This window comes from Microbacterium pasadenense, assembly GCF_047246565.1.
Classification (GTDB): Bacteria; Actinomycetota; Actinomycetes; order Actinomycetales; family Microbacteriaceae; genus Microbacterium.
In genome coordinates this window covers 279192-335461 of sequence record NZ_JBFOKN010000001.1, presented here as the reverse complement: position 1 = coordinate 335461, position 56270 = coordinate 279192, and the positions used below count along the sequence as shown (strand labels likewise).

Here is a 56270-nt window from a genome sequence, read left to right as displayed (position 1 = left end):
TGTTGGCGAAGGTGAAGACGCTCTCGGTGTAGCTCGTCGTCCACTGCATCGCGAGTTCGAGCGAGATGTGCCGGACCGTGTCCTCGGACTCGATCTCGATGATGTCCTCGTTGACGATCTCGGCCTTGCGCACCTTGTTCAGGTACTCGACGTAGTCGACGAGGCCGCGCTCGTAGAGGAAGTCGTCGTGACGCTGCTGCGTCTCGGAGCCGCCCTCGTCGAGGTCGACGACCGTCGTCGCGTCGGGCCGCTCGTCGGTCAGGGTGATCCGCAGCCCCTTGTTGAGGAACGCGGTCTGCTGGAAGCGGGTCCGCAGGGTGACGTAGTCGAAGTCGACGGACTCGAAGATCCCGGCATCCGGCCAGAACGTGACCGTCGTTCCGGTCTCGTCGGTCTCCGCGCCCTTCGCGAGCGGCGCCAGCGGCTTGCCGCCCTGACCGAAGGTCTGGTTCCAGACGTGACCCTGACGCTTGATCTCGACCTCGAACCGCGTCGACAGCGCGTTCACGACGGACGAGCCGACGCCGTGCAGACCGCCCGAGACGGCGTAGCCGCCGCCGCCGAACTTGCCGCCGGCGTGGAGGACGGTGAGGACGACCTCGACGGTCGACTTGCTGGGATCGGAGCTGTGCGGGTCCACCGGGATGCCACGCCCGTTGTCGACGACGCGGAGTCCGCCGTCGGCGAGGATCGTGACGTGGATCGTGTCGCAGTAGCCGGCGAGGGCTTCATCCACCGCGTTGTCGACGATCTCGTAGACGAGGTGGTGGAGGCCGCGTTCACCGGTCGACCCGATGTACATGCCGGGACGCTTGCGCACCGCCTCCAGTCCTTCGAGGACCTGGATCTCATCCGCCCCGTACTCCGCGGGAATCTTCTTCGCGGGTTGCGGATCGAGTTCCTCGGGAACATTGTCGGGGGTATCTGAGGTCATCGGTTCGCGCGCTCCACATCCATCGGCCGGGGCTTGTTCCCAGTCTATCGGTATCCGGGTCGCTTCCGCCGCTGAAAGCCCCGCTGACGCGCCGAATGCCGACCAGAGGATCCCGGACGTGCCTCAGCCGTAGGTATCGCGAGGACCCCGGCCTGGAACGGCTCTGGGGCCCCATTTCCAGGAGGGGACGTCCGGCCCGACGAAACGGACCGTCTGGACCCCCGCCTCGGGGAAGCGGCGGACGAGCTCGGTCACGATCGTCGATCGCATCAGGTGCAGGTTCTTGGCCCACGCCGTCGAATCGCACTGCACGGTCAGGACGCCGTCGCTGAGCGCCACCGGGTCCGCGTGGCGGGCGGTCTCCTCACCGGCGACCTCGGCCCACTGCAGCACGAGGTCCTCCCGGGCGAGCTGCGGCTCCCAGCCCGACTGCCGGGTGAGGTCGGAGATCAGGTCGCCGAGCCCCTTCGGATCGCGACCGGGCGCGAACGGCAGGTTCTCGTCGTCCGCGTCGCGACGCTTCCGCCGCCGCCGTTTGTGTGCGGACGGCTCGAGTCCGCGCAGCCGGAGGTACGTCGCCGTCGTCTCGGGGATCTCGGGCACGTCAGACATCGGCATCCGCCACGATCGTGCCGGCCTCGACGCGCACGGTGCGCGCGCGCAGCGCCTCGGGGACATCGCCCTCGACGGCGGCCGTCACGATGACCTGCTCGAAGTCGGCGACGATGTCGGCCAGCCGGGCACGCCGGTCGGCGTCGAGCTCGGCGAAGACGTCGTCGAGGATCACGATGGGATCCCCCAGCCGCAGCTGGTCGCGCAGCAGCTGCGCGGACGAGAGCCGCAGCGACAGCGCGACGGACCACGATTCGCCGTGCGAGGCGTAGCCCTTCACCGGAAGTCCGCGCAGCTGCAGCAGCAGGTCGTCGCGGTGCGGGCCGACGAGGGTGACACCGCGCTCCAGCTCCTGCGAGCGCCGGTCGTGGAGGGCCGCCCGGAACGCGGCGGCGACGGCATCCGCCCCGCTCGGCGCGGATGCTCCCTCCGATCGTGAGGGGTCCTCCTCGGGATCGGTCCCGGCGACGCTGAGCGCCCAGCCCAGCCTCGGATCGTGATCTGCGCCCGCGATCGCCCGGTAGGCGGCGCGGAGCGGCTCCCCGAGATCCTCGGCCAGCCGCACGCGGGCGAGGATGATCTCGGTTCCCAGGCCGACGAGCTTGTCGTCCCACACGTCGAGGGTCGTGAGCTGCTCGGCGCGGAGACCGCGCGCCCGTGCCGACTTGAGGAGAGCCGTCCGCTGCTTGAGCACCCGGTCGTAGTCGCCGAGGACCCCGGCCAGCCGCGGCGCGCGCTGGATGAGCAGCTGATCGGCGAAGCGCCGCCGTGAGGACGGGTCGCCGCGGACGATCTGCAGGTCTTCCGGCGCGAACAGCACGACCTGCGCATACCGCGGCAGCTCGGAGGTCCGCACCGGCGACCCGTTCACCCGGGCCTTGTTCGACCCCGACCGGTTCAGCTGCGCCTCGAGCTGGACCCGCCGCTCGCCGTACCCGAGCCGCGCCCGCACGAACGCGGCATCCGCGCCGTAGCGCACCATCGGCGCATCCTGCGACACACGGTGCGAGCCGAGGGTGGCGAAGTAGCCGATCGCCTCGGCCAGATTCGTCTTGCCCTGGCCGTTGCGGCCGACGAAGACGTTCGGGCCCGCCACCAGCACGACGTCGGCTGCCGCATAGTTGCGGAAGTCCACAAGGCTGAGGTGCTCCACGATCACCAGATCACCCTATTCGCCGGCCCTGACAGCGGACCCCGGAACAGCGGTCCGATCAGCGCAGCAGCAGGTTCGGCTGCAGCAGGTACTTGAAGCTCTCCGGCGTGCCGGAGGTCTGCGCAGTGATCAGCACGGGGCTGAGCTTGTTCGCGTTCTCGCTCGAGGTGAAGGTAATGCGCGTGAACTCGCTCTTGACGGCGCCGAGAGCCTCCAGCAGGTACTGCGGATTCAGGCCGAGGGTGACGTCCTCGCCGGCGAGGGTCGCATCGACCGATTCCGTCGCGCGGGCCTGTTCCGTGCCCGAGGCATCCATCGAGACGCCCTCGTCGGTGAACGTGAAGCGCAGCGGCGCCGAACGGTCGAGGACGAGGGACACGCGCCGGACGGCCTCGGCGAGCTCGGCTGTGTTGACGACGGCGAAGTGCTCGGTCTGCTCGGGGAACAGGCGGCGGACCGGCGGGAAGTTGCCCTTGATGAGCAGCGACGTCACCGTCTTGTTGCCGGCGGTGAACGCGATGATCTCGCGGTCGCCGGATCCCGAGAACGAGACCTGGATGTCGCCGGCGTGCGAGAAGGTCTTGCCGACCTCGGTCAGCGTGCGCGCGGGGACGAGGGCGGTCGTCGCGTCCTCGCGGGCGACGGCGCCGTTGTCGAACTGGATCTCACGGAGGGCGACGCGGTACCGGTCGGTGGCGACGAGGCTCAGCTCGTTGCCGGTCACCTCGAGCTGGACACCGGTCAGCACGGGAGTGACGTCGTCGCGGGATGCCGCGAATGCGACCTGTGCGATGGCGGTCGAGAAGTCCTCACCCGGAACCAGTCCGGATTCACCGGTCACCTCGGGGATGGCGGGATATTCCGCGACCGGCATCGAGGCGAGCGTGAAGCGCGCCGACCCGCAGGTGAGCAGGATCTCGCCGTCGGCATCCTGCTCGATCTGGATGGGCGCGTTCGGAAGGCGGTTCGCAATCTCCGACAGGAGCCGGCCGTGGACCAGGATCGTGCCCGGTTCGTCGACCGTCGCCTCGATGAGGGTGCGGGCGGATGCCTCGTAGTCGAACGCCGCGAGCGACAGACCGGCCTCGGACGCCTCGATCAGCACGCCGGCGAGGATCGGCTGCGGGTTCCGCTGCGGGAGCAGCTTCACGACGAATGACACGGCTTCGCTGAAGACGTCGCGATTGACGTGAAACTTCACAGGTGCTCCCTTGACGGCGTGATGGGCCCTCCCATGCTAGTGCCCACCCTCCGTGCATCCGGAAGCGCCCGCATGCGCACCGGATTCCACAGGCCGTTCCCCACAGGGTGATCGGATCGGGATTTTCTTAGAGAGGGATCTGTCATGGTGTTAACGGCTGTGGAAAGTGTGGATAACTCTGCCGATGCCGCTGAACGAGTGGGAACTACACGTCTGTAAGTTGTGGACGCGCTGCGGAAAGCCCGTGACACAAGGGATCCGGGCCGAGGCGGTGTTCCGGCGGTCATCCACAGGAGCTCACCCGCCGTTCACAATCCGTCCCCGTCGCCGGGGAGTTATCCACAGGCTCTCCACACATGGGGAAACGCGGATGATGCGGGTTCGAGCAGTTCCTGTCAAGCAGGGTCAGCGTGCGGAGCGCCCCAGCTGCGACGTGATCTCAGACACCTGGTTGTAGATCGAGCGCCGCTCCTTCATGAGCTCGCTGATCTTCTTGTACGCGTACATCACGGTGGTGTGGTCGCGGCCGCCGAAGAGCTGCCCGATCTTCGGAAGCGACAGACTCGTCCGCTCGCGGCAGAGGTACATCGCGATCTGGCGCGCCGTCGCGATCGACTGCGACCGGCTCGATCCGTAGAGGTCGTCGACACTGAGGCGGAAGTACTGCGCCGTGGCGGTGATGATGTCGCTCGGCGAGATGATGTTCGCGTCGTCGTGGTCGACGATGTCCCGCAGCACCGTCTGGGCGAGCGAGATGTCCAGGGTGGAGCGATTGAGATTGGCGAAGGCGGAGACGCGGATGAGCGCGCCCTCGAGCTCGCGGATGTTGCTCGACACCTTGGTCGCGATGTACTCGAGGACCTCGTCGGGCACCTGCAGCCGCTCGGACTGCGCCTTCTTGCGCAGGATGGCGATGCGCGTCTCGAGGTCGGGCGCCTGGACGTCGGTGATGAGGCCCCACTCGAATCGGCTGCGCATGCGGTCCTCGAACCCGGTGAGCAGGCGCGGGGCGACATCGCTCGTGATCACGACCTGCTTGTCGTGGTCGTGCAGCTGATTGAAGGTGTGGAAGAACGCCTCCTGCGTCTCGGCGCGACCCTGCAGGAACTGGATGTCGTCGATGAGGAGGATGTCGACCTCGCGGTACCGGGCCTGGAAGGCGGCGCCGCGGTTGTTGACGATCGAGTTGATGAAGTCGTTGGTGAATTCCTCGCTCGACACGTAGCGGACCTTGATGCCGGAGTAGAGGTTGATGGCGTAATCGCCGATGGCGTGCAGCAGGTGGGTCTTGCCCAATCCGGAGTCGCCGTAGATGAACAGCGGGTTGTAGGCCTTCGCCGGCGCCTCGGCCACCGCGACGGCGGCCGCATGGGCGAAGCGGTTCGACTGGCCGATGACGAAGTTGTCGAACGTGTACTTGGGGTTCAGGCGCGTGTCGCTGCGGGATGCCGGTGCCGCCTGCTCGAGGTACTCGTCCCCCGTCGGCCGGTTCGGCGTCGCCGGCGTCGGCGACAGTGCCGACTGCACCGGAACCGGAGCCGTCAGGTGGCTGTCGACGAGCTCGGGATTGACCACGACGCGGAACGTCGTGGCGGCGGGCTCGGCGTCGACCTGGGCGAGCGCCTCCATGATCGGTCCCCGGAGCCGCTTGTTGAGCTGCGCCGCGGTCAGATCGTTCGGGACATCGAGGTAGAGGGTGCCGCCCATGACGCCCTGCGCGACCGCCAGGCTGAGGAACCCCTGGAGCTGCGGCGTGACGCGGTCGTCGGTGGCGAGGGCATCCAGGACGGCAGTCCAGACGGGGACATCCGGAACGTCGTGCTCGGACATGACCCTCCCGGGTGTGGAGAAAGATGTGGAAGGCTCTGTGTACAGCCTGTGGATAACTATCCGCTTCACGGTAGTTCCGACCGCCGCGCAAGGCAAAATCCACTGTAGAACCGGTCAGCGTGTCGTCGCCAGCGTGCCCCGGCCGTCGGTGCATAATGGCCGGTCGGCCCGGCTCGGTTTGGGATCTCGTGGATCTCGACGTATCCTAGGTCGGTTGACTTATGCCTTCACGGGCGAGTCCCCCATGTTCCTGTGTCCCCGGTCTAGAGCGCTCGGGTGACCCCGCCGATCCGGAGTGATCTTCATGAGCAAGCGCACCTTCCAGCCCAACAACCGCCGCCGCGCCAAGAAGCACGGCTTCCGCGCCCGCATGCACACGCGCGCCGGCCGTGCGATCCTCGCGGCACGCCGCGCCAAGGGTCGCACCGAGCTCTCGGCCTGACCCGGTCACGGTGCTGACGCGCGGGAATCGCATCACCCGCGGGGCGGACTACCGAGCCGTCGTCCGCGGCGGTGCCCGCTGTGCCGCATCGCACACCGTCACGCACGTCATCCGCACTTCTGAGCAGCGCCCTCCACGCTTCGGCTTCATTGTGAGCAAGCAAGTGGGGGGCGCTGTCGTGCGCAACACGGTCCGCCGTCGACTCAAGGCGATCTGCGCAGAAGCGCTGCCCGACGTGCGGGTCGGCGCCGACGTGGTCATCCGCGCGCTTCCCAGTTCGGCATCCGCCGACTTCAGCGCGCTCCGCGCAGAGGTCATCCGCTGCCTCGACAAGAAGGCTGCGGCGTGAGCGTCTCCGCGCTGCCGTCGTACACGCGGGGCGAGGCCGGCTTCGAGCCCGCCGCCGCCCTCGGTGCGGTCCCGCTCATCCCCCGGAATCTGCTGATCGGGCTGCTGCACGGCTACCGGGCCACCGTCTCACGCGTCTACGGCGACGTCTGCAAGTACTACCCCTCGTGCTCGGCGTACGCTCTCGGAGCGGTCCAGCAGCACGGAGCGCTGAAAGGGTCGGGCCTGGCCGCCGCCCGACTGGCACGCTGCCACCCCTGGGCGGCCGGCGGCATCGATGATGTCCCGCCGCACTCCCACTTCCGACACCACCTGACTCCGCACGGATTCGTCGTGCCCCGCAGAAAGGACTGATCCTTGCTGGATCTCTTCGCCGCGACCCCTACGCCGGCGGTCCCGAACCCCACGACCCCGCCTCCCGGGGACCTCGATTTCTTCAGCACGATCATGTGGCCCTTCAAGTGGGTCGTCGAGACGATCCTCGTGTTCTGGCACTGGGTGTTCACCTCCATCGGAATGGCCCCGGATACGGGTCTGACCTGGGTTTTGTCTATTGTCGGCCTCGTGATTGTGGTCCGCGCGGCGCTCATCCCGCTGTTCGTCCGCCAGATCAAGAGTCAGCGGAAGATGCTGGAGCTCGCGCCCGAGATGCGCAAGATCCAGGAACGGTATCGCGGCAAGAAGGACCAGCTCTCCCGCGAGGCCATGAGTCGCGAGACCATGGCGATGTACAAGAAGCACGGCACGACGCCATTGGCGAGCTGTCTGCCGCTCCTCGTGCAGATGCCGATCCTGCTGGGCATGTTCTACACGCTCAGCGAGGTCAAGCGTCACGCCGAGTGGGGTGTGGGCGGCGTGGGCCTTCTCAACGCCGATCTCACCCGGCAGTTCTACGACGCCGAGCTGTTCGGCGTCGCTCCGCTGCACATCAACATGACCGAGGCGATCAGCGAGAACCAGACCGCCACGGTCGCGATCCTCGTGGTGCTCGTCGTGCTGATGATCGCCTCGCAGTTCTTCACGCAGCTGCAGATCATCTCGAAGAACCTGTCGCCCGAGTCCAAGACCGGCCAGGCGTACCAGATGCAGAAGATCATGCTCTACGTTCTGCCGCTGGCCTTCATCTTCTCGGGCGTCTTCTTCCCGCTCGGCGTCGTCATGTACTGGTTCGTCTCGAACCTCTGGACCATGGCGCAGCAGTTCATCGTGATCCGCAACCTGCCGACCCCCGGTTCGGAGGCCGCCAAGGCTCGCGAGGAGCGACTCGCCAAGCGGGGCAAGGCACTCGACTCCAAGGGCCGGGTCATTCCGCTGGAGAAGTTCGAGGCGGAGCAGCAGCGACTGTTCGAAGAGGCCCAGCGGGCCAAGGAGCAGGCCCCGAAGCGTCAGCAGCCGATCGGCAAGCAGCGCGCGAAGAAGCAGTCTCAGAAAGGCAAGCCGACGGCACGTCCTGACGCGGACAAGGAATCCTCATGACCCAGACGTCTGACCAGACCGTCGACGCGCGCACGGCGCCGTCCGTGGAGCAGCTCGAGGCCGAAGGCGACATCGCCGCCGACTACCTCGAGGGCATCCTCGACATCGCCGACATCGACGGCGACCTCGCGCTGGATGTCCGCAGCGGCCGGGCGTACGTCTCCGTGGAGAACGACGACCCGGCGGCGCTGAGCGTCCTGTCGGACCCCGACACGGTGCAGGCGCTGCAGGAGCTCACGCGCATCGCGGTGCAGACGAAGACGGGCCGGTTCTCCCGCTTGATCCTCGATGTGGCCGGGTCGCGCGACGCCCGCCAAAGCCAGCTCGAGAAGCTCGTCGAGCGTGCGATCTCGCGGCTGGACGAAGGAGCGTCGCAGGCGTCGCTTCCCCCGATGTCGAGCTACGAGCGGAAGCTGATCCACGACATCGTCGCCGAGCACGGGCTCGTCTCGGAGTCGTACGGCGAGGGCGCGGATCGGCACACGGTCATCCGTCGTGGCTGATGTTCCACGTGAAACATCTGCCGTAGAACAGGAGCCGCAGGCCGCGGCATCCCTGTTCGGCCCGCGGGTCGGTCTTGCCCGAAAGTTCACCGCGGCCCTCGCTGACCAGGGCGAGGAGCGCGGTCTCATCGGCCCGCTCGAGCTCCCCCGGCTGTGGACCAGGCACATCCTGAACAGCGCCGTCGCCGGACCCCTCTTCGCGGCCGGCTCGCGTGTCGGTGACATCGGGTCGGGCGCCGGCCTGCCGGGTCTGGTCCTCGCGATCGCGCGCCCCGACGTCCGCTGGGTGCTCATCGAGCCGATGGAACGTCGCGTCGCCTGGCTCTCTGAGCAGCGTAATGCCCTGCAGCTCGAGAACGTCGACATCGTCCGCGCACGCGGTGAAGAGTGGGCCGACGGTCCCGTCCTCGACGCCGTCACCGCACGCGCGGTCAGCGCCTTCCGTACGTTGATCCCGCTCACGGCTCCTCTCGTGCGCGACGGGGGTGAGCTGATCCTCCTCAAGGGGGCGAACGCCGCCAACGAGATCACCGCGGCGGAGAAGCAGATCCGCAGATTCCGCCTCACGAATGTGCGGGTGGAGCCGGTGGGCGACGGTGTCATCGACGAGCCGACGCGCGTCATCCGGGCGACCGTCCGCTGAACGTTTCACGTGAAACGTCGGTCGTGGCATCGTCCATCGATCCGCGCCCGATGACCCTGGTCCGTACGTCGTGACCATGGCGATCGCCGCCCAGAGCGTGGCCTTGGTCACCTCGTCACGAGCGCGCGACCTCCGCTCGTCCCCGACCAGTCCTCGATAACTCGTCCGTCGCGCGGGTACCGCCACGATCGGCCGTCGCTGTTTCACGTGAAACATCCGGGCTGCCAAGCCCGCGAAATAGAACCCCGAGTCACGGCCGAGCACGGACAGCGGCGCGGTGTTCCTGGTCCGCGCGCTGCCGGCGTGGATCCGATTCGGAGCGACATTCGTTTCACGTGAAACATCGCATTGCCCTTCGGCTGACAAGATGACCGCAGCGGCCGTCGCTCTCCACGTCGAGCGGCCTAGCCCCACAGCGCGAGACTCAGCGACGGTCGAGGATCACCCACATCGTTCTCGCGGTCCATGCGACGCCGGTATCGCCGCGGCGCCGGCTGCCACACTCGATGGCGTCGCAGGATGGTCAGCGAGTCCGGCATGGGAACGCGCTCGGTGTTTCACGTGAAACATCATGGGCCGAGGCAGGACGTCACGAGCGCGACGCGGACGCCGTTTCACGTGAAACATCCTGCCAAGGGTTGTCGCGAGCCTCGACTACAGTGGGAGAGTCCTCGACCACGACAGGAGTTTCAGGTGCCGGAATCGGGAAATGCGAACTCTCCCGCACCCTTCTCATTCGAAGACAGTCCCATTGCCCGCGAACTCGCAAGCCTCACGGCTCGCCGGAAGGTGCTGGCCGACGTGCAGGTGGAGTTCGACGGTTCGACCCGCGTGGTGACGGTCTCGAACCAGAAGGGCGGCGTGGGTAAGACCACGACCACCGTGAACCTCGCGGCCGGGCTGGCGTCGTTGGGAGCGCGCGTGCTGGTGCTCGACCTCGACCCGCAGGGGAACGCATCCACCGCCCTCGGCGTCCCGCACAGCGCGGACGTTCCGAGTATCTACGACGTCCTCATCGAGGAGGAGCCGCTCGCCGATGTGATCCAGGTCAGCCCGGAGTCCCCGAACCTGTTGTGCGCACCTAGCACGATCCACCTCGCGGGTGCGGAGATCGAGCTGGTCTCGCGGGTCGCCCGCGAGCACCGCCTGCGGACGTCGCTCGAGGCCTACCTCGCCGAGAACTCCGTGGACTTCGTCTTCATCGACTGCCCGCCGTCCCTCGGACTCCTCACCATCAACGCGTTCACGGCGGCGGACGAGGTGCTCATCCCGATCCAGTGCGAGTACTACGCGCTCGAGGGCCTGAGCCAGCTGCTGGGCAGCGTCACGATGATCCAGAAGCACCTCAACACCAAGCTCCACCTCTCGACGATCCTCCTGACGATGTACGACGGCCGCACGCGGCTCGCGCAGCAGGTGGCCGATGAGGTCCGGACGCACTTCCCGGAGCAGGTGCTGTCGACGGTCATCCCGCGCTCCGTCCGTGTGTCGGAGGCCCCGAGCTTCGGACAGACCGTGATCGCCTACGACGGACAGTCGGCTGGGGCGGTGGCCTACCGCGAAGCGGCGGTCGAGATCGTGAAGCGCGGACAGCAGCAGACAACGAGTGAAGGGGCACAGTGATGGCCAAGCGAACCGGATTGGGTCGAGGGATCGGCGCACTCATCCCCACAGCGGACACCTCGGAGTCCCGTCCCGTCGACGTGTTCTTCCCCGGCGCGTCGCTGTCGGTGGTGGAGACGGCTGAGGGAGGGGCTGCTCCATCCACCACGGCAGGATCCGCGCCAGCAGACAGCGCACCGGAGGACGATGCCCCTGAGCTCGTGACGATCCCCGGTGCGCGCCTGATCGAGGTCGACCCCCGGGCGATCGTGCCCAACCCGCGTCAGCCCCGCACCAATTTCGATGCCGACGACCTGGCGGAGCTCGTGCACAGCGTGCGGGAGTTCGGGGTCCTGCAGCCTGTCGTGGTCCGGCGGAACGATGACGGCGAGTACGAGCTCATCATGGGCGAGCGCCGCACGCGCGCCGCCCGTGAGGCAGGTCTCGCCACCATCCCGGCGATTCTGCGCGAGACGGAGAACGAGCACCTCCTTCGCGACGCGCTGCTGGAGAACCTCCACCGTTCTGAGCTCAACCCGCTTGAGGAGGCGTCGGCGTACGCGCAGCTGCTGGAGGACTTCGGCATCACGCAGGAGGAGCTGGCCAGCCGGATCGGCCGGTCGCGCCCGCAGATCAGCAACACCATCCGCCTCCTGAAGCTCCCGATGCCGGTGCAGCAACGGGTGGCCGCCGGCGTGCTGAGCGCGGGTCACGCGCGCGCGATCCTCTCGCTCGACGACACGGACGCCATGCAGCGGCTCGCCGACAAGATCGTCAACGAGGATCTCTCGGTCCGCGCCGCCGAGGCGGCCGCGAAGATAGCGGGTAACCGGGTCGTTCCGCTGCCGAAGCCGGGCGCTCGTCGCGCGCACCTCGACGAGGTCGCGGAACGACTGGGGGACCGCCTCAACACGAAGGTGAAGATCGCACTCGGTGCACGAAAAGGCCAGATCATAGTAGATTTCGCGACGGTGCAGGATCTCAACCGGATCCTCGCGGAGCTGGGCGAGACGGAGTACGGATCGTTCTGAGGCGGCCCTCGGCGGGATCCGGCGCGTACCCTTGAAGGGTGACGGATCAGCCCAATCTCCCTCGACGGGCGAGTGTCGAGGTGCTTCGTGCCGAAGCCGCGGACGAGCTGTCGGTCCTGGTCGAAGAACGCCTCCGGGCGGGCGAGGACCCGTGGGAGTTCATGGAGGATCTGCCGACCGTCGATGAGCTCGTCGTCCTGACGCTGCGCGCGGAGAACATCGCCGCCGACGGCGGGCAGCGGCCATCCGAGGCGCGCAACTACCGCGTGCTCCGTCAGATCGCCCTGGACTTCCCCGATCTGAGCTCTGCGGTGTGGCGTCTGCTCGGCAGTGAGCCGCACCGAACCTGGGATGTGTCGGTCCGCGCGTCCTGAGGTCGACGACCGGTGTCGTCAGGAGCGCTCGTGAGCATCATCCGACGGCGCCGCGCGCCGCACATCGCGTCGCACGACGCGGAGGATCGCTCCTGACGCACGTTCCACGTGGAACATTGCCCCCGGATTGCGAAAAAGGGCCCCACGACATCCGTCGCGGGGCCCCTCTTCGGAAGCGGATCAGCCGAGGTAGGCGGCGAGGTCCTGCTGCAGGGCGAACTTCGGTTTGGCGCCGATGATCGTCTTCTCGACCTCGCCCTTGTGGAAGACCTTCATCGCGGGGATCGACGTGATCTGGTACTCCATCGCGAGCTGCGGGTTCTCGTCGACGTTGAGCTTCAGAACCGTGATCTTCTCGGGGTTCTCGGTCGCGATCTCGTCGAGGATCGGGCCGACCATGCGACAGGGTCCGCACCAGGCCGCCCAGAAGTCCACCAGAACGGGGCCTTCGGCGTCGATGACGTCCTGCTGCCAGGTGCTTTCACTCGTGGCCTTGGCGGTCATATCTCTGTCTCCTTAGGAATCGACACGGTGGTGTCAGAGGGGAAAACGCAACGGATGCCGGAATTGTTCCGCGTCAGGCGGCGTCGGCCTCGGCGTCCGGAAGGTCGTCGATGATGGCGGCGTCCGCGGCGGGGGCGCCGGCGTCACCGCGGGCGGCGAGATAGTGCTCGAGGTCGAGGGCCGCGACGGTGCCGCTGCCGGCCGCCGTGACCGCCTGGCGGTACGTCGGGTCGATGACGTCGCCGGCGGCGAACACGCCGGGAACCGAGGTGCGCGACGTGCGCCCGTCGACCCAGATCGTCCCGTGCTCGGTGATGTCGAGCACGTTGTGCACGAGGTGGGTGCGGGGGTCGTAGCCGATCGCGACGAACACGCCGTCGAGGGGGAGTTCGCGCTCCGAGCCGTCGACGGTGTCGCGCAGGACGACGCCGGTCACGGCGTCGTCGCCCAGGATGTCGACCACTTCGCTGTTCCACACGAACTCGATCTTCTCGTTCGCGATGGCGCGGTCCTGCATGATCTTCGAGGCGCGCAGTTCGTCGCGACGGTGGATGACGTACACCTTCGACGCGAACTTGGTGAGGAATGTCGCCTCCTCCATGGCCGAGTCGCCGCCGCCGACCACGGCGATGGTGCGCTCGCGGAAGAAGAATCCGTCGCACGTGGCGCAGTACGAGACGCCTCGGCCGGACAACCGGGATTCTCCCTCGATGCCGATCTTGCGCGGGGCGGAGCCGGTCGCGAACACGACGGCCTCAGCCTCGTGGGTCGTGCCGCTGCCCAGGGTGACGGTCTTCACGTCGCCGGAGAAGTCGACGGCCGTGACGTCGTCGTAGACGACCTCGGCGCCGAACTTCTCGGCCTGCTCCTGCATCTTCGCCATCAGGTCGGGGCCCATGATGCCCTCGGGGAACCCCGGGAAGTTCTCGACCTCGGTGGTGTTCATGAGCTCTCCGCCGGCTTCGACCGAGCTGGCGATGACGAGGGGCGAGAGGTTCGCGCGCGCCGCGTAGATCGCCGCGGTGAAACCCGCCGGACCCGAGCCGATGATGATGACCTGACGCACGATGGAAAATCCTCTCTCTGCCGAGGCGGTATCTGCGCCTCGACACGTTCAACCCATGGTAGCCGCGGTGCATTCCACGGCCGCGACGGTCATCGGCCCGGCAGGAAGCGGCGGAGCGCGCGGCCGGCGGTGGTCAGCTCCGGCGTCCTCATCAGGGCGAGCAGACCGACGTAGACCGCAAGGGTCACGAGCCCGATGAGCGCCGCGCCGACGAACCCGAGGAAGCGATCCGACACGGTCCACCCGCCGACACCGCCGAGCAGCGTGAACGCCAGCCACCCCGCGGCTCCGGCGGGGATCGCGGCGAGGAGGAAGCGGCCGATGCCCTGTGCCGCGCCGCCGAGCTCGAGCGATCCGATCTTCCGGCGGAGCAGAGCGATCGCGAGGGCGAACTGGACGATGTTCGCGATGGACTGGCCGAGGGCGATCGCGACGGCCAGCCAGGCGACCGGCAGCACGTCCTGGACGACCAGGGCCCGGGCGGTCAGCGCCGTCGCAATCACGAGCACCGACTGCACGAGGGTGTAGACGAAGGGGGTGCGGGTGTCCTTGAGCGCATAGAAGGTGCGCTGGATGCCGAACTGGAACGACAGGGGCAGCAGGGCGACGAGGTACGCCCCGAGGACCCAGCCGAAGGCGACTGCGTTGTCGGGGCTGGTCGTGAAGATGCGCGAGAGGGGCACGATCGCGGCGAGCATCGCCGCGAGCACGCCCACCATGAAGATGCCGACCGTGCGCGTGAGCGACGAGAGGTCGGCGGTGACGGCATCCTTCCGCCCCTCCGCGACGTGTTCGCTGAGTCGTGTGTAGTACGGCGTCCCCAGGGACAGCACGATGACCGAGAACGGCAGCATGAACAGCAGCCAGGCGTACTGCAGCGTCGCGTTGGCCGCCGCGTCGCCCGACGCGAGCCCGACGATGTGCACCTGCACGGCGCCGGCGATCTGACCGGCGACGACCATGAGGAAGGTCCACCCGGCCAGCCGGCCGATGTCGCGCAGGCCGATCCCGTGCCAGCGGAAGTCGGGGCGGACGTGAAGGCCCGCACGCCGCCAGAACAGGAACAGGATGCCGGCCTGCACCACGATCCCGGCTGTGGCCGTGCCGCCCATCAGCGCCACCATGGCGGGCGTCCAGCCCTTCGCCGACTCGTAGGTGCCGAACATCGCGATGAACACGCTGAAGCCGGCGATCGAGACGAGGTTGTTGGCGATCGGAGACCAGGCATAGGGGCCGAAGATGCGGCGGGCGTTGAGGACCTCGCCGACGAGGGCGTACAGCCCGTAGAAGAACAGCTGCGGAAGGCACCAGTAGGCGAGTGCCAGGGTCAGCGCCTTCGCGTAATCGGTGAACTCGCCCGCGTAGACCTCGACCAGGACGGGCGCGGCGATGACCGCGAGCACGGTGACGCCGGCGAGGACGACGACTCCGAGCGTCAGCAGCTTCGACACGAACGCGCTGCCGCGGTCGTCGTGCGTCTTCACGGCCTTCACGATCTGCGGCACGATGACGCCCGCCAGCAGACCCGAGGAGATCAGCGTGAAGACGGTGTTCGGCATCTGGTTGGCCGCGCCGAACGCGTCGGCGGCCTTCGACCCGACGAGGCCCAGAGCCGCGGTGAGGACGATGTTGCGGATGAGTCCGGTGACGCGCGAGACCATGGTCCCGGCGGCGACGTTCGCGCTCGCCTTACCCAGCCCGGCCATCGGATGCCGCCTCCTCCCGCAGCCGGCGGCGCCGGATCACCGTGCGGACGATGCCGAGCACGATGAGCGCGGTCACGAGGACGGTGAGACCAACCACGGCGACCGATTCCCATTCCGCCTGCACCGACACGGCGACGTTGCTCGTGTCGCCGAGGAGGACGCCGGTGGGCGTCCGCAGCTGCAGGTCGATCGACGATTCGCCCGTGCCGACGAGGGCCTCCACCGGCACTTCGACACGAGCGGTCTGCTCCGCACCCACCACGACCGTCGTCACCGACTGCACGACGATCCTGGCGTCGGTGGGCTCCGAGAGGAGGTCGACGGTCGCGGGCCAGGGCAGGTCGTTGCGCACCGTGAAGAAGAGGGGCGCTCGGGACCCGGCGAGGTAGATGTCGCTGCCGGGGACGATGGCCACCCCGTCGGACCAGGCGGCGACGCGCTCCGCGTGCGCGGCGATGGCCTCGGTCCACTGCTCGGGCTGGTCGAGCCAGGCGTTCCCGAGCAGCTGCAGCTCGGTGGCGCGCTCGTTCGCCGTCAGGAGGTCGGGGTCGGCCAGCGTGGTGGCGACCTGGGCGAGCGCGGGCTGCGCATCGCGGAACGAGGAGATCGCGGCGGTCCGGGCGGCGTCGGGCTCGACGCTGTGGAGGGTGACCGGGGCGGGATCGCCCTCGGCGGCGGCGTCCAGCCCGATCGCATCGCGGCCGGGGAGGCCTGTCGCGGTGAGGACGGCATCCCGCAGGGCGGCGCTCGACCGCCCAGCGGCACGGTCCACGGTCACCAGGAGCGGGTCGGATGCCGGCCGGAACGTCGCCCGCGCCGTGAAGGCGGCCAGGCCGGCGAGCCGCTCGTCGGTCCGGCCGGTCGTCGACGCGGCGCTGAGGTCGGCGGACGCCTCGGCGTCGTAGAGGAGCAGATCCGCCTCGTCGGCGGTGGCGCGCATCCCGGCATCCCCGCTCCGGACGGCAGACGTGGGGAGCAGCGTCAGCGGGGCGTCCGACGTCGAGTCGGTCTCGTCCAGCGCCATCGCGGTCTCTGCCCCGGCCGTGCCGGTGGCCGGCCAGAAGACGGCGTCGCGGGTCGCCCCGACGTCGAGGATCTCCGCCACGGACGGCAGTTCCACCGCCTGGGGGGTCGCGGCCGGAGTCGGCGTCGGGGCGACGCCCGGGTCGGGCTGGAAGTCCGCGGCATCCAGATACGGCGCGAAGGAATCGACCTCGAGCGGTGCGCGCAGACCCGCTCCGACCTGAGCGGCGAGGTCGGCGTCGCCGAACTGCAGGGCGAAGCGATCATTGGGCAGTGCGAGCAGCTCGTCGAGCCAGGTGACGGCCTCGACGGGCGCCGATGATCCGAGGACGCGGATGGACGCGGCGATCGCGGGGTCGACCGCGAGGATCGCGGGCGTCGCCGTCACGGCGTCGAGCTGCGCGCGGAGCGCTCCCTCGGGACCGGTCAGTTCGGCGAGAGCCTCCGCACTCACCAGACCCGTCGTCAGCGGCCCTGCTGTGATCGGAACGACGACGGCGACGGACCCGGTGGAGGCGGTGGTGCGCGGGACGACGACGACGCTTCGGGCGGTGACGGTCTCGGACCCGGCGGCGTACCGGGCGCGCAGCGGGTAGACGCCGTGTGCGAGGTCGTCGAACCCTCCTTCCGCCTCGTCGACCGTGAGCGTGAGGGCGCTCTCATCCTGGGCGTTCACCGCTTCGACGTCGGTCGTCGCGATGTCGTCAAACGCGCCGCGGGCCGACCCGCCGGTCAGCCAGCGGTCGAGGGCCGCCTCGGTGGGCAGGCGGGCATCGCCCAGCTCCACCTCGATCTCGCCGGCCGGCAGACCCGCGTCGCCGGGGTTCACCGCGGTGAGGGAGAGCACCAGCTCGTCACCCGGACCGACGACACCGGAGTTGGTGGGGGCGAGGGTGAGTTCGACGGATGCCGGGTCGCTGTCGCCGTCGTCGGTCGCGGCGGCCGCGGGGAGAGGCGCCAGCAGCGCGAGAATCGCCGTCGCCGATGCCGCGACGCGCGCGATCCGCGTGGAGGGCGCGGGGCGTCGGCCCGGAACAGGCGAGGTGAAGGTCATGGCTGAGGTTCGATTCCTGTGCGATCCATGACCGCACCATCTCGTCAGATTCTAGGGTCCTGTTTCTCGGAACCTGTTGAATGGACCGGTGAGCGACCTCCCCGAGCCCGATCCGACCCTCGTCGCCGCGCTGCGCGCCGACCTCGCCGCCGCGGGCTACACCGCCGATGCCGTCCGTGACGCGTGGGGCCCCGTCGCCGACGACGCGACCGGTCGCGGGCTGCTCGGCCCGGCGCTGCGGGCTCTCGCCGGACGGGCTGATCCGCTCGCCGTTCTGGCGCGCACGCTGTATCTGGGCGGAGCGGCATCCGTCGACGAGGTGGAGCGCGCCCTGCCCGCGCTCGGCGCCGCCGGGCTGGCCGCCCTCGGTCTCGCGCGCATCGAGGGCGAGACCGTGGTGCCCACTGCGCTGCTGCGGCCGCAGGACTATGCGGACGCCACCGGGTCCGGTCAATGGTGGGTGGCGAGCGACCTGGACGAGGCCGCCCTCGGCGGTGCGCTGCCGACGGGCCATGTGCTCGGCGTCGGCGGCGCGTCCCTGACCCTCGCCGGCCTGCAGCTGACGACTCCGGCCGAGCGGGTGCTCGATGTGGGCACCGGGTGCGGCATCCAGGCCCTGCGCGCGCGCCGGGTCGCATCCGCCGTCGTGGCGACGGACGTGTCGGAGCGCGCGCTGGTCTTCACCGCGCTGAACGCGGCTCTCAACGGCCTCGACGGCATCTCGACGAGGTCCGGCAGTCTGTTCGAGCCGGTCGCCGGTGAGCGGTTCGACCGGGTCGTGTCGAATCCGCCGTTCGTCATCACGCCGCGCGTCGCCGGGGTGCCGGAATACGAGTACCGGGATGCCGGATTCGCCGGCGACGACCTCGTCGCGGCCTTCGTCGGCGGCGTGGGCGACGTGCTCGCGCCCGGCGGCACGGCGCAGCTGCTCGGCAACTGGGAGTATCGCGAGGGTCGCGACGGCCTCGACCGGGTTCGCGACTGGGTCGCGGCATCCGCGGAGCCGCTCGACGCCTGGATCGTGGAACGCGAGCGGCTCGACCCGCTGGCCTACGCGGAGCTGTGGGTACGAGACGGCGGCACCACGCCGGGCAGCCCGGAGTACGCGCGTCTCATCGACGCGTGGCTCGAGGACTTCGCGACCCGCCGGGTCAGCGCCGTCGGATTCGGCTATCTGCTGCTGCGCCGCACGCCGATCGGGATGCCGTCGCTCGCCCGGTACGAGCGGCTCGGGCAGCCGGTCGCGGGGGCGCTCGGCCCCCACCTCGCCGAGGCGCTCGCCGCGTGGGACCGGCTGGGGCTGTTGGACGACGACGCGCTGGCGGCATCGACGGCCGTCGTCGCGGACGATGTCACCGAGGCCCGCCATCACCGGCCGGGAGCGGAGGCCCCGACGGTCATCGAGCTGCACCAGGGCGGCGCGTTCGCGCGCGTGCTCGACGTCGATCCGGCCCTCGCGGCGCTGGTCGGGGCGAGCGACGGCGACCTCCCCCTCGGCGTGCTCATCGCCGCGATCGCGGACCTCCTCGACGTGGACGCCGCCGCCCTTCGGGCGGACCTCCTGCCGCGCGTCCGGGAGCTCGTCTTCACGGGGTTCCTGCGCCTGGGGTGACCGCCGCCGGGCGAGGGGTGGGCGACGCGCTGGGTAGGCTCGAAGGATGCTGAACATGGCCGAGGCTCTCGCGCGCCTGGGCGCACTCGCCGAGGCGCCGGTCACGGCGCAGCTCGGCAGCGCCTTCGCGGATGCCGGCTTCGAGCTGGCGGTCGTCGGCGGACCCGTCCGCGACGCGCTGCTCGGTCGCCGCACGAACGACCTCGACTACACGACCGACGCCCGCCCCGACGACATCCTCCGGATCGTGAAGCCGCTCGCGACGGCCACGTGGGACATCGGACGCGCCTTCGGCACGATCGGCGCGAAGGTGCGGGGCGAACAGGTTGAGATCACGACCTACCGCGCCGACAGCTATGACGGGGTCACGCGCAAGCCCACCGTCGCCTTCGGCGACACGCTCGAGCAGGACCTCGCCCGCCGCGACTTCACCGTCAACGCGATGGCGCTGCGGGTGCCCGGTCCCGCCCTCGTCGACCCGACCGGCGGCGTCGAGGACCTGCTCGCCGGAAGGCTGCGGACGCCGGCCGATCCGGACGTGAGCTTCGGGGACGATCCGCTGCGCATGCTCCGGGCGGCACGCTTCGCGAGCCAGCTCGACATGAGCGTCGCCGACGCCACCGTCGAGGCGATGTCGCGGCTCGCTCCGACGCTGTCGATCGTGAGCCCGGAACGGGTCCAGGGCGAGCTCGTCAAGCTGCTCGCCACCGACGTCCCGGACCGCGGCATCCGTCTGCTGGTGGACACCGGCCTCATGGCGCTCTTCCTGCCCGAGGTGCCGGCGCTCCGCCTCGAGGTCGATGAGCACCACCATCACAAGGACGTGTACGAGCACTCGCTCACCGTCCTCGCCCAGGCGATCGACCTCGAGAAGCAGCGGCACGGCGATGTCCCGCCCGACGTCACGCTGCGCCTGGCGGCCCTCCTGCACGACATCGGCAAGCCCGCGACCCGGCGGCTCGAGCCGGGAGGCGCGGTGAGCTTCCACCACCACGACGTGAAGGGCGCGCGGCTCGCTCGCAAGCGGCTGCAGGCGCTGCGCTTCGACAGCGCGACGATCGATGCCGTGTCGCAGCTCATCGAGCAGCACCTGCGCTTCTTCGGCTACGCCGAGGGCGCGTGGACCGATTCGGCCGTCCGCCGCTACGTGCGCGACGCCGGCGACCAGCTCGAGCGCCTGCACATCCTCACCCGCGCGGACGTGACGACCCGCAACAAGCGCAAGGCCGGCCGACTCCGCTCGGCCTACGACGACATCGAAAACCGCATCGCGCAGCTCGCCGAGGAGGAGGAGCTGAACTCGATGCGACCCGAGATCGACGGAAACCGCATCCAGGAGGTGCTCGGCATCCCGCCGGGCCGCGAGGTCGGCGAGGCGTACCGGTTCCTGCTGGACATCCGCCTCGACGAGGGGGTCATCGGCACGGATGCCGCCGAGCAGCGCCTCCGCGACTGGTGGGCCGCGCGGGGCTGAGCCTGCGTCCATCCGCGGTCGCGGCCTGTCGGCCGTCGGCCCGCTGAGGCAGGCGGGGCGTCGTCAGTTCGAGTCGCCCGGAACGAAGATGGTCTCGATCGTCGTGTCGAACAGCCTCGCGATGCGGAATGCGAGCGGCAGGCTCGGATCGAAGCGACCGCGCTCGATCGAGATGACGGTCTGGCGGGAGACGCCGAGCTCGTCCGCGAGGCGCTGCTGCGACCAGCCGCGTCCCTGTCGCAGCACGGGCAGGGTGTTCTCCATCGTCAGTCCCGGCGCCGGGCGATGAGATAGCGGATGCCGCAGCTGGCCATCGCCACGATCAGCACGCCCATGAGGGCGAGGACGGCGTCGATGCGGGCTCCGGTGATGGCCAGGGCGGAGGTGGCGATGCCGGTCACCAGCAGGGTGTCCGTGAAGGCGCCCTGCGCGGCGCGGTCGTACCAGGCCCCTTCGACCGACTCCTCCGGGCGCTCGATCGCGCCCCTCAGGGTGTCGCGGTCGACGATCGGCACCCAGACGAGGGCAACGAAGGCCGGGATGGTCGCGGCGCCGACGGCGAACCCCGTGAGCAGGGGCGACGGCGCATCGGTCATCGCGGCGGTAATCAGACCGGCCGCCGCCGCGAGGACGAGGCCGATGGGGATCGCGAGGGACATCGCCGGCATCCCCGTGCGGCCGCGGACGCGACCCCACCGCGTGCGCTCGGCGGGCGGGTACCGCCCGTTCGTTCCGTTCATGACGTCCTCCATCCCGATGTGTAAAGCCAGCTTTACTGGTCAAGTCAGCTTTACACATGACGGTCGGCGGACGCAACCGCGACGCCGCAGGCGGCACCCTGAGCCCTCACCCGGGCGTCAGCGCCCGTTCACCGACGGGCCACCGCGCGGACACGCCCGCTTGTGAGGATCGGCTGCGTGTCCAGACCGATCGTCACCGTGATCCTCCCCGCGAAGGATGCCGGTCCCTACATCGGAACGACGCTCACCACCCTCGGGCGCCAGTTCGACGACCCCGCCGCCATGCGGCTCGTCGTCGTCAACGACGGATCGCGCGACGACACCGCGGCACAGGTCGCCCACTTCACGCGGGACCTGCCCCACGTGGAGGTGCGGGAGAACCCGCACCCCGTCGGGCTGGCGGCCGCACGGAATCAGGGACTCGACCTCGTCGAGACCGACTACTTCTGCTTCGTCGACGGCGACGACTGGATGCACCCGCGGCGCCTGCAGAGCCTGGTCGGCACCATGCAGCAGCTGGACTGCGACTTCGTCCGGACCGATCACCTCACCGACACCGACGGTCGCCGGCGCCTCGTCCGAGCGCCGCACGGATGGCGGGGGCGGGTCGGCTCCCCGCGCGAGGCGATCCTCCCCGCCGACGAGACGACGATGGTCGACTACCCGTATGCGTGGGCGGGCATGTTCCACCGGAGGATCCTCGACGACGGGCTCGCGCACTTCGCACCGGGGCTGTTCACCGCCGAAGACCGCCCATGGATCTGGCGGCTGCACCTGCGTGCGTCGTCCTTCGCCGTCGTCGACGCGCCCCCGATCCTCTACCGTCGCGGCGTCGCCACCTCGCTGACGCAGGTGTTCGACCGGCGTCAGCTGGACTTCATCCCGGCGTTCGCGTCCGCGCTGCGCATCGTCGAGGAGGATGCCGACGCCGATCGCTTCCTGCCGAAGATCGTGACCACCACCATGTCGGTCTGCGCATACCACCTCTTCCGTGCGCGTTCGATGTCGACACCCGATCGAACGGCCCTCCGTCGCGGCATCCGTGACCTGCTCCGCGCGATTCCCGCGGACGAGATCGACCCGGCGCTCGCACGGCTCTCGGATCGCCGGCGACGCGTCCTCGCGCGGCTCGTCCGCGAGGTCCGCAGCGCATGACCCAGGTCTTCGTCGTCAACTCCGCCTACGGCCTGATGACCGCCGTCGCGGCGATGGACGCCGGTGTGATCGGGACGCCGGCCGACGGCCGCGTCCTCGTCACCGTCAACGCGGCGATCATCCCCGAAGCCGCAGAGGCGATCGGTGAGGCGTCGCACCTCGCGACGCTGCGCTCCCGGTTCGACCGCGTCGTCGACCTGAACGAGCTGCTCGCGCCGGAGCGGCCGCCGCACTGGCGCATCGGTCACGGCGACGCGCCGATCCTGGAGCGGCTGCTGCGCACGGCGTGGGGCCTCGGCTCCGCGCCGGTCGAGCTCTTCCTGCAGAGCCCGCAGGTGGCGCCGTCACGGGTCTTCCTGGACCTCTTCCCCGGCGCGGCGGTCACCGTCCTCGGCGACGGGCTCATGACCTACTCGCCCATCCGGAGCAGGTGGCCGCAGTGGGCGGCGCGACGGGTCGTCGGGGTCGTCTACGCCGACACCGTGCCCGGTCTCGCACCGCTGCTGTTCGCCGAGACGGGTGCCCCGCGGATGCCGGTTCCCGTCGATGCGCTGCGTCGGGTGGTCGCGGAGGTGGCCGAGCGGTCGGCCGACGCCGACCTCGATCACCTGCAGCGGTTCGAGCGGCCGGCGCTGGTCCTCGGCCAGTACCTGGCCGCGTTGAAACTCGTCTCCGCCGCCGAGGAGCGCGACATGCAGGAGCGGATGATCGACCGCGCGCTGGAGTGGTCGCCGTCCGGAATCGTGTTCAAGCCGCATCCCTCGTCCGCGCCCGCCCTCATCGACGACCTGAGGTCGCACGCCCACGGTCGCGGTGTGGACTTCATGGTCTATCGGGGCACCACGCCCGCCGAGGTCCTGACCGCCCGGGCGCCGTTCGCCGGTGCCGTCGCCGGCTTCTCCACCGCGCTGCCGACCGTGCAGGCGCTGACGGGATCGCCGATCGCGGCCGTGGGCACCGAGACGCTCCTCGCCCGGCTCGCCCCGTACGAGAACGGCAATCGGATCCCGGTCACCGTCATCGACGCCCTGACGCGGCCCGACCCGGCATACCGCGACGGCCGCATGCAGGAGCTGGTGGATGCCGTCGGATACGCCATGCAGCCCGAGACGGCCGCGCACCTGCGGCCCCGCGCTGAGGCGTTCCTCGCGGGGGCGTCGGCCGACGAGCAGACCCGCTACTTCTCCTACGCCCGGCTCACGGCGCTGCAGCTCGCCGGAGGCCCGTCGGCCGGTCCTCTTGCGCGGGCGCTCGCCTCGCGGGATGCCGCGAGCCGGCTCAGCGAGCTCCAGCTCGTCGTCCGTGGCGCCGGGCGGCGCGGTCGGCGGGCATGGAAGGCGATTCGAGGAGGATGACGGTGGACGGCATGGTCTCGACGGTGGCGATCATTCCTGCACGGGGAGGGTCCAAAGGCGTCCCGGGCAAGAACCTTCGTCGCGTCGGCGGGGTCCCGCTCGTCGTGCGCACCATCCGGGCCGCGCTCGCGTCGGGCCGGGTGGACCTCGTCGTGGTCTCGACGGACGACCCCGCGATCGCGCGGATCTCGCGGTCGGCGGGAGCCCGGGTGGTGGACCGCCCGGCCGATCTGTCCGGAGACACCGCGTCCTCCGAGAGCGCCATCGTCCATGCGCTCGACGAGCTCGCGGCGGCGGGGATCGAACCCTCCGTCACGGCCTTCCTGCAGGCCACCAGTCCGTTCCTGCCCGCGGCGGCGCTCGCCGAGGCGGTCGATGCGGTGGCCTCCGGTGCGTGCGACAGCGCGTTCGCCGCCCGGGAGAGCTTCGAGTTCGTGTGGCGACGCGACGCGGCGGACCTCGCCGTCGCGGTCGGTCACGATGCGGGGCGGCGGCCCCGGCGGCAGGACCGGGAGCCGAGCTTCGTCGAGACCGGCGCGTTCTACGTCTTCGCGACCGCCGGCTTCCGCGAGCACGGCCACCGCTTCTTCGGTCGCACCGCGATCGTCGCGGTCCCCGAGGCGACCGCGATCGAGATCGACGAGCCCGCGCAGCTGCAGATCGCCCAGGCTCTCGCGCCCGTGCTCGAGCCGGTGGAGGCGGTCGACGTCGCCGCGGTCGTCACGGACTTCGACGGCGTGCACACCGACGACAGCGCGTGGATCGACGCGGCGGGGAACGAGCAGGTCCGGGTGAGCCGGTCGGACGGCATGGGGGTCGCGCTCCTGCGCCGTGCGGGGGTGCCGCTGCTCATCCTGTCGACCGAGGCGAACCCCGTCGTGCGAGCGCGGGCCGAGAAGCTCCGGGTCGCGGTCCGCCACGGTGTGGACGACAAGGCCGCTGTCCTGCGGGAGTGGGCGGCGGGCGAAGGCATCCCGCTGGAGGAGATCGCCTACCTCGGCAACGACGTCAACGACATGCCGGCGATGGCGATGGTGGGCTGGCCCGTCGCGGTCGCGGACGCGCGGCCGGAGGTCCGCGCCGCAGCCCGGCTGGTGCTGTCCCGGGCGGGCGGCGCCGGCGCCGTCCGAGAGCTCGCCGACCGGGTCCTCGCGGCGCGCGGCGCGGCACGCTGACCACGGCCGATCGACCGCACGGATCGGTCAGCGATGCGACGTGCGGATGCCATTCGCGGTTCATCCCCCATTCACGGCCGGCTCTCACGCTGGAGGTGTTCACAACGGAAGGGACACCTCATGACGGTCACCATCGGAAGCCACGTCCTGGGCGGCGGCAATCCCGTCTACGTCATCGCCGAGATCGGACTCAACCACAACGGTGACGTCGAGATCGCGAAGCAGCTCATCGACGTCGCGGCCCGCGCCGGCGCAAACGCGGTGAAGTTCCAGAAGCGCACGCCCGAGATCGCGACGCCGCCTCACATGCGCGACACGCCCCGCGAGACCCCGTGGGGCACGATGACCTACCTCGAGTACCGGCACCGCGTCGAGTTCGGGCGCGACGAGTACATCGAGATCGGCGACCACGCCACGATGCTCGGGCTCGACTGGTTCGCCTCGCCGTGGGATGTCCCGAGCGTCGACTTCCTCGAGGACCTGGGTGTCGTGGCGCACAAGGTCGCCTCGGCGAGCCTGACCGACGTCGAGCTGCTTGAGGCGCTGCGTGCCACCGGCAAGCCGGTGATCCTCTCGACCGGCATGTCGACGATCGACCAGATCGACCGTGCGCTCGACGTCCTCGGAACCGACCGGACCGTCCTGATGCACGCGACCTCGACCTACCCGATGGAGCCGTCGGAGGCGAACATCAAGATGATCCCGTCGCTCCGCGACCGCTACGCCGGCGTCCCGGTCGGATACAGCGGACACGAGCGCGGACTGCAGATCTCGCTCGCGGCCGTGGCGCTCGGCGCCGTCGCGGTCGAGCGCCACATCACGCTCGACCGGACGATGTGGGGCTCGGATCACGCGGCGTCCCTCGAGCCGACCGGCCTCGAGCACCTGGTCCGCGACATCCGCGTCATCGAGACGGCCCTGGGCGACGGCGTGAAGCGCATCTACGAGGGCGAGCTGGCGCCGATGGCCAAGCTGCGCCGCGTGCCGGCATGACCCCCCGCGGCGACCGGCCCGGACGGATGCGCGTCGTCGCGATCGCCGATGCCGACTCGTTCGTGAAGTGGGCCGCCGCCCTCATCGATTCCGCCCCGGCGGTCAGCCCGCACCTGCTGCTCGTGAAGACGCCGCTCGTCGTGAGCGTCGCGCAGGAGCATGCGGCGCTCTCGGGCACCGGCATCCGTCCCGAGGCCGTCACCCGCCTCGGGTACGAGGGTCTCGCCGACTGGCTGATGCACGACCGCCCCGACGTCGTGGTCGTCGCCGGGCGAGGCCCGTTCGTCCGGCTCGTGATGCGCCAGATCGACCGGGTCAGCCCGCGGCCGGTGGTGGTGTCGGGCCTCCCCGGCATCTCGATCCCCGCACAGCGGGGCGCCGCGCTCTACCGCCGGCAGTGCGACCTCATGATCGTCCACTCCCGCCGCGAGCGCCGTGCGTTCTCGGACCTCGCCGATCGCCTGGGACTGAGCCTGCGGCTCGGGCTCGCGACGCTTCCCTTCGCGCGACCCGCACCGGTCCCCTCCGCGGGCACGGACCTGGTCTTCGCGGCGCAGGCGATCGTGCCGCAGGAGGCGGCCGATCGGGTCGCGCTCGCGGGGATCCTCCGCGCCGCGGCACACGCCGATCCGAGCCGTCGCGTCGTCGTGAAGCTGCGCTCCCGTCCCGACCAGGGTGAGACGGAGACCCATTTCGAGCGCACCGAGCTGACCGAGCTGCTGCGCGACCGCCCCGAGAACCTCGTGTTCTCCTACGAGCCGATGGGCGTGGCCCTCGCGCGGGCCGAGGGTCTCGTGACGGTGAGCTCGACAGCCGCCATCGAGGCGATGGCGCGCGGCGTGCCGGTCATCGCGCTCGACACGTTCGGCGTCTCGAAGTCGCTCCTCAACACGGTCTTCGTCGGCAGCGGCGTGCAGGGCAGCGCGGAGGACGTGGTCGCCCGCCGCTTCCGCGTCGCGAACGAGCGCTGGCTGCGGAACAACTACTTCCACGACCCGGCTGAGTCGACGTGGTGGGCCGACGTCGAAGAGCTGGTCGCCGCCCGCCGCCGCGGCGACCTGCCCGCCCGACCCGTGCCGTCACCGCGCGGCGGCCTGCTGCACGAGGCATGGCAGCGCAAGGCGGTGCTGGGCAGCGAGGACCGGTCGGCGGCGGGGGCGTTCGCGATGGCGATCGGCGCACCGCTCGTCTGGGCGATCCTCCGGGCGCGGAGGATCTTCGGGCGCCGAGGCGCGGGCAGCTGGTCCGACGCCGCCACGGACATCACGGTGACGCCTGCGCGCTACCAGGACCCGATCGTGCGACGGGTGCGTTCGCCGCTCGCCGCCGTCGTCATGGACTGAGCGCCGCGGCGGGTGCGCCCGCCGACAGCTCAGCGCAGCAGACCGAAGAATCCCGCCTGGAACGAGAAGACGACGACGGCCACGACGCCCACCGCGATGATCGCCGGCCACGCCACGCCGCCCTGCAGACGCCGGCCCTGCGGGGCGACCCCCGCGGGCGGCCGGAACGCGTCGAGCGGCGCCGCGAACGGAAGGGACGCCGCACCCGCTCCCGCGGTGGCGGGACGCGCGGCGTCGGGAGCGGCACCGGCCGCCAGGGAGGCCGACGCGAGCCGGTCGTCGCGCCACCGCTCCCACTGGCCGAGCTTGTCGAGCAGCGCGCCGACGACGGAGAAGAGCCACGCCCACGTCGCCGGATCCAGGGTCGAGAAGTCGCGCTTGGCGTAGAGGAACAGCCAGTCGTCCACGATCTCGACGTCGAGCTGCGCCGCATGGTCGATGAAGCGCGCCATGATGTCGGGCGTGAAGAGATAGAGGGCGTCCTGCTCGTAGCCGGCCGGACAGTACAGCGCGAAGTGGCGGTCGAAGTCGCCCTCGAGGCTGAGCCGCTGGTCGCGGTCGAACACCCGCGGCAGGTTGGACCCGAACAGGCCGTTGTTGCCCTCGGCATCCAGCACGATGTGCGGCAGCGGCGAGGCCAGCTTGATCGCGACGTAGCCCCACCGGTGCGTCGTCCGGTTCTTGCCGGACCCCGTCGTATAGCGGTAGTTGGCGAACTCCACGAACCGCGGCGTGTCGCCGCGGAGGACATCGGATGCCGCGCGCGAGCTGCCCACGCCGAAGATCATCCCGGGCAGGGGCGGGTTCGGTGCGCGGGGGAACCAGGTCATCCCGTTGGCCGCGGCGAAGCGGTCGAGGCGGTACCAGCGCGCGCCGGAACCGCGGACGAGCGCGACGACGCCGACCACGACGCCGACCGCGACGACGGCGAGCACTCCGAGGACGACGAGCGCTCCGCCGCGCCCGCCGGACGCCAGCGTGGCGATCACGCCGCCGACGACGTTGAGGAAGACGAAGCCGACGACCAGGATCACGACGACGGCGATCACGATGCCGGCGCCCTGGCCGCGCGGCGCGCGACCCGACGCGATCAGCTGCCGGCGGTGAGCCCGCACCGTCGCCCGGTCGACGGGCTCGGTGAGCGGGCGCGGGTCGAACGAGGAGCTCATCGGTTGATCTCGTCCGCGTCGTCCGTCAGCGCGATGCCCTCGGCGACCTCGACCGCCTCGAGCCGCGGATCCGCGACGAGCGCCGCGACCAGCTCGGCCGGACCGCCGACGATCGTCGAGTCGTGATCCACATCCGTGACGAGGACCCAGGCTCGGTCGTCCGGCCACAGGATGCCGGGACTGATGGCGGCCGGGTCGAAGCCGTGGCCCTCGGCGATCCGGTCCCGCCACGGGACGTGCAGCACCCAGTCGGGCCGAGCGAGGTCCGCGACCCCGCCGCGGAAGAGGACGTGGCTGCGGCCGGGCAGCGCGAAGCGCGGCCCTTCGGAGATCTCCCGCGACAGCAGGCCGTCCTGCCACGTGGACTTGCGGAACACGTTGTTCCACACGTCGCGGACCGACCTCCCGAGCATCTCGTTGTGGCGCTGCAGTGCCGGGTCGTGCGGGTCGCCGGGCTGGAAAAAGGTGCGCGAAGGTCCGACACCGAGGTGGCCGACGAGTCCGCCGTGGCCCTCCCACAGCGCCACGTACCCGTCGTGGGGAGCGCTCGTGTGGGCGGCGAGGTGCTCGGCGAGCACCGGGACCGTGTCGGACGGGAGCGTGCCGTCCATCGGCGCGTTCCACCAGCGCCCGTCCGCCGACTCGACCTGCGCGCCGCGGTCGCCGGCGCGGACGAGGCGGTCCCACTGCGCCGTGGGGTGGAAGACCGTGCCGAACGCGTCGGCGGCCTCGCTCCAGCGGGCGGGCCGCTCCTGGATGCGTGCCATCAGCGGCTCGTGCTGCTGCCAGTCCATCTCCCGCCACGCTGCGAGCGACGGCATCCGCTCGCCGGGAATCCCCTGCACGGATGACGGATGGAACACGCGCGCGTACGCGGCGAAGCCGCGGGGCACGACGTCGTGCATCGTGCCGCGCCACGGGTCGTCGATGCGCTCGCGCAGCCAGTCGCCGGCAGAGACGTCCGCGGTCCACTCCATGACGGCCACGCTACCGGGGAGGTCCGGATCGCGAGCGGAGGCGGCATCCGCTAGACTGTTGTGGTTGTCCGTCTGCGCCCATGCGCAATCAGTACGGGCACGTGCATCAACCCTCCTGATGCCGGGAACCGCCCGGCATCCGTTCTAGTCCGAAGGAGGTGGGTTAGTGACGCACATCCACCAGTACGAACTCATGGTCATCCTCGACCCCGAGATCGACGAGCGCCAGGTCGCCCCCAAGCTCGATGGATTCCTGAAGGTCATCACCGCTGATGGTGGCTCGATCGACAACGTCGACGTCTGGGGCAAGCGCCGTCTCGCGTACGAGATCCAGAAGAAGAACGAGGGCATCTACGCCGTCGTCAACTTCACCGGAACCAGCGAAGCCACGCAGGAGCTCGACCGTCAGCTGAAGCTGAACGAGCAGATCATGCGCACCAAGGTCCTCCGTGCCGAGGAGGCGATCGCTCAGGTCGCCGCCGAGAAGGTCCGGGCCGAGGCCAAGGCTGCCCGCAAGGCTGCGAAGGCGTAAGGCTCATGGCCGGCGAGACCATCATCACGGTCGTGGGAAACCTCACGGCAGACCCCGAGCTGCGCTACACGCAGAACGGCCTGCCCGTCGCGAACTTCACGATCGCGTCGACGCCCCGCAGCTTCGACCGTCAGGCGAACGAGTGGAAGGACGGCGAAGCGCTGTTCATGCGCGCGTCGGTCTGGCGCGAGTTCGCTGAGCACGTGGCCGGCTCGCTGACCAAGGGCATGCGGGTCGTCGCGACCGGCCGTCTGAAGCAGCGCTCCTACCAGGACCGCGAAGGCAACAACCGCACGGCGATCGAGCTGGAGGTCGACGAGATCGGCCCCTCGCTCCGCTACGCCACTGCCCAGGTCACCCGCGCCGCCTCCAGCGGCAACAGCGGTGGCGGCGGCAGCTTCGGCGGCGGTCAGCAGCAGTCGCGCCCGCAGGTGCAGCAGGACGAGCCCTGGGCGACGCCCGGGACCTCCGCTCCTGACGCCTGGAGCGCGCCCGGGACGAGCTACGGCGACGACACCCCGTTCTGATTCGAATTGCGGAGGCCGCGGTGCGGCATCCGACACAACTCTCTTAAGGAAGACACATGGCTGGAAAGGCAACCGGCGATCGCCGCAAGCCGCGGAAGGGCGCGAAGAACGCCGCTCCCGCGAAGGCGATCCGCGTCGGCGTCATCGACTACAAGGACGTCGCGACGCTTCGCAAGTTCATCTCGGAGCGTGGAAAGATCCGCGCCCGTCGTATCACCGGAGTCTCGGTGCAGGAGCAGCGTCTGATCGCCAAGGCGATCAAGAACGCGCGTGAAATGGCGCTCCTGCCCTACGCCGGCGCTGGCCGTTAAGGGGCAACGACATGGCAAAGCTGATTCTCACGAACGAGGTCGCCGGGCTGGGTAGCGCCGGTGACGTCATCGAGGTCAAGAACGGGTACGCCCGCAACTACCTCATCCCCCAGGGCTTCGCGGTCTCCTGGACCCGCGGTGGCGAGAAGCAGGTGGCGTCGATCCGCGCCGCCCGCGAGTCGCGCGCGATCCACGACCACGAAGAGGCTGTGGCGCTCAAGAACACGCTCGAGTCGAACACCGTGAAGCTGGCCGTCACGGCCGGTGCCGAGGGACGTCTCTTCGGCTCGGTCAAGCCCGCCGATGTCGCCGACGCCGTCAAGGCTGCGGGTCTCGGTGACCTCGACAAGCGCAAGATCCACATCACCTCGCCGATCAAGGCCGTGGGCGAGCACGAGGCGACCGTTCGCCTCCGTGACGACCTCACCGCCGTCATCACGCTGCAGGTGGTCGCCGCCAAGTAATCCCGGCGACGCACGAACGGATGCCGCGGACCTTCGGGTTCGCGGCATCCGTCGTTTCAGGTCCGCCTCTATGCCAGTGACGTCGTGGGGTCAAGGTCTGCGCACCCGGTCGTCGCTCCGACTATCGTCGTGTCCACGGGATCGGAGGAGGACACCGCTGTGAGTGAGCCGGGCGAGCACGATCCGAGCGAGATCAGTTACGACGAGCAGCGGTACCCCGCGCGCCCGCGACGGCTTCGGCCGCGCGATCAGCTGCGCAGCGGCGCGCTGCGGCGGTTCGCCGCGGATCCGCGTACCGCGACCGCCACGAACCCCGCCTACGTCGAATGGCTCGTCCGCCAGTCGATGCTGAAGGATGCCGACGTGCTCGCGCGCCAGCTGTCGGGGCAGCCGTCGATGTGGCGCAATCCCTATGCGCGCCCGGACGCCCGTCGGGCCATCGAGACGACGGACGTGTGGTTCACGGCCTACCCGATCTCGCTCATCACGCGTCCCGGCGAGATGTTCCTCGACGCGCTCGGTCACGACGAGCTGTGGGCGGCCTTCGAGGCGATCGGCATCACCGGCGTCCACACCGGCCCCGTGAAGCGCGCGGGCGGCATCTCGGGCTGGTCGCAGACGCCGAGCGTGGACGGCCACTTCGACCGCATCAGCACGCAGATCGACCCGGAGTTCGGCGACGAGTCGGCGTTCCGCCGCCTCGCCGACGTCGCCGACGCGCACGGCGGCAGCGTCATCGACGACATCGTCCCCGGGCACACCGGCAAGGGTGCCGACTTCCGCCTGGCGGAGATGGCGTACAAGGACTATCCCGGGATCTACCACATGATCGAGATCCCGCCCGAGGACTGGAAGCTGCTGCCCGACGTCCCCGAGGGGCGCGATTCGGTCAACCTCGACGCCGACGGCGAGCGGGAACTCAGCGAGCGCGGCTACATCATCGGCGAGCTGCAGCGCGTGATCTTCTACACGCCGGGCGTGAAGGAGACGAACTGGAGCGCGACGGCTCCCGTCATCGGCACCGATGGCGTCGAGCGTCGCTGGGTATACCTGCACTACTTCAAGGAGGGCCAGCCGTCCATCAACTGGCTCGACCCGACGTTCTCGGGCATGCGGCTCGTCATCGGCGATGCCCTGCACTCGCTCGGCGACCTCGGCACGAGCGCCCTGCGACTGGACGCCAACGGCTTCCTCGGCGTCGAGAAGAGCGCGGAGGGCCTGCCGGCCTGGTCGGAGGGCCACCCGCTGTCGCAGGCGGCGAACCACATCATCGCGGGGATGGTCCGGAAGGTCGGCGGGTTCACGTTCCAGGAGCTGAACCTGACGATGGAGGACATCCGCGACACCGGCGCGGTGGGCGCCGACCTGTCTTACGACTTCGTGACCCGTCCCGGCTACCACCACGCCCTCGCGACCGGCGACACCGAGTTCCTCCGTCTCACCCTGATGACGTCGCTCGAGCTCGGCGTCGAGCCGGCTCAGCTCGTGCACGGCATGCAGAACCACGATGAGCTCACCTACGAGCTCGTGCACTGGGCCACGACGCATCGCGACGACGTCTATCCGTTCCGGCACGAGGAGATCACCGGAGGCGAGCTCGCACAGCTGGTGCGGGCTGAGCTGACGCAGGTGCTGACGGTCGACGCGGACTACAACCTCACGTTCACCCAGAACGGCATCGCCTGCACGACGGCATCCCTCATCGCCGCGACGCAGGGCAAGCAGCGCCTCGAGGACATCACGTCGGAGGACATGCCCGCGATCCGCGACGCCCACATCCTGCTGGCGAAGTACAACGCGTGGCAGCCGGGGGTCTTCGCGCTCTCGGGCTGGGACCTGACCGGCGCGCTCACCCTGCCGGCGGACGAGGTCCGCTCGCTCATCTCCTCGGGGGACACCCGCTGGATCGAGCGCGGCGCACACGACCTGCTCGACGTCGATCCCGACGCGACCCGGTCGGCTGCCGGAATGCCGCGGGCACGGGCGCTCTACGGCCCTCTTCCGGCACAGCTGGAGAACCCGGACTCGTTCGCCCGGCGCCTGAGCGGACTCCTCGATGTCCGGCGGGAGCACGGCATCGCGGTGGCGTCTCAGGTCGACGTGCCCGCCGTCGCGCACCCGAGCATGCTCGTCCTCGTGCACCGGCTCGATGGTGGCGACCGAACGCTGGCCGACGCGCCGATCCAGATCACGGTGCTGAACTTCTCGGCCGAGAGCATCGACGGCACGGTCCGCTCGGAGTGCCTGCTGCCGCGCAGCGAGGTCACCGACGCCGAGACCGGCGAGACCGTGGCGAGGGTGGACGACCTGCAGAGCTTCCCGCTCCGGCTCGGACCGTACCAGGGGCGCTTCCTGCTGCTGACCCCGCCCGACCCCGAGTCCGAGGCGCACCCGATCACCCGCACCATGCCGATCATCCGCCCCCAGGCCTGACCTCCGCGGACCTCGCCGGTCGTCGCCATCACGCCGTCCATCGGCGCGATCAGGCGACGGCCGGCGCGCGTATTCGTACGTGACGGCCGGCGGGTGTGCGGCACCGGCGATCCGCTGCCGCTGCGGCCGCAGGTGCTCGGCGATCGGCGCCAGGACAGGCGACGCGCCGCGCGTGAATTCTCATTTGACATCGGCGGACTTTTGCACATGTGTTCCACCGGATGCCGAACCTTCAAGCGCGACTTTAACCACATTCGCCATCCACAGGCTGTGGGAAGTAAAAGTCCTGACCAAGGCCGTTTACGTCGAGTTCGGAATGACGGTATTCCCAAGTTCTCCACAGGGACTGTTCACAGGGTGGACGGCGTTTTGCGCAATCTGTCCACAGAGTTATCCACAGGCCCGTTTGCAGGTGTCCGACCCCCTCCATAACGTTGCGGGTGGCCTTCCAGCGGGCCGGGGAAGAGGGGCTCGATGTCGATCGCGGATCTTTCGGACGACCGCATCGGCGGACGCCGCGAGCCGGAGCGCACCCCGCCCCACGACCTCCTCGCGGAGCAGAGCGCCCTCGGCGGCATGCTGCTGTCGAAGGACGCCGTTGCCGACGTGATCGAGACGCTCCGCGGTCCGGACTTCTACGTTCCCAAGCACGAGCTGATCTTCGAAGCGATCCTGACGCTGTACTCCCACGGCGAGCCGACCGACGTCGTCGCGGTCACGGACGAGCTGATCAAGACGGGCGACCTGCAGCGTTCCGGTGGCGCCGACTACCTGCACTCGCTCACCTCGATCGTCCCGACGGCGGCCAACGCCGGGTACTACGCGTCGATCGTCAGCGAACGGGCCCTGCTGCGTCGCCTCGTCGAGGCCGGCACCCGCATCGTCCAGATGGGCTACAACGGGCAGGGTGAGGCGCTCGACCTGGTCAACAACGCGCAGGCGGAGATCTACTCGGTCACCGGCGCGGAGCAGTCCGAGGACTACGTCCCGCTGCAGGTCGCGGTCGACGCCGCCGTCGAGGAGATCGAGGCGGCTCGAGGCCGTGACGGTCAGATGACCGGCATCCCGACGGGCTTCGCGGGCCTCGACCAGCTCACCAACGGTCTGCACGGCGGCCAGATGATCGTCGTCGCCGCCCGACCCGCCATGGGCAAGTCGACGCTCGCGCTCGACTTCGCGCGCGCCGCCGCGATCAAGCACAACCGCCCGACCGTCTTCTTCTCGCTCGAGATGGGGCGCAGCGAGATCGCCATGCGCCTCATGAGCGCCGAGGGCGCGGTGCCCCTGCAGAGCATGCGCAAGGGCATGCTCGACTCGCGGGACTGGACGACGATCGCCGCGACGCGTGGCCGCATCAACGACGCTCCGCTGTACATCGATGACAGCCCGAACATGACGCTCGTCGAGATCCGCGCGAAGTGCCGCCGCCTCAAGCAGCGGGTCGGCCTCGAGATGGTCGTGATCGACTACCTCCAGCTCATGACGAGCGGCAAGCGCGTCGAGTCGCGTCAGCAGGAGGTGTCGGAGTTCTCGCGTGCGCTCAAGCTGCTCGCGAAGGAGATCGGCGTCCCGGTCATCGCGCTGTCGCAGCTGAACCGTGGTCCCGAGCAGCGCGCGGACAAGAAGCCGGCGATCAGCGACCTGCGTGAATCGGGATCGATCGAGCAGGATGCCGACATGGTCATCCTGCTGCACCGCGAGTCCGCGTACGAGAAGGACAGCCCGCGCGCGGGTGAGGCCGACCTGATCGTGGCGAAGCACCGAAACGGTCCCACCGACACCGTGACCGTCGCGTTCCAGGGTCACTTCTCCCGCTTCACCGACATGGCCGTGGGGATGGACTGACCTTTTCGTGAAGTGTAGGTATTTTCTTGAAATGTCCATTTCGCGTGCGAAATGTCCACGCGTCGTCCATATGGACATTTCGGCGATTGAAGCCTGTGGGTGTGGCCTCCACGCCGAGACGGCGTCGACCACAGGTGGGGGACGAGCGCTTCGCCTTCGGGCCAGTTGGTGAAGATGGGCCTCGTTCCTAGGAACTCATCAAGGAGGGCGCTCGCGTGCGCGTTCAGGGCACGGTCAACGGGCGTCGAGTTGGACAGGCTTAACGCGCACCGCTCGTCGACGCCGCATCTCCTGCATGGCACGCTGGGCGACCGGTATCCGAGCATGCATGAGCGCGTCAGACGCGCTCGATATTGCTCAAGAGTTTGCGACACCGCTCCCTGTCGCCGCTGCGCTCGCAGCACTCGCAACTCTGCTCGGCAAGTGGCGGTACACGAGGTAGTCGTAAAGGCAGAGGCACTTGCCCCACTGCGCGGCCTGCAACGAGTTGCCTTCCATGGCTTCGTCGCGCGTACCCAATAGGAACTTTCGCAAGTCCTCTGCCTGAATTCGGTTGAGGTCCATGTGAGCGGCGGCGAACAGGACTTCATCTGTGGTCCTTGTTGATACCAACGTCTTGAAGTCACCGGCTTCCGCGACGTGCTCTGCGGCTCGTCGAATGTAGCTCCCCGGGGACCGCAAGGGTGAGGTGGCCGCAGCCACTCGATCGCGAACCGGTTTTGGGACTGTCACATCGTCGCGGATGGTGCCGTCGTCGTTGAGCATGCCTGCGCCTCGCAGGTAACGGTAGATCGGAGTGTTGGCACGGTTGCGGAGGTGACGTGGCAGCGCCCCCGTCACGATGGCGGCCATCGATTCTTTGTCATCGAAGGGAAGGAATGGTTGCAGAAGGTCAGTCTGCAACTCCTGACGCTCGATACCAACGATCCCCTGCTGCGCCAGACGATTCTTCACGCCGACGCCGATGACCACGTCGACCTGCGACGTGTCGGTGTCTGCATCGAGGTCGGACACGTAAAGCGTCCCTGTCGGCTTACTCGTCTGCACGAGTTCGTATACCTGTTCCTTTAGTTGGCGGAGGAACTTGACGGGGAAGCGCCGCCGGAGGCTGCCGAGTGCTGTGAATAGCTCTTCGAAGTCACGCACGGTCGCCCGCAGCATGGGAATGGCCATGCCGTCCGCGGCGAAGGGGCTCGAGATGAGGGCAGGCTCGGGCGCGTTCGGATCCCACTGTACGAAGATAAGCCGGTCTTGCAGCTTGCTCAGGTTTTCAGTTGTTAGGACGTGCGCGATGTTCGTGAGCACTCGCTGCACGTCCGTGTCAGTGAGCGAATATCCAATGAAGATGACTGGATGCTCGACGAAGGTCGTCAGCAGTTTCGCGGCGAGGTAAACGTTGCGCTCATCAAGACGGGCGTAGTCCTCTGCAGTGATCACGATCGACTCTGGGTCGTCGCAGCTCCCGTGGATCTTGTAGATCTCGCCCACACCCTGCGGTTCGTGGAAGAGCAACTCATCCTGGCCCGAGAAGACCGAATACTCCTCGAATAGTGTCTCAAGCAGGGGATCGAAGTTCGTCGTGATGATTCCCTCGATCGTCGCCTTCTTCAGCAGCTCGAGCTCATCGCGAAGGGGTCCATCGGCGGGCAGACGTGAAGGCGCCTGCGCAAAGTAGGAGGAGATCTCGATCTTCAGGGGAGAGGAATCGCCTCGCGGTGCTGGGTTGGCCGTACGACTGTGGGCGTACGCCGCGTCGTCCCACCACACGTCGTGGAAGTCCTCGGCAATGAGCGACGCGATCTGAGGGTAGTTGCCGCTTGCCTTTGAGTAGTAGCGCTCGTAGGGCTTTCCTGTCAGGTCCGCGAAGCGCCGTAGGAGATCGCCCCAATCGTCGGCATTCACATACCGTCGCGAGAATCCGCTCCCAACAAACAGAAAGGGCGCCGCGGGAACGCGCGAAAGGTGTGCAACGAGATCGTCGGCGAAGGCCATGTCACACATCTTGTCAGGGGTTCGGGGCGCGACGACGACGGGACGCCCTCGCCGCACCCTGCAGCATGTCGCCGGTGCAGGTGGCACGCGTTCTCCGCTCGCCCTCCTCTTCCGATGCACGTAGCGGAGGGTCCCACGAACATCGCCCGATTGCGGATCGCCCGTGACACATCGAGTGCCGAGCGGCGTATGGTGTGCACCTTGCAGACTTCGACTCCGTGACGAGAACAGAAAGAACGGCTTGAATGGCGATACCTCATGACCACTACATCAGCCGGGTACACATGCGCCAGTGGGCAATCGATAATCGAGTCACGGTCTTGAGGCGCGGGGGGAGCAAGCCCAAGGTCTTAGATGTCGGCAAGGCAATTGCTGCGGAGCAAGGGCTCAACAACCCCCTCCTCGAGGCGGCCTACGGAAAAGTGGAGAACAGCTTTGCAAGAGCGCTGCCTCAACTGATTGGCGCGGCCGGTCCACCGACGGATGATGACTGGCGTGCCGTCCGGGAGTACGCCGTGCTTATGCACGACCGGTACCCCGCGCTGCGAGGGTCGGCCATGGCAAAGAATGGGCTTCCTGGTGGAAACGCGATGATGGTGCCGAACCCAGCGCACTGGGGCGACTCGGACGGAGCACTTGATGCTCTCTCGAATCTTGCGACTGTGATGGACCGTGAGCAACTTAAGGAGGCGCGACTGCAATTCCTGCCAATATCCGCGCGGTTGTTACCCCCACAAATGCAGGTCCTGCACGTGGGGCCACTGTTGCTAGGGGACGCCGGTGTCCACGCCATCTCGCTGCATCCCGACGCTGAGACGCTGCGATCCTACGTAGCGATGCCAGTGTCTTGTGACGCACTGATCGTGTTTGGACGTCAACTGCCGGATGACGAAGAAGCAATCCAGATTGGGCAGATTCTCCGGATGAAGGTGGCGATGGAGTCGACCGTCGTCGTCGATACCCCGGAGGCGCCCATCATCGAAGGATTCGTGGCCGAGATGTGGTCTGGTCAGCCCGCGCCCAGCGGAACGGGCCTACCCAGCTCAATCGACGTCTGGACCCGGTTCGAGCACATCCCTGATTCTCGGGCGAGACAAGACTGACGGAGCGGCGATACGCCGAGAGGGTCCCAACGGGCACACTCCGATACAGCGCAGGCCAATGTATATCACCGGTGGTGCCGGTGTGGGCCGCGCAGTACTTCCGAGGCTCACCCTGGATGTGTTGCGGATCCTCCGTGATTGCAGAGGATCCGATGTGCAGTAGCTCCGTCTCACGATCCCCATCAGGCCACACGCATCGTCTTTTGCCCCGCTGCACGTGCGATGCCCGCGATCGTGAGCACCGGCCAACGGACCGTTGGCTCGTAACCGCGGGTGTTACTGGAGGCAGCGACTTCCGATGTGGACAACGGCGAGACCGGTCGCGGCGCTGAGCGCGAACCAGAAGGAGGCGACTTCAGTCCCAAAGTGCTCCGAGTAGGCCGAGCCGATCAACACAGCACACGATCCAACAACGGTGTGTGCCGGTAGCGACGGACGTGCTCGATGCTGAAACGCGCGGTAGAGTCCGAATAGCCGACTCTCGCTGATCAGTAAGGGGCACTTAGACAATGTCTGCATCTCTGTTCGAACTGCTCGCGGTCGATCCCCAGCGCCCAGAACCTGAGCCCCGTCCTCGACCGAAGCCCTCCACCTTGACGGCGACGATTGAAACCTCTGACCACGGCTTCGGGTACGGCACCACGCTCTTCTCTGGCCTCCGCAGTTGATGCCCGATCAGGTCGAGGCGCGCTCGCTCTTTTCGGGGCTCGCGCGCACGCAGAGAGCAGCGGCCCCGGATGGGCGCTACACCGCCACTCTCACCGAGTCCATCGAGACCTCCGACACCGATGACTCGGTCAAGCACGTCCTCTTGACCGAACGCCCGGCAGGTTGACTGGCCACGCTCCGCTCATAGTGGGCCATAGGAGCGATCCGCATGTTGGGGCGGTCGTGGAAGCGCTAATCGATCACGACGTTGAGCCCATAGTCGTCGATCTCGAGTCGATAGCGGACGGAGGCCTGTCGATAAGCAATGACGCTCGAACCGTCAGGGTCGAGGGCCGTTCGGTCGATTTCGGCCAGGCGCGCGCCGGGTGGATACGACGAGTCCATCGCGCAGATTGGGGGCTCGCGGTTGCTACCGGTTCGCTAGAAGCGCTCGAACTTGGAACGTGGTACTCGGCATTCTCGTGGCTTATCGATTCGGCCAAATTCAACTGGATCACAGCGCCGCGCGCGCTCAGCCTCGCCGAGTCGAAGCTGACGCAGTGGACGACCGCGGTAGAGCTAGGCATCCCGCACCCCCGCACGCTGCTCACATCAAGCTGGGAAGAAGTTGCGCGTTCGTTCGACGACGAGATCGTTGTGAAGCCGCTCGGCAGTGGCCAGTTTTTGGCGGGCGGACAAACCCACACGGTCTACGCCGAAGCGATGATGCCCAACGATGATCGATTACACGCACTGACACTGGCGCCGTTCATTGTCCAAGAGCGCCTGCACGCCTCGCGGCACCTCCGTGTCGTGACGGTAGCGGATCGGGTTTGGGTTGGGGCACTGAACGTCGAGAGGACGGCGCCGGTCGACTGGCGAGAAGTCTTAGTCAATCATTCGGCGTTCGAAGAAGTGCAAGACGTGCCACACCTCGTCCAGGACGGCTCTGTCGCGATCGCGAAAAGGCTCGGCCTCGGCTACTCAAGTCAAGACTGGGTCGAGACTAAGGACGGCCAAGCCACCCTCCTGGATGTGAACCCCGCCGGGCAATGGCTCTTCCTGCCCGAGACCATAGGCGCAGCGGTGGCCAGTGCGATCGCGCAACAATTGGTGCAGCTGCAATGACGGAAGAGCTCCGCTTCGAAGTTCGCATGGTCCTGAGTGCAGTAGCTGGACTCTTTCTGGGCAGAAAAGTCCTGGTACCGCAGGCGGCGCCGCCCGATCAAGGGTGGGTCGAGCGCGCACACAAGCGGAACCTTGCAATCGCTCGGGATCTACTGCGCGAAAGACTGAAGTTCGAGTCAGATGGCATTGAATCTGTCCGGCGGCGCTCGGAGTTTGCACTCACCGCAATCATCGCGGTCGCGGGGCTCAGCGCTGGGGGGTTCGAACGTCTATGGAAGGTTTCTGAGCAATCGCCCTGGCCGCTCGTATTGTGCGCGGTGGGAATCGCGACCACGGCATTCTCGGTCCTCATCTTCGGAGGCGTGGCGGTGTCGAAGAAAGTGCTGGGCACTGTTGAGCCGAAGAGTTTCGCGGAGCTCAAAGACGCGCAGCGCGAGGAGCTTCGCCAGTATCTATCAGCGATCGAAGTGACGTCACAAACACGGCGAGCGTTAGTCACGGTGTTCCGCGACGGTTTTCTGATCGCGCTGCTAGGCCTCGCAGTGCTCGCAGCAGCTCATGCCGTCTCGTGGATCATCCCCCTCCAAGATCCCGTCGCGCCGGTCGTGGTTAACATCTTCGCCGCTTGCGCACCGCTGGGCGGACAATCTCTTTCGTAACCTCCGGGGCTCGATCTCCGCGTGGTCCGCGCTACCCGCGGACCATCCCTGGTTCTAGAGCCGCGCGTACATGGTCGAGAACTGGTTCGCGACGAGCTGGCTCGAGTGTTCGAGGTCAGCGGAGTCGTAGGTCCGGTACATCCGCCGGAAGGATGTCCGTGAGTGCGACGCCCAGCACCTGCGACATCGCCCGCAGGGTGCGGATCGTCGGGTTCGCCGGCGTCCCCGGCTTCGACTCGCCCTTCTCGTACTTCTGGTACGTATAGCGCGTCAGCCCCGAGCGGTAGGCGACGTCCTCCTGGCTGAGTCTCGCCTCGGCGCGAAGGCGGCGGAGGTTGGTGGCGAGCTCAGCGGCGTAGTCGGTCCAGGCCTCGTCTTCGGGTCTGGTGCGCTTCGCCACCAGCCCAGCGTTCCGACTAGGCCATGAAGGTACGGCCTAGTCGGTATGGCATCCTGCTTGTGCGCGAGGGTTGTCTCGTTCGGTTAGATAGCTGCCGACAGCGGGTCGGTGTCCCCAGGCGATGCCTGAGCCTTCGCGCGCGCAACAGCAGCCGCCTCTCGTCTCTGCTGAATCTCGCCGACGGGGGTCGGAGGGCGGTTTCTCAGCAATCCATCGATCTGCTGTGACCAAGCAGCGATCGGGCACGAGACGTGAACTACGGCTACGTCGGCAAAAAGCCCTTGTCCGCGTTGAGTCACGAGGCTCACCACTTCCCCCGCAGGCGTCACCGTCACGACATCGGCACCATCCCACCACAGCACTGCGTTGGCGAGGTCGGAGTCCCAGTCGTCTCGGAGGACTTCGCTTGCTTTCTCGAGCACCCCGAGGGGACAACCGGCATCTCGCAGTGTGCGGATGGTGCGTACCATCACGATGTCTCGTGTGGACCAGTACTGGGTGGCGCGACGCCGACCGCCCGAGTCGGCGAGGCTCGGCTGGCACAACCCACGCGCTACCCAGCTCGCCAGCGTTGAGGCCGGAACGCCGCACAGCGCGACAACCTCGGGGGTCGCCATACCTCGCTGGTCACCGGCCATTCCTCGACTCTAGGACGCGCTAACAGCAATCACCAGGTTTGCGTTTAGCCATGGGATCCTTGAGTCGTGCCCAGCGATCGCTTCGATCTGGCGAACGGGACCAGGTCAGGTTATGGTTGGTCGCACCGCGGCCGCGGGAGAAGCGCGACATGATAGGCATGTCGTACCCTCTCGCAAGGATGACACGCAGGATCGCGAGATAGTGTCGGACCTACTGTGGGACCACTGTTACAGATGGGGTTGAAGTGGCAGATGTCATTGAGGCGCTCGACGCCCGACAGCTTCTAGACGAGATTCACCATGGCGCGGACGAAGTTGGAACCGAGGCCTTGGTTGAGGAGCTTGTCGAGACCAGGAATCTCACCTTCGAGGATGCTCGTCGAGTCCTCTACGGCCTCATCGACGCACAGAAGCTGGCACTCACACCGCGTTACACGGTCCGAGTTCCTTGACCGCTTCGTTCGGTGCGGACGACAAGCGTCGGTCGGGTCGGAGCGAGATAGATCCATCTCACCGCAGTCCATCTCATCGGGACCGCGATCGAGTCCTCTACAGCGAGTCGTTCCGCAGGTTGGGCGGCGTAACGCAGGTCGCTCTTGGTCGGCCTGAACTGATCCTCCACAACCGGCTGACGCACAGTCTGAAGGTGGAGCAGGTAGGACTCTCCATCGTTTCGAAGTTGTCTCATGAGGGCAGCGACAGTGGCCTCGATCCGAGTGCGATCGCCGCTGCCTGCCTATCTCATGACCTCGGGCACCCTCCTTTCGGGCATGCCGCCGAGGCGGAGTTGAATACGTTGCTCACATGCTCGTCGCACCGAAAGGCTGCGCGCCCGTATTCGCAGCGCGTCACTAGCCCCTGTACGAAATGCAGGCTCGAAGACGGCTTCGAAGGTAATGCTCAGTCGTTTCGGATTCTGACGCGGTTGGCAACCCACCGTGGCGCGGATTCGCCCGGTCTAGATCTGACATACCGGAGTCTTCGAGCTGTGACGAAGTATCCGTGGCTGCGCGGGGAGAATCTCACCAAGCCCCGCAAGTGGGGTGCGTACGACTGCGACGCCGAGGTCCTCTTCGAGGTAACAGGACAGGACCCGGAGGTCGCATACGCCGATGACCCAATCGCGCAGTCGCTGGATGCGCAAGTGATGGACTGGGCCGACGACATCTCGTACGCAGTGCATGACATCGAGGACTTCTATCGGTCGGGCCACATACCCTTGGCGGACTACAAGCCAAAGTCGGACACACTCAAGCGCTTCATCGAGTATGCGTCGAAGCCGGAGGCGCTCGGGCCGCTCGAGGACGACATCGTTAGCGCCTTTGAAAACCTCCTTACATTCATGCCCAAGACGGCCTACGCCGGAACCGATGAAGATCACGCCGTCCTCGACATGGTGCGAAGCACAATGCTCACGCAGTTCATCGATGCGACAAGCGTTTCCGAGGACGGGCTCGATCGTGAACAGGTTCAGGACAAGCTGAACGCGCTTGTTAAGCAACTCATTTGGTTCCACGTGATCGATGGGCCCCGTCTAGCGAGTATTCAGATCGGCCAGCAGCGCATCGTTCGAGAGCTCTTTGAAGTACTAGAGCCGGTCGCACTCACTGCCTATCGTGTCGACGATGGCGATCACCCGGATGAGCAACTTGTGCGTCGGCTGCCGTACAACCTGCGGGTCTACATCGACCGCACTCGCGCCAATCCCGGCGCGACGTACAAATTGCGCGAATGCGTGTACCGAGGGCTCACGGACTTCATCTCCTCGCTGAGTGACGAGGATGCCTACTACCAGCACTCGGTACTGGTTGGGCGCCCGTCCCATGGCCATCTCTAAGGGCTAGGAGCGGATGCGAGCGGCTCTCCTATAGCTGCTCAGAAACATGCCAGGGGGTCGTCGTTAGGGACGTTCGAGGTCGAACTGGACAAGTCGAGTTCGCGACAGCGCTGGGCGACACGGACATCTAGGTCGTCGCACCTCGGAACTGCTAGGGCGGCGTGGACATCTCCAAGCGGTTCCTACATGAAGTCCCGCTGAGCATGTCCGATTCCGAGATCACATGTCCCGGAGGGTCTTCTTGGGCTCTTGCAGTTGCGGGCGGATCAGATCAGGTTGTCGCTGCGGAGCCACTGCTCGACTGTGGCTGACGTGCCGCTGTCGCGGACGTCTTCCCCACGGACGGCGAAACCGTCGTGGAGCGTGGCCCCGGTGTTCAGTTCACGGTAGAAAGACTCGGTGTTGCCAAGGCCGCTGACGGCGTACGTGACGAACGGGTAGACGTCCTTGCCTGTGAGGTCCGCGCGTTCGGCGAAGGTCGCCATGATCATCGGCGGCTGCTCGTTCCAGATCGGGCTGCCGATCAGGACCCGGTCGTACGGGCTCAGGTCGGGAAGGGCGTCTGCGATCGCGGGGCGGGCGTCGCTGTTCTGCTCATCGACGTTGCGGGCGACGGTGGGGTCGTAGCGATCCGAGTACGCCTCGGCGGCCTCGATTCGGAACACGTCGCAGTCGATCTGGTCGCGGATCAGATTCCCGAGGATCTCGGTGTTGCCGACGTCGAGGGTGCGGCGGCCGCCGTTCCAGTAGTTCTCTCCGGGGCGGGAAAAAAAGACCAGCAACGTCGCTACCGGGCTGCTGGGCGCGGGGGTGGCGGGCGTGGTCACGGGGCGGCCTCCGGTCTCGGGGGTGGTGCAGGCGGCCAGCAGCCCTGCCGCGGCGGCGCTGATGGCGCCGGCCGCGGCGGTTCGCAGGAGTTGCCTGCGGGTGGGCTGCGGGACGGGCATGCTCACGATTCGGCGCGGCCGGTGAGCCAGCGGACCATGTCGGGGTCGACGTGGGAGAAGAACTGCGACTTGCCCGCCTCGAGCTCGGCGATCTTCGCCATCTGCTCGTCGGTGAGCTCGAAGTCGAGGACGTCGAGGTTCTGCTGCATGCGCTGGGGCTTGACAGACTTGGACACGACGACGACACCGCGCTGGACCAGCCAGCGGAGAACGACCTGTGCGACGGACCTGCCGTGCGCGTCACCGATCTCTGTCAGGATCGGGTTGGAGAACAGATCGTTCTTGCCCTCAGCGAATGGCGCCCACGCTTCGAGCTGCACGCCCTCGGCGTGCAGCAGTTCCTGGTAGTCGACCTGCTGATGGAACGGGTTCGTCTCCATTTGGTTCACCGCGGGCACGACGTCGGCGAACGCGATGAGGTCCACCAGACGGTCAGGGGCGAAGTTGGAGACACCGATCGCCCGGAGCCGGCCGTCCTTGTGGGCCTGCTCGAGCGCACGCCACTCGCCGTAGTAGTCGCCAAACGGCTGGTGGATCAGGTACAGGTCGAGGTAGTCCAAGCCGAGCTTCTGCAGAGACGTGGTGATCGCTTCGCGGGCACCTTCCTCGCCGCGGCGCTGAATCCACAGCTTCGAGGTGATGAACAGTTCCTCGCGGGGCACGCCGCTGGCGGCGATGCCGCGGCCGACGGCTTCCTCGTTGCCGTAGGAGGCTGCGGTGTCGATGAGGCGGTAGCCGGCCTTGATCGCGTCGGTGACGGCCTGCTCCGTCTCGTCGGCGGGGATCTGGAACACGCCGAAGCCGAGCTGCGGCATCGTCGCGCCTGTGTTCAGGGTGACGGTGGGGATGGTGCTCATTGAGCGTTCCTTCCAAGAAGCGAAAGCGGTGGCAATCTGCCGGTGTTCCCATGGAACAGCGGTCTCTCGATATGGAACAGGCAGTGGCGTTAGGTGTACTGGCAGTGTCTGGTTCCCCGCGCCGGCCCCGACCTACGCTTACCGCCATGGACACCGGAACCGAAGCGAGCGACTTCCTTCGCACCCGTCGCGACCGCGTCACGCCGGAAGCGGCTGGGCTCACCGTCTCAACGACCGGTCGGCGCGTGAAGGGCCTGCGACGTGAGGAGGTCGCCACCCTGGCCGGGGTCAGCGCCGAGTACTACAACCGGATGGAACGCGGCAGGCTCGCCGGCGTCTCCGAATCCGTCCTCTACGCCGTCGCACGAGCGCTGCAGCTCGACGGATCGGAAGAGCAGCATTTGTTCGACCTTGCCCGGGCCGCGAACGCCGAGCACGCCCTGACGCGACCCGCGCCCAAGCGCGCCTCCGCCCGGTTCCGTGCCAGCAACCGGGTGCAGCGCATCCTCGAGGGAATGAACGGGCTGCCCGCGTACGCCCGGAACGGCCGCACCGACATCATCGCGATGAACCAGCTCGGCGCCGCCCTCATGCCGGGCCTGGTCCCCAACGGCAACGAACCGGCGAACCTCGCCCGGTACCTCTTCCTCGACCCGTCATCGCAGGAGTTCTACGCCGACTGGGAGCGAGTCGCCCGCGACATGGTCGCGGCGTTCCGCATAGAAGCCGGCCGCACCCCCTTCGACCGGTCCCTCACCGACCTCATCGGTGAGCTCACCACCCGTAGCGACCCGTTCCGTACCTGGTGGTCCTCCCACAACGTGCGCCTGCACACCAGCGCCACGAAGACGCTGCACAACCCCACGGTTGGAGAAATCGAGGTCACCGGGGAAGCGCTCACCCTCGCCAGCGAACCGGACATCACGATCATCACCTACGTCACCGAGCCCGCCTCGGTCTCCGAAGAACGTCTCCGAGTCCTCGCCAGCTGGGCTGCCAGCAACGGCCCGACCACGGCACCCACCAAGACCCAGTAGCCGCGGCGCTCACCCCCCGTGTCACTGCACCCGCTCGACACTCCAGCCGCACCGGCCGACGTCGTCGTGCCCATCGAAAGGATCGACCCGTGAAGTACACCCGCCTCGGTAACTCCGGCCTCAAGGTCAGCCGCATCGCGCTCGGCTGCATGAGCTTCGGTGACCCCTCCAGCGGCCACCTACAGTGGTCCCTCCCCAAAGATGACGCGCTGCCGTACTTCCGACAGGCCCTCGACCTCGGCATCACCTTCTGGGACACCGCCAACGTCTACTCCTACGGCGACTCCGAGCGCATCGTCGGTGAGGCACTCCGGCAGTTCACCAACCGCGACGAGATCGTCCTCGCCACCAAGGCCCACTTCTCCGACAAGCCCGGCACCGGTCCCGGCCTGAGCGTAGCCGGCCTGTCGCGGAAGGCGATCATGCAGCAGATCGACGCATCCCTGACCCGCCTCGGCACCGACTACGTCGACCTCTACCAGATCCACCGCTTCGACCCCGAGACTCCGATCGAGGAGACGATGGAAGCACTCCACGACGTCGTGAAGGCCGGTAAGGCCCGTTACCTCGGCGCGTCCGCGATGTGGACGTGGCAGTTCGCCAACATGCAGCACGCCGCGGACCTGCACGGCTGGACCCGATTCGTGTCCATGCAGGACCAGTACTCCCTCCTCTACCGCGAAGAAGAGCGCGAGATGTTCGGCCTGCTTGCCGACCAGGGCGTCGGCAGCATCCCCTACAGCCCGCTCGCCAAGGGCCGCGTCGCCCGCCCCGCCGGAGAACAGACCCAACGTTCCTCCGACGATCCCGTGGGCAACAGCTTCTTCGCCGACACCGAACGCGACCGCCCCGTCATCGACGCCGTGCAGCGCATCGCAGAGACACGCGGCGTCCCGATGGCGCAGATCGCGATGGCCTGGGTGCTCAGCAACCCCGTCGTCACCGCCCCCATCATCGGCGCGACCAAGCCCTGCCACATCGACGACGCAGCCGCAGCCCTCGACATCGACCTCACCCACGACGAGCACACCGCACTCACCGAGCACTACACAGTCCGCGAGGCCGGCGGCTTCTGACGACAACGCAACATCACTGTGGGCTGCTGACGACGCGCGTCGATCCTCACGGCCACGACGACAACTGAGGCCTGTGCGATGTGGGACACTTCTCCTCGGAATCCCACCTGCCGATCGCGGACACGCAGGGCCGTACAACCCGTCCAGCCGGGACATTTGTCTGCGGGATTCACATGACCTTCGGCGACCCGCGGGTGTAGCTTGCGCGGTATGGGCAGGCTGATCTACTTCATGGTCACGTCGCTCGACGGCTATGCCACCGGGCCGGACGGGCAGTCCGACTGGGGCATCGATCGCGAGACGCACGACTTCGCCACCGAGCAGTCGGCGGGGATCGGCACGTACCTGTACGGCCGTCGCATGTACGAGACGATGGTCTGCTGGGAGACCGCCCACCTCGATCCCGAGCAGGACCCGTCCGCGCTCGCCTACGCGGACGTGTGGCGAGCGGCCGAGAAGGTCGTGTTCTCCCGCACACTCGACGCCGTCGCCAGCGAGCGGACCCGTCTCGTGCGCGACTTCGACCCCATCGACATCGCTCGCATGAAGGCCGAGTCCGACGCCGACCTGTCGATCGACGGCCCCACCCTGGCCGCGCAGGCGATCCGGGCCGGACTCGTTGACGAATACCGGATGCTGGTCGCTCCCGTCGTCGCGGGCGGCGGCATCCGTTTCCTCCCCGACGGCGTCGGGCTCGACCTGGACCTCCGCGATGAGCGCCGCTTCGGGAACGGGATGGTCTTCCTGAGCTACGGCGTCCGCGGACCGGACCAGCCCTAGAACGGCGGCGGGTCTTCGGCGGCCGTGAAGACGAGGGTGCGCGCCGGACGATCCGGATGGACGCGGCCGGTCGGCGCGGTCCATTCGAGCGTCCCGTCGGGGAGCTGTCTCACCCGCCAGGCGGAATGATGCTTCAGCGTGTGATGTCGCCGGCAGAGGTGCGCGAGATTCGTGACCGCCGTCTCGCCGTCATCGGCGGCGGCCACCGTATGGTCGATGTCGCACCGCCGCGTGGGCATGCGGCAGCCGGGGAATCTGCAGTGCTCATCGCGCGCCCGCAGCATCCGTCTCTGCTGATCACTCGGCCGGTACCGATCGACCGCGAGCACGGCGCCGCTCAAGGGGTGCGTGAAGAGTCGATCCCAACCGGATGCCGCGCCGCAGAGCAGCCGCGCCGTCGCCGCATCGATCGGCACCCGCCCGAAGAGCTCTCCGTGCGTCTCGCCGCCGATGAGGGCGGCAGCCGGGACGACGACCTGGACGTGCGCACGGATCGCCTCGCCTTCCGGAACCGATCCTGCACTGGTCGCGGCATCGGGATGGCCGGTGAGGGCGAGATCCGCGAAGACGTCGGCGCGGATCTCGCCGATCGTGCGGGTGTCGGTGTGCTCCTCATCCGCACCCGCCGCGGGCCGAGCGTCCCGCACCGCTTTGGCCATCTCACCGACGCGGTCGCGGATGCCGTGGGCCAGAAGCGACGGCAGCAGTGCCGTCAGCTCGCTCATGCCGTCGTCGACGTCGCGCACCCAGACGTCCCGGTGGCTGCGGGCTTCGCGGTGTCGTTCCGTGAAGGGGCGCAGATGGAAGCTCTGCGCGAGCGCCCGCACGGCGGGTCGGGTGCGGCCCGGAGTCTCGCGCCGGGCGACGGCGAGGGCCGCTTCCTCGAAGGCTGCTCGCGCGTCGGCGTCGGTGATGCGATGCCCCTCCGCCACGATCGCCCGCACGTGGCTCTGCGAGATCTCGCCTGCGGCGAGGGCCGCGAGGGTCGCCGGCATCAGCCGGTTCGCGAGGGCGGCATCGGCCATCTGCGCGCCGACCGTGCGGTCGGCCGTCCGCGTCGCGGCGGCGATCTGGGCCGCCATCGACCGAAGCGGGAGGTCCCGTCCGGCGTCGCCCGCAGACGACATGTCCTCGATCTGATCGACGGCGATCTCGTACGCCGCGGCCAGGAGCTGCGATTCGGTTGCCTGCAGCCTCGCCATGGTCCGCCGTGTCTCGGCGACGGCCGTCACGAGCGCGTCGATGCGCGGATCCGACCCGCCCGCAGCGCCGCCGGGTGCCCGGTGGGGAAGGGGAGGAACGGCTTCGTCCATACCCCTATTCTGACCACCCCCTCCGACATCGCGCCGGGCCCGGCGACAGGCGGAAACGTCCGCTATTCGCAGCCGACGCCGTCTCCGTCGCCGTCGAAGCGCGACGAGTATCCGGGGTCCGTCGACAGGATCGGCGCCGCGCCGGCGGCCCGCACCTCGGTGCAGTTCGCGTAACCCGCGGACCCGTCCGGTCCGGGTGCCGCCGGCGGGTGCCCCGGCGCTGCTGCCGCGTCCGCACGCACCGAGGTGAGCGCGGGCGCCGTGGGGCATCCCTCGAGCACTCTCGCCATGGCGTCCCGCTCGGCCGACGTGACCCACAGCTCGTAGGCGGCCTTCACCGAGACCTGCCGCGCGACATACTCGCAGCGGAACGTCCTGTTGCTCGGCAGCCAGGTGGCTGCGTCGCCATCGCCCTTCTGCGCGTTGGCCGGACCGTCGACGGCGAGGAGGTTGAGGGGATCATTGGCGAAGGCCTCGCGCTGGACCGCGGTGAGCTGCTGCGCGCCCTTCTGCCACGCATCCGACAGCGCCACGACATGGTCGATCTGCACAAGCTCGGACGTGCCCTGCCCGCGCCGGAAGGCGATGGTCTCACCCGTGAACGGGTCGTCGAGGACGCCGCTGCGGACCCTGCATCGGCCCTCGCGCACCACGTCGGTCAGATCGCGCGCCAGGATGTCGTTCCGGGTGTCGCATCCGTTGCGGTCGACGTCCCGCCACCGCTGGCCGAACTCGTCCCGGTCGTAGCCGGTCCTCGGTGCCCGCCCTCTCACCTCGAGCGTCCCGAGCGTTGCCAGCGCGGTACCCGCCTGCGGCGAGGCCGTCCGCGTGGGTGATGCGGATGCTGCGGGCTCAGACGCCGTCGCGTCGTCCGGTCGAGCGGTCGGCGAGCTCGGCGGCGGGGGCGGCGTCGGCGCGACCGTCGGGGTCGCCGCCTCGGACTGCGGCCCGGCGGGGTCGAGTGCCGTGGCGAGGCTCCCCGCGATCAGCAGCCCCGCGATGAGCGTCGTCCACACGGCCGTCTTCGCCGGGAAGCGTCGCCGCCTCGGTGCGCGCGCTCGCGTCGCTCGGTGCCCCATGTCATCCCCCTCGAGCCGGTGGCGGTCCTGGTCGGGCGCCATCACGACTCTCCCCGTGCCGACCAGCGACTCTAACCCGCCGAGGCCGGCACCTCCCGCCCCGCCGTCGCCGTCGGGCGGATACTGGGAGCATGTCCGACACCCCGGGTCCTCTCGACGATGAGCTGACGGATGCCATCCGTGACCTGCTGGCCGCGCGTGCGGTCACCTCGACGATCTGCCCCTCCGAGGCCGCTCGTCGGGTCGGCGGCGACGATTGGCGCGATCTCATGGAACCCGCCCGACGTGCCGCTGGGCGCATGGTCGACGCCGGCGAGGTCGAGGTCACGCAGGGCGGTGCCGTCGTCGACCCGGCGACGGCGCGCGGGCCGATCCGCATCCGCCGCGTCCGCTGACGGACGCGCTCAGGTGCCGCAGTAGCTGGTGAACGCCCCGAACTCCGGCGGTGCGGATGCGGCGTACCGCTCGAAGCCGGGCCGCTCCTCGAACGGCGAGGTGATCGCCGTCAGCAGGTCGTGGACGGGCGCGAGGTCGCCGGCGCCTGCCGACGCGAGCGCCTCCTCCACGAGGTGGTTGCGGGGGATGTACACCGGATTCGTCCGGTCCATAAGCGCGGCATCCGGTCCGAGGGCCGACCAGCGCTCGACCCACCGGCGCAGGCGCTCGACGTCGGCGAAGAGCGCCTCAGCGGCATCCGTCTCCCCTCGTGCGTGCGCAGCGAGGGCGCGGAACGACGCCGTGTAGTCCGCGCCGGTGTCGCGCAGCAGCCCGTGCAGCTCGGTCGCGAGCGGCAGGAGGTCGTCCTCGGCGACACCCTCCGCGAGCCCGAGCTTCGCCCGCATGCCGCCCGTCCAGGTGCGGTTGTATCGCGTCGCGAACCCGCCGAGGGCGTCCTGGGCGAGCGACACCCCCTCGTCGGGGTCATCGGCGAGCAGCGGCAGCAGCGCCTCCGCGAGACGCGCGAGGTTCCACTGCGCCGCGTGGGGCTGGTTGCCGTACGCGTAGCGACCGCCGGTGTCGATCGAGCTGAAGACCGCTCTCGCGTCGAACGACTCCAGGAACGCGCACGGGCCGTAGTCGATCGTCTCGCCCGAGATGGTCATGTTGTCGGTGTTCATCACACCGTGGACGAAGCCGACCAGCATCCATCTCGCGACGAGGGATGCCTGGCGGTCGATCACCGCCTCGAAGAACCGCAGATAGGGAGCGTCCGTCGTAGCGAGGTCGGGATCGTGGCGGGCGATGGCGTGATCGGCCAGCCGGCGCAGCAGATCGACGTCGCCCGTGTTGCGGGCGTACTCGAACGAGCCGACGCGCAGGTGGCTGCTCGCGACCCGCGTGAGGACCGCGCCGGGAAGGGCGGTCTCGCGGTACACCGGGCGCCCCGTGGCCACGACCGCGAGCGACCGCGTCGTCGGGATCCCGAGGGCGTGCATCGCCTCGCTGACCAGGTACTCCCGCAGCATCGGACCGAGAGCGGCGAAGCCGTCGCCGGCACGGGCGAACGGCGTCGGACCGGAGCCCTTGAGATGGATGTCGCGGAGCTCTCCGCGCCGATCCGCGACCTCGCCGAGCAGCAGTGCGCGCCCGTCCCCGAGCCGCGGCGAGTAGCCGCCGAACTGGTGACCGGCGTACGCCTGCGCCACCGGCGCGGCAGAGGCGGCCGTCGTGTCGCCCGTCAGCAGGCGCACACCCTCCGGCCCGCGGAGCGCGTCGGCGTCCAGGCCGAGATCGGTCGCGAGGCTCTCGTTCAGGATGATCAGCTGCGGGTCGGGCGCGGGCGCGGCATCCCACCGGACCGCCATCTCGGAAAGATCCCGCGCGAACCGGCTGTCCAGGGACACGATCGACTGCGTACCCGCCTTCATGCGACCAGGCTAAGCCCGCCACGACGCCCGAGGGCCGTCCAGCCGACCGTCAAGGGGCTCCCGCAGATCCGCCGCGTCGCCTTGGCTGGGACCGTGCAGACTTTCGTCCCCTTCCCCGACTTCGCCCGCAGCGCGGCGGTGCTGGACGCTCGTCGCCTCGGCAAGCAGCGGGTCGAGACCCTGCAGGTCATGCGCGCGCTCACGATCCCTGACTACGGCTGGCGGCACCACCCGGCGGTGGCGATGTGGCGCGGGTACCGTCCGGCTCTCATGGTCTACCAGGACGCGTTCGTCGATGAGTGGGTTCGTCGCGGCTTCGCCGACACGACGCGCGCCTCGACGCTCGCGGCGCTCGACGAGTTCCCCGAGGACGGCGCGGTCTACCGCTCCGGAGACGTGCCCGCGCCGCCCTGGCTGGGCCGGGCGGACGTCCACCGCTCGCACCGGTCGAATCTGCTCCGCAAGGACCTCGAGTTCTACCGGGATCAGGGCTTCGACGACCCCGACGACCTGCCCTACGTCTGGCCGGTCGCGAAGGGCGCCGCCTGACCCGGCTACCGGGGCCCGGCTACCGGGGCCAGCGGCCGGGACGACCGCGGCTAGGCGCGAGCGCCCGCGTCGGCCTCTGCCTCGGCCAGCAGGTGACGTGCCAGCAGGGTGGATGCGGCGATCGCCGCCGGCATCGTGATGACGGCGCCGAGCGGCACCATGAAGCACAGCTGGGTCGCGACCCCGAAGCCGAGCACCCGTGCGCGGTGCGGGCGGGTGAGCGCCCGACGTCGGTCCGCCGGGATGCCGCGTGCCGAGAGGGCGCGTGAGGTCAGCTCGTCGGCGAGCAGCCGGCCGCTGAGGAACACGGCGGCGGCCGCCCCGAGCACACCGCCGACCGCCGGGACGAGTCCGATCAGGCCCGCCACCAGCGCGGCGAGGAGTCCGCGCAGCAGCAGGCCGATGCCGTCGAGCACCGACCGCCAGAACCCGTATGCCGCCTCGGGCGGCGTGCCGCCCAGATCCGTCTCGACCGCTCGCCAGATCCGGTCGTAGAACGGCTCGCCCACGATCAGGGTGAGTGCCGTGAAGGAGACCGCCGCGAGCACGATCGCCCCGCCGAACACGGCGGTGCCGACCGCGAACCGGATGACGGTCGCCCAGGGCTCCCGCCAGTCGTTGGCGAACGGGGTCACCGCGTCGGTGATCGACGGCAGGAAGGCGCCGAGAGTGATGAGGGCGGCGAGCAGCACGATCCCGACGATGCCCGCGGGGACGAGGCCGAGCGCCATCTGCCGCGGCCGCCGGGGCCAGTAGCCGAAGCCCCGCCCGAGCGTGGCCATCCCTCGGAGGAACTCGCGCATGGCGATCAGCCTAGAGGCGCCGGCGGGGCGGAGCAGCGGCATCCGTCCGGCTAACCACAGAACCCGCCCGCGCGCCAGGGGTTGCATGTGCGCGCGCGGGCGCGTGGAGTGAGGCGATGACGAACGACCTCTCTGTGCCGCCTGCGGCCGCGCCCGTCGGCTTGAAGCGGGCGATCGGCACCCCGCTGCTGTTCGCGTTCATCGTCGGCGACACGCTCGGCGCCGGCATCTACACCCTCGTCGGCACGATGGCCGACGACGTCGGCGGCGTCATCTGGCTGCCGCTGCTCATCGCGCTCGTGGTCGCTCTGCTCACTGCAGGCACGTATGCGGAGCTCATCACGAAGTACCCGCACGCCGGCGGCGCGGCACGGTACGTCGACCGCGCCTTCGGCAAGCCGTTCCTGTCCTTCATCGTCGGCTTCCTCATGATGGCGTCGGGCATCACGACTGCCGCCGCCCTCGCCAACGCGTTCGCGGGCGACTACTTCGGCGCCCTGTTCGACGTCCCGCCGATCCCCGTCGCGATCGTCTTCATCGTCGCCTTGACCCTCATCAACCTGCGCGGCGTCCGCGAGTCCCTCGGCGCCAACCTCGTCGCCTCGATGATCGAGGTCAGCGGCCTGGTCCTCGTCATCGTGCTCGCCGCGCTCGTCTTCTTCAGCGGCAACGGCCAGCCGGAGCGCATCTTCGAGTTCGCGCCCGATGTGCCGCCGCTGCAGGGTGCGTTCGCGGCATCCATCGTCGCCTTCTTCTCGTTCCTCGGCTTCGAGGCGGCCGCCAACATGGCCGAGGAAGTGAAGAACCCCTCGAAGGCGTACCCGCGGGCACTGTTCGGCGCGATCGCGACCGCCGCCGTCGTCTACCTGCTCATCGCGATCGGCGCCGTCATCGTCGTCGAGCCGACGACGCTCGCCGAATCGACCGGTCCGCTGCTCGAAGTGGTCACGCAGAGCGGGTTCGCCGTGCCACCGTGGCTGTTCAGCATCATCGCGCTCGTGGCGATCGCGAACGGAGCGCTGCTGTTCATGGTGATGGCCAGCCGCGTCGGTTACGGCCTCGCCGAGTCCGGGCTGCTGCCGCACGCGTTCGGCCGGGTCCTGCCGAAGCGCCGCACCCCCTGGGTGTCGATCGTCGTCGTCGCCGGTGCCACGATGCTGCTCACCGTCATCGGCGACATCGGGACGCTCGCCGAGACCACGGTCCTGCTGCTGCTGCTCGTCTTCCTCTCGGCGAACGTCAGCGTGCTCGTGCTCAAGAAGGACAAGGTGGACCACAAGCACTTCTCCGTGCCGCGCGTCTTCCCCGTGCTCGCGATCATCGCGAGCATCGTGCTGCTCACCCAGCAGACCGGACCGGTCTGGCTCGGCACCGCGGGATACGTCGTCGTCGGGTCGGTGCTGTTCTTCATCGCGCGCTACGGCCGCAAGCGCGGCGACCAGAAGATCGCCGACGAGAAGGCGCGAACGGGAAGCATCGACACCGTCTGACGGCGGCCTCGATCGTGGATCATCTTCGGCGCCGAGCTGCGGGCTCGGCGCCGAAGCCCTGCGGGGTCCTAGGGTGATCAGCGGACCGGAGGAGCTGTCATGACCGAGTACGCGCTCGCCGTCGACATCGGCGGCACGAAGGCCGAGGCCGCCCTCGTCGACCGGAGCGGCCAGGTGGTGGCCCCCTCCCGCATCCGTGTCGCGACGGGTCGGGGGATCACGCGCGACGCCCTGGAGCGTGCCGCGACGGATGCCGCCCGCGGCGCGCTCGCGCACCTCGATCCGGACTCCCGGCTCGTGGGCGTCGGTGTCGGCAGCGCGGGACCGGTCGACCTCCCGCAGCGCTCGGTCGCACCGCTCAACATGCCGCTCGCCGCCGGAGCGAGCTTCGACGCCCTCCGTGATCTCGCCGATGCGCCGGTGTCGCTCGCACTCGACGGCACCTGCATTGCGCTCGCC

At 68.7% G+C, this 56270-nt stretch carries 56 protein-coding genes (2 of these 56 cut by a window edge); 34 read left to right on the top strand and 22 right to left on the bottom strand.

Features of this window, described 5'->3' with window-relative positions; translation table 11 throughout:
• From gyrB to dnaA, 5 genes are all read right to left on the bottom strand, one after another.
• Positions 1-934, bottom strand: the beginning of a protein-coding gene (gyrB, locus tag AB3M83_RS01625; RefSeq protein ID WP_412944638.1) for a DNA topoisomerase (ATP-hydrolyzing) subunit B. Its footprint begins 1109 nt before the window's first position; only the first 934 of its 2043 coding nucleotides appear in the window; it begins with the start codon at positions 932-934; the stop codon falls past the left edge of the window.
• A gap of 123 nt (positions 935-1057) precedes the next feature.
• The gene (locus AB3M83_RS01620; protein ID WP_412944636.1) at positions 1058-1552 is read right to left on the bottom strand and encodes a DciA family protein; all 495 of its coding nucleotides are present in this window, start codon (positions 1550-1552) and stop codon (positions 1058-1060) included.
• Positions 1539-2705, bottom strand: coding sequence for a DNA replication/repair protein RecF (gene recF, locus AB3M83_RS01615; RefSeq protein WP_412944634.1), 1167 nt, complete (start codon positions 2703-2705; stop codon positions 1539-1541). Before recF ends, AB3M83_RS01620 begins: the two co-directional genes overlap by 14 nt.
• A gap of 52 nt (positions 2706-2757) precedes the next feature.
• Positions 2758-3900 (bottom strand): DNA polymerase III subunit beta, encoded by a 1143-nt coding sequence (gene dnaN / locus AB3M83_RS01610; RefSeq protein ID WP_412944633.1) that lies wholly within the window; start codon positions 3898-3900, stop codon positions 2758-2760.
• A gap of 405 nt (positions 3901-4305) precedes the next feature.
• A complete protein-coding gene (gene dnaA, locus AB3M83_RS01605) occupies positions 4306-5730 on the bottom strand; it encodes a chromosomal replication initiator protein DnaA (protein WP_412944631.1) in 1425 nt (474 codons plus the stop codon).
• 304 nt (positions 5731-6034) lie between these two features.
• Here dnaA and rpmH point away from each other — a divergent pair, with 304 nt between their 5' ends.
• From rpmH to AB3M83_RS01560, 9 genes are all read left to right on the top strand, one after another.
• Positions 6035-6172 carry a 50S ribosomal protein L34 gene (rpmH, locus tag AB3M83_RS01600; protein ID WP_412944630.1) on the top strand — a complete coding sequence of 46 codons (138 nt, stop codon included), beginning with the start codon at positions 6035-6037 and terminating at the stop codon, positions 6170-6172.
• Positions 6120-6521 carry a ribonuclease P protein component gene (gene rnpA, locus AB3M83_RS01595; RefSeq protein ID WP_412944629.1) on the top strand — a complete coding sequence of 134 codons (402 nt, stop codon included), beginning with the start codon at positions 6120-6122 and terminating at the stop codon, positions 6519-6521. The genes rpmH and rnpA overlap by 53 nt, the downstream gene beginning before the upstream one ends.
• The gene (gene yidD, locus AB3M83_RS01590) at positions 6518-6874 is read left to right on the top strand and encodes a membrane protein insertion efficiency factor YidD (RefSeq protein WP_412944628.1); all 357 of its coding nucleotides are present in this window, start codon (positions 6518-6520) and stop codon (positions 6872-6874) included. The genes rnpA and yidD overlap by 4 nt, the downstream gene beginning before the upstream one ends.
• Positions 6875-6880: 6 nt before the next feature.
• On the top strand, positions 6881-7996 hold the full coding sequence (gene yidC / locus AB3M83_RS01585) for a membrane protein insertase YidC (protein WP_412945955.1): 1116 nt from the start codon (positions 6881-6883) through the stop codon (positions 7994-7996).
• Positions 7993-8499, top strand: a complete 507-nt coding sequence (locus tag AB3M83_RS01580; protein ID WP_412944627.1) for a Jag family protein — start codon at positions 7993-7995, stop codon at positions 8497-8499. The genes yidC and AB3M83_RS01580 overlap by 4 nt, the downstream gene beginning before the upstream one ends.
• A complete protein-coding gene (rsmG, locus tag AB3M83_RS01575) occupies positions 8492-9142 on the top strand; it encodes a 16S rRNA (guanine(527)-N(7))-methyltransferase RsmG (RefSeq protein ID WP_412944626.1) in 651 nt (216 codons plus the stop codon). Before AB3M83_RS01580 ends, rsmG begins: the two co-directional genes overlap by 8 nt.
• Positions 9143-9835: 693 nt before the next feature.
• The gene (locus tag AB3M83_RS01570) at positions 9836-10765 is read left to right on the top strand and encodes a ParA family protein (RefSeq protein WP_412944625.1); all 930 of its coding nucleotides are present in this window, start codon (positions 9836-9838) and stop codon (positions 10763-10765) included.
• Positions 10765-11775 carry a ParB/RepB/Spo0J family partition protein gene (locus tag AB3M83_RS01565; RefSeq protein ID WP_412944623.1) on the top strand — a complete coding sequence of 337 codons (1011 nt, stop codon included), beginning with the start codon at positions 10765-10767 and terminating at the stop codon, positions 11773-11775. Before AB3M83_RS01570 ends, AB3M83_RS01565 begins: the two co-directional genes overlap by 1 nt.
• Before the next feature lie 38 nt (positions 11776-11813).
• Positions 11814-12149 carry a tryptophan synthase subunit alpha gene (locus tag AB3M83_RS01560; protein ID WP_412944622.1) on the top strand — a complete coding sequence of 112 codons (336 nt, stop codon included), beginning with the start codon at positions 11814-11816 and terminating at the stop codon, positions 12147-12149.
• 180 nt (positions 12150-12329) lie between these two features.
• Here the strand turns inward: AB3M83_RS01560 and trxA are convergent, their stop codons facing one another.
• The 4 genes from trxA to AB3M83_RS01540 all read right to left on the bottom strand — a co-directional run bounded on the left by trxA (position 12330) and on the right by AB3M83_RS01540 (position 17502).
• Complete coding sequence (gene trxA / locus AB3M83_RS01555) at positions 12330-12653, bottom strand: thioredoxin (RefSeq protein WP_412944620.1); 324 nt, start codon at positions 12651-12653, stop codon at positions 12330-12332.
• Positions 12654-12726: 73 nt separating this feature from the next.
• The gene (gene trxB / locus AB3M83_RS01550) at positions 12727-13719 is read right to left on the bottom strand and encodes a thioredoxin-disulfide reductase (RefSeq protein ID WP_412944618.1); all 993 of its coding nucleotides are present in this window, start codon (positions 13717-13719) and stop codon (positions 12727-12729) included.
• 89 nt (positions 13720-13808) lie between these two features.
• On the bottom strand, positions 13809-15425 hold the full coding sequence (gene murJ, locus AB3M83_RS01545; protein ID WP_412944616.1) for a murein biosynthesis integral membrane protein MurJ: 1617 nt from the start codon (positions 15423-15425) through the stop codon (positions 13809-13811).
• Entirely contained in the window at positions 15409-17502 is a 2094-nt protein-coding gene (locus tag AB3M83_RS01540) for a DUF6049 family protein (protein ID WP_412944614.1), read from the bottom strand. Before AB3M83_RS01540 ends, murJ begins: the two co-directional genes overlap by 17 nt.
• Positions 17503-17590: 88 nt before the next feature.
• Here AB3M83_RS01540 and AB3M83_RS01535 point away from each other — a divergent pair, with 88 nt between their 5' ends.
• Positions 17591-19114 (top strand): DUF7059 domain-containing protein, encoded by a 1524-nt coding sequence (locus AB3M83_RS01535; RefSeq protein ID WP_412944613.1) that lies wholly within the window; start codon positions 17591-17593, stop codon positions 19112-19114.
• A 46-nt stretch (positions 19115-19160) separates the two neighbouring features.
• Positions 19161-20588: a CCA tRNA nucleotidyltransferase gene (locus AB3M83_RS01530; protein ID WP_412944612.1), complete on the top strand. Its 1428-nt coding sequence runs from the start codon at positions 19161-19163 to the stop codon at positions 20586-20588.
• A gap of 63 nt (positions 20589-20651) precedes the next feature.
• Here the strand turns inward: AB3M83_RS01530 and AB3M83_RS01525 are convergent, their stop codons facing one another.
• Complete coding sequence (locus tag AB3M83_RS01525) at positions 20652-20852, bottom strand: helix-turn-helix transcriptional regulator (RefSeq protein ID WP_412944611.1); 201 nt, start codon at positions 20850-20852, stop codon at positions 20652-20654.
• Positions 20853-20854: 2 nt separating this feature from the next.
• Positions 20855-21328: a hypothetical protein gene (locus AB3M83_RS01520; RefSeq protein WP_412944610.1), complete on the bottom strand. Its 474-nt coding sequence runs from the start codon at positions 21326-21328 to the stop codon at positions 20855-20857.
• Between the two features lie 177 nt (positions 21329-21505).
• On the opposite strand from AB3M83_RS01520, the gene AB3M83_RS01515 reads away from it, so the two are divergent.
• The 5 genes from AB3M83_RS01515 to AB3M83_RS01495 all read left to right on the top strand — a co-directional run bounded on the left by AB3M83_RS01515 (position 21506) and on the right by AB3M83_RS01495 (position 27349).
• Positions 21506-22483 (top strand): glycosyltransferase family 2 protein, encoded by a 978-nt coding sequence (locus AB3M83_RS01515; protein WP_412944609.1) that lies wholly within the window; start codon positions 21506-21508, stop codon positions 22481-22483.
• A complete protein-coding gene (locus AB3M83_RS01510) occupies positions 22480-23838 on the top strand; it encodes a polysialyltransferase family glycosyltransferase (protein ID WP_412944608.1) in 1359 nt (452 codons plus the stop codon). The genes AB3M83_RS01515 and AB3M83_RS01510 overlap by 4 nt, the downstream gene beginning before the upstream one ends.
• Positions 23835-25013 (top strand): cytidylyltransferase domain-containing protein, encoded by a 1179-nt coding sequence (locus tag AB3M83_RS01505; RefSeq protein WP_412944607.1) that lies wholly within the window; start codon positions 23835-23837, stop codon positions 25011-25013. The genes AB3M83_RS01510 and AB3M83_RS01505 overlap by 4 nt, the downstream gene beginning before the upstream one ends.
• 120 nt (positions 25014-25133) lie before the next feature.
• Positions 25134-26006, top strand: coding sequence for an N-acetylneuraminate synthase family protein (locus AB3M83_RS01500; RefSeq protein ID WP_412944606.1), 873 nt, complete (start codon positions 25134-25136; stop codon positions 26004-26006).
• Positions 26003-27349: a DUF6716 putative glycosyltransferase gene (locus AB3M83_RS01495; RefSeq protein ID WP_412944605.1), complete on the top strand. Its 1347-nt coding sequence runs from the start codon at positions 26003-26005 to the stop codon at positions 27347-27349. The genes AB3M83_RS01500 and AB3M83_RS01495 overlap by 4 nt, the downstream gene beginning before the upstream one ends.
• Before the next feature lie 29 nt (positions 27350-27378).
• Here AB3M83_RS01495 and AB3M83_RS01490 read toward each other — a convergent pair whose 3' ends face one another.
• Positions 27379-28518, bottom strand: coding sequence for a hypothetical protein (locus tag AB3M83_RS01490; protein WP_412944604.1), 1140 nt, complete (start codon positions 28516-28518; stop codon positions 27379-27381).
• Positions 28515-29495, bottom strand: coding sequence for a hypothetical protein (locus AB3M83_RS01485; RefSeq protein ID WP_412944603.1), 981 nt, complete (start codon positions 29493-29495; stop codon positions 28515-28517). The genes AB3M83_RS01490 and AB3M83_RS01485 overlap by 4 nt, the downstream gene beginning before the upstream one ends.
• A gap of 166 nt (positions 29496-29661) precedes the next feature.
• Between AB3M83_RS01485 and rpsF the strand changes: the two genes are divergently transcribed.
• The 6 genes from rpsF to dnaB all read left to right on the top strand — a co-directional run bounded on the left by rpsF (position 29662) and on the right by dnaB (position 35607).
• Complete coding sequence (gene rpsF, locus AB3M83_RS01480) at positions 29662-30027, top strand: 30S ribosomal protein S6 (protein ID WP_412944602.1); 366 nt, start codon at positions 29662-29664, stop codon at positions 30025-30027.
• Between the two features lie 5 nt (positions 30028-30032).
• Positions 30033-30554 (top strand): single-stranded DNA-binding protein, encoded by a 522-nt coding sequence (locus AB3M83_RS01475; protein ID WP_412944600.1) that lies wholly within the window; start codon positions 30033-30035, stop codon positions 30552-30554.
• A gap of 56 nt (positions 30555-30610) precedes the next feature.
• A complete protein-coding gene (rpsR, locus tag AB3M83_RS01470) occupies positions 30611-30865 on the top strand; it encodes a 30S ribosomal protein S18 (RefSeq protein ID WP_005054609.1) in 255 nt (84 codons plus the stop codon).
• Positions 30866-30876: 11 nt separating this feature from the next.
• Positions 30877-31329: a 50S ribosomal protein L9 gene (gene rplI / locus AB3M83_RS01465; protein ID WP_412944599.1), complete on the top strand. Its 453-nt coding sequence runs from the start codon at positions 30877-30879 to the stop codon at positions 31327-31329.
• Between the two features lie 129 nt (positions 31330-31458).
• A complete protein-coding gene (treS, locus tag AB3M83_RS01460; RefSeq protein WP_412944597.1) occupies positions 31459-33762 on the top strand; it encodes a maltose alpha-D-glucosyltransferase in 2304 nt (767 codons plus the stop codon).
• 474 nt (positions 33763-34236) lie between these two features.
• Positions 34237-35607, top strand: a complete 1371-nt coding sequence (gene dnaB / locus AB3M83_RS01455) for a replicative DNA helicase (RefSeq protein WP_412944595.1) — start codon at positions 34237-34239, stop codon at positions 35605-35607.
• A gap of 357 nt (positions 35608-35964) precedes the next feature.
• Here dnaB and AB3M83_RS01450 read toward each other — a convergent pair whose 3' ends face one another.
• Positions 35965-37599 (bottom strand): SIR2 family protein, encoded by a 1635-nt coding sequence (locus tag AB3M83_RS01450; protein WP_412944593.1) that lies wholly within the window; start codon positions 37597-37599, stop codon positions 35965-35967.
• A gap of 245 nt (positions 37600-37844) precedes the next feature.
• Between AB3M83_RS01450 and AB3M83_RS01445 the strand changes: the two genes are divergently transcribed.
• The 3 genes from AB3M83_RS01445 (at position 37845) to AB3M83_RS01435 (ending at position 41137) form a co-directional block, all read left to right on the top strand.
• Complete coding sequence (locus tag AB3M83_RS01445; RefSeq protein ID WP_412944592.1) at positions 37845-38702, top strand: DUF4238 domain-containing protein; 858 nt, start codon at positions 37845-37847, stop codon at positions 38700-38702.
• 891 nt (positions 38703-39593) lie between these two features.
• A complete protein-coding gene (locus AB3M83_RS01440) occupies positions 39594-40478 on the top strand; it encodes an ATP-grasp domain-containing protein (protein ID WP_412944591.1) in 885 nt (294 codons plus the stop codon).
• Complete coding sequence (locus AB3M83_RS01435) at positions 40475-41137, top strand: hypothetical protein (protein ID WP_412944590.1); 663 nt, start codon at positions 40475-40477, stop codon at positions 41135-41137. Before AB3M83_RS01440 ends, AB3M83_RS01435 begins: the two co-directional genes overlap by 4 nt.
• A 115-nt stretch (positions 41138-41252) precedes the next feature.
• Here the strand turns inward: AB3M83_RS01435 and AB3M83_RS01430 are convergent, their stop codons facing one another.
• Positions 41253-41537 carry a helix-turn-helix transcriptional regulator gene (locus AB3M83_RS01430; protein ID WP_412944589.1) on the bottom strand — a complete coding sequence of 95 codons (285 nt, stop codon included), beginning with the start codon at positions 41535-41537 and terminating at the stop codon, positions 41253-41255.
• Between the two features lie 83 nt (positions 41538-41620).
• Positions 41621-42175, bottom strand: a complete 555-nt coding sequence (locus AB3M83_RS01425; protein WP_412944588.1) for a MerR family transcriptional regulator — start codon at positions 42173-42175, stop codon at positions 41621-41623.
• A gap of 245 nt (positions 42176-42420) precedes the next feature.
• Here AB3M83_RS01425 and AB3M83_RS01420 point away from each other — a divergent pair, with 245 nt between their 5' ends.
• Positions 42421-42627, top strand: a complete 207-nt coding sequence (locus AB3M83_RS01420; RefSeq protein ID WP_412944587.1) for a hypothetical protein — start codon at positions 42421-42423, stop codon at positions 42625-42627.
• Complete coding sequence (locus AB3M83_RS01415) at positions 42624-44012, top strand: deoxyguanosinetriphosphate triphosphohydrolase family protein (RefSeq protein WP_412944586.1); 1389 nt, start codon at positions 42624-42626, stop codon at positions 44010-44012. Before AB3M83_RS01420 ends, AB3M83_RS01415 begins: the two co-directional genes overlap by 4 nt.
• A 266-nt stretch (positions 44013-44278) precedes the next feature.
• Here the strand turns inward: AB3M83_RS01415 and AB3M83_RS01410 are convergent, their stop codons facing one another.
• A complete protein-coding gene (locus tag AB3M83_RS01410; protein ID WP_412944585.1) occupies positions 44279-44959 on the bottom strand; it encodes a flavodoxin in 681 nt (226 codons plus the stop codon).
• Between the two features lie 2 nt (positions 44960-44961).
• On the bottom strand, positions 44962-45816 hold the full coding sequence (locus tag AB3M83_RS01405; RefSeq protein WP_412944584.1) for an aldo/keto reductase: 855 nt from the start codon (positions 45814-45816) through the stop codon (positions 44962-44964).
• Between the two features lie 146 nt (positions 45817-45962).
• On the opposite strand from AB3M83_RS01405, the gene AB3M83_RS01400 reads away from it, so the two are divergent.
• From AB3M83_RS01400 to AB3M83_RS01390, 3 genes are all read left to right on the top strand, one after another.
• Positions 45963-46853 (top strand): helix-turn-helix domain-containing protein, encoded by an 891-nt coding sequence (locus tag AB3M83_RS01400; protein WP_412944583.1) that lies wholly within the window; start codon positions 45963-45965, stop codon positions 46851-46853.
• An 89-nt stretch (positions 46854-46942) separates the two neighbouring features.
• Positions 46943-47929, top strand: a complete 987-nt coding sequence (locus tag AB3M83_RS01395) for an aldo/keto reductase (RefSeq protein ID WP_412944582.1) — start codon at positions 46943-46945, stop codon at positions 47927-47929.
• Positions 47930-48139: 210 nt separating this feature from the next.
• Complete coding sequence (locus AB3M83_RS01390) at positions 48140-48709, top strand: dihydrofolate reductase family protein (RefSeq protein ID WP_412944581.1); 570 nt, start codon at positions 48140-48142, stop codon at positions 48707-48709.
• On the opposite strand, the gene AB3M83_RS01385 is transcribed toward AB3M83_RS01390, so the two are convergent.
• Positions 48706-50022, bottom strand: a complete 1317-nt coding sequence (locus AB3M83_RS01385; protein ID WP_412944580.1) for an HNH endonuclease signature motif containing protein — start codon at positions 50020-50022, stop codon at positions 48706-48708. The two genes, AB3M83_RS01390 and AB3M83_RS01385, sit on opposite strands and share 4 nt — an antisense overlap.
• 62 nt (positions 50023-50084) lie before the next feature.
• Positions 50085-51101, bottom strand: coding sequence for a GmrSD restriction endonuclease domain-containing protein (locus AB3M83_RS01380; RefSeq protein WP_412944579.1), 1017 nt, complete (start codon positions 51099-51101; stop codon positions 50085-50087).
• A gap of 131 nt (positions 51102-51232) precedes the next feature.
• On the opposite strand from AB3M83_RS01380, the gene AB3M83_RS01375 reads away from it, so the two are divergent.
• Positions 51233-51496 (top strand): DUF3253 domain-containing protein, encoded by a 264-nt coding sequence (locus AB3M83_RS01375; RefSeq protein ID WP_412944578.1) that lies wholly within the window; start codon positions 51233-51235, stop codon positions 51494-51496.
• A gap of 9 nt (positions 51497-51505) precedes the next feature.
• On the opposite strand, the gene AB3M83_RS01370 is transcribed toward AB3M83_RS01375, so the two are convergent.
• Positions 51506-52969 carry a protein adenylyltransferase SelO gene (locus AB3M83_RS01370; protein WP_412944577.1) on the bottom strand — a complete coding sequence of 488 codons (1464 nt, stop codon included), beginning with the start codon at positions 52967-52969 and terminating at the stop codon, positions 51506-51508.
• A 93-nt stretch (positions 52970-53062) separates the two neighbouring features.
• On the opposite strand from AB3M83_RS01370, the gene AB3M83_RS01365 reads away from it, so the two are divergent.
• Positions 53063-53518 (top strand): MSMEG_6728 family protein, encoded by a 456-nt coding sequence (locus AB3M83_RS01365; protein WP_412944576.1) that lies wholly within the window; start codon positions 53063-53065, stop codon positions 53516-53518.
• Between the two features lie 50 nt (positions 53519-53568).
• On the opposite strand, the gene AB3M83_RS01360 is transcribed toward AB3M83_RS01365, so the two are convergent.
• Positions 53569-54321 (bottom strand): EI24 domain-containing protein, encoded by a 753-nt coding sequence (locus AB3M83_RS01360; RefSeq protein ID WP_412944575.1) that lies wholly within the window; start codon positions 54319-54321, stop codon positions 53569-53571.
• Between the two features lie 116 nt (positions 54322-54437).
• Between AB3M83_RS01360 and AB3M83_RS01355 the strand changes: the two genes are divergently transcribed.
• Together AB3M83_RS01355 and AB3M83_RS01350 are read left to right on the top strand one after the other, a co-directional pair.
• Positions 54438-55811 carry an APC family permease gene (locus tag AB3M83_RS01355; RefSeq protein ID WP_412944574.1) on the top strand — a complete coding sequence of 458 codons (1374 nt, stop codon included), beginning with the start codon at positions 54438-54440 and terminating at the stop codon, positions 55809-55811.
• A gap of 99 nt (positions 55812-55910) precedes the next feature.
• Positions 55911-56270: the 5' end (the start) of an ROK family protein gene (locus AB3M83_RS01350; RefSeq protein ID WP_412944573.1), read on the top strand. 612 nt of this gene lie beyond the right edge of the window; the window shows 360 of its 972 coding nt (coding positions 1-360); the start codon lies at positions 55911-55913; its stop codon lies off the right edge, out of view.

What these genes read in the sequence shown, in the direction of transcription:
- AB3M83_RS01445 (WP_412944592.1), top strand. Translation starts at nt 37,845, where the DNA reads ATGGCGATACCTCATGACCACTACATCAGCCGGGTACACATGCGCCAG.
- AB3M83_RS01390 (WP_412944581.1), top strand. Translation starts at nt 48,140, where the DNA reads ATGGGCAGGCTGATCTACTTCATGGTCACGTCGCTCGACGGCTATGCC.
- AB3M83_RS01530 (WP_412944612.1), top strand. Translation starts at nt 19,161, where the DNA reads ATGCTGAACATGGCCGAGGCTCTCGCGCGCCTGGGCGCACTCGCCGAG.
- rpmH (WP_412944630.1), top strand. Translation starts at nt 6,035, where the DNA reads ATGAGCAAGCGCACCTTCCAGCCCAACAACCGCCGCCGCGCCAAGAAG.
- AB3M83_RS01580 (WP_412944627.1), top strand. Translation starts at nt 7,993, where the DNA reads ATGACCCAGACGTCTGACCAGACCGTCGACGCGCGCACGGCGCCGTCC.
- AB3M83_RS01405 (WP_412944584.1), bottom strand. Translation starts at nt 45,816, where the DNA reads ATGAGCACCATCCCCACCGTCACCCTGAACACAGGCGCGACGATGCCG.
- AB3M83_RS01490 (WP_412944604.1), bottom strand. Translation starts at nt 28,518, where the DNA reads ATGAGCTCCTCGTTCGACCCGCGCCCGCTCACCGAGCCCGTCGACCGG.
- AB3M83_RS01385 (WP_412944580.1), bottom strand. Translation starts at nt 50,022, where the DNA reads ATGGACGAAGCCGTTCCTCCCCTTCCCCACCGGGCACCCGGCGGCGCT.
- AB3M83_RS01380 (WP_412944579.1), bottom strand. Translation starts at nt 51,101, where the DNA reads ATGGGGCACCGAGCGACGCGAGCGCGCGCACCGAGGCGGCGACGCTTC.
- AB3M83_RS01565 (WP_412944623.1), top strand. Translation starts at nt 10,765, where the DNA reads ATGGCCAAGCGAACCGGATTGGGTCGAGGGATCGGCGCACTCATCCCC.
- AB3M83_RS01540 (WP_412944614.1), bottom strand. Translation starts at nt 17,502, where the DNA reads ATGACCTTCACCTCGCCTGTTCCGGGCCGACGCCCCGCGCCCTCCACG.
- trxA (WP_412944620.1), bottom strand. Translation starts at nt 12,653, where the DNA reads ATGACCGCCAAGGCCACGAGTGAAAGCACCTGGCAGCAGGACGTCATC.
- AB3M83_RS01485 (WP_412944603.1), bottom strand. Translation starts at nt 29,495, where the DNA reads ATGGAGTGGACCGCGGACGTCTCTGCCGGCGACTGGCTGCGCGAGCGC.
- AB3M83_RS01505 (WP_412944607.1), top strand. Translation starts at nt 23,835, where the DNA reads ATGACGGTGGACGGCATGGTCTCGACGGTGGCGATCATTCCTGCACGG.
- AB3M83_RS01360 (WP_412944575.1), bottom strand. Translation starts at nt 54,321, where the DNA reads ATGCGCGAGTTCCTCCGAGGGATGGCCACGCTCGGGCGGGGCTTCGGC.
- AB3M83_RS01370 (WP_412944577.1), bottom strand. Translation starts at nt 52,969, where the DNA reads ATGAAGGCGGGTACGCAGTCGATCGTGTCCCTGGACAGCCGGTTCGCG.
- AB3M83_RS01410 (WP_412944585.1), bottom strand. Translation starts at nt 44,959, where the DNA reads ATGCCCGTCCCGCAGCCCACCCGCAGGCAACTCCTGCGAACCGCCGCG.
- dnaB (WP_412944595.1), top strand. Translation starts at nt 34,237, where the DNA reads ATGTCGATCGCGGATCTTTCGGACGACCGCATCGGCGGACGCCGCGAG.
- AB3M83_RS01520 (WP_412944610.1), bottom strand. Translation starts at nt 21,328, where the DNA reads ATGAACGGAACGAACGGGCGGTACCCGCCCGCCGAGCGCACGCGGTGG.
- AB3M83_RS01375 (WP_412944578.1), top strand. Translation starts at nt 51,233, where the DNA reads ATGTCCGACACCCCGGGTCCTCTCGACGATGAGCTGACGGATGCCATC.
- dnaA (WP_412944631.1), bottom strand. Translation starts at nt 5,730, where the DNA reads ATGTCCGAGCACGACGTTCCGGATGTCCCCGTCTGGACTGCCGTCCTG.
- AB3M83_RS01400 (WP_412944583.1), top strand. Translation starts at nt 45,963, where the DNA reads ATGGACACCGGAACCGAAGCGAGCGACTTCCTTCGCACCCGTCGCGAC.
- rpsR (WP_005054609.1), top strand. Translation starts at nt 30,611, where the DNA reads ATGGCTGGAAAGGCAACCGGCGATCGCCGCAAGCCGCGGAAGGGCGCG.
- rplI (WP_412944599.1), top strand. Translation starts at nt 30,877, where the DNA reads ATGGCAAAGCTGATTCTCACGAACGAGGTCGCCGGGCTGGGTAGCGCC.
- AB3M83_RS01425 (WP_412944588.1), bottom strand. Translation starts at nt 42,175, where the DNA reads ATGGCCGGTGACCAGCGAGGTATGGCGACCCCCGAGGTTGTCGCGCTG.
- AB3M83_RS01525 (WP_412944611.1), bottom strand. Translation starts at nt 20,852, where the DNA reads ATGGAGAACACCCTGCCCGTGCTGCGACAGGGACGCGGCTGGTCGCAG.
- AB3M83_RS01495 (WP_412944605.1), top strand. Translation starts at nt 26,003, where the DNA reads ATGACCCCCCGCGGCGACCGGCCCGGACGGATGCGCGTCGTCGCGATC.
- AB3M83_RS01435 (WP_412944590.1), top strand. Translation starts at nt 40,475, where the DNA reads ATGACGGAAGAGCTCCGCTTCGAAGTTCGCATGGTCCTGAGTGCAGTA.
- AB3M83_RS01355 (WP_412944574.1), top strand. Translation starts at nt 54,438, where the DNA reads ATGACGAACGACCTCTCTGTGCCGCCTGCGGCCGCGCCCGTCGGCTTG.
- murJ (WP_412944616.1), bottom strand. Translation starts at nt 15,425, where the DNA reads ATGGCCGGGCTGGGTAAGGCGAGCGCGAACGTCGCCGCCGGGACCATG.
- AB3M83_RS01475 (WP_412944600.1), top strand. Translation starts at nt 30,033, where the DNA reads ATGGCCGGCGAGACCATCATCACGGTCGTGGGAAACCTCACGGCAGAC.
- AB3M83_RS01500 (WP_412944606.1), top strand. Translation starts at nt 25,134, where the DNA reads ATGACGGTCACCATCGGAAGCCACGTCCTGGGCGGCGGCAATCCCGTC.
- AB3M83_RS01620 (WP_412944636.1), bottom strand. Translation starts at nt 1,552, where the DNA reads ATGCCGATGTCTGACGTGCCCGAGATCCCCGAGACGACGGCGACGTAC.
- AB3M83_RS01450 (WP_412944593.1), bottom strand. Translation starts at nt 37,599, where the DNA reads ATGGCCTTCGCCGACGATCTCGTTGCACACCTTTCGCGCGTTCCCGCG.
- AB3M83_RS01510 (WP_412944608.1), top strand. Translation starts at nt 22,480, where the DNA reads ATGACCCAGGTCTTCGTCGTCAACTCCGCCTACGGCCTGATGACCGCC.